45 protein-coding genes and 1 riboswitch (1 of these 46 running past the window's edge) are annotated in these 57,671 nt (G+C 47.0%); of the genes, 23 read left to right on the top strand and 22 right to left on the bottom strand.

Annotated features, from left to right (window positions below; translation table 11 throughout):
* Nucleotides 1-76: 76 nt before the first annotated feature.
* A complete protein-coding gene (locus RDP42_RS04975) occupies nt 77-1,375 on the bottom strand; it encodes a cytidylate kinase family protein (protein WP_308762789.1) in 1,299 nt (432 codons plus the stop codon).
* A 123-nt stretch (nt 1,376-1,498) separates the two neighbouring features.
* On the opposite strand from RDP42_RS04975, the gene RDP42_RS04980 reads away from it, so the two are divergent.
* Nucleotides 1,499-2,404: an AraC family transcriptional regulator gene (locus RDP42_RS04980; RefSeq protein WP_308762790.1), complete on the top strand. Its 906-nt coding sequence runs from the start codon at nt 1,499-1,501 to the stop codon at nt 2,402-2,404.
* On the opposite strand, the gene RDP42_RS04985 is transcribed toward RDP42_RS04980, so the two are convergent.
* Complete coding sequence (locus RDP42_RS04985; protein WP_308762791.1) at nt 2,392-3,168, bottom strand: SDR family oxidoreductase; 777 nt, start codon at nt 3,166-3,168, stop codon at nt 2,392-2,394. The genes RDP42_RS04980 and RDP42_RS04985 overlap by 13 nt on opposite strands.
* A gap of 132 nt (nt 3,169-3,300) precedes the next feature.
* Here RDP42_RS04985 and RDP42_RS04990 point away from each other — a divergent pair, with 132 nt between their 5' ends.
* Nucleotides 3,301-3,816 (top strand): flavodoxin family protein, encoded by a 516-nt coding sequence (locus tag RDP42_RS04990; protein WP_308762792.1) that lies wholly within the window; start codon nt 3,301-3,303, stop codon nt 3,814-3,816.
* Nucleotides 3,801-4,418, top strand: a complete 618-nt coding sequence (locus tag RDP42_RS04995) for a hypothetical protein (RefSeq protein WP_308762793.1) — start codon at nt 3,801-3,803, stop codon at nt 4,416-4,418. Before RDP42_RS04990 ends, RDP42_RS04995 begins: the two co-directional genes overlap by 16 nt.
* Nucleotides 4,419-4,508: 90 nt before the next feature.
* On the opposite strand, the gene RDP42_RS05000 is transcribed toward RDP42_RS04995, so the two are convergent.
* The 3 genes from RDP42_RS05000 to RDP42_RS05010 form a co-directional block, all read right to left on the bottom strand.
* Nucleotides 4,509-5,384: a fimbrillin family protein gene (locus RDP42_RS05000; RefSeq protein ID WP_308762794.1), complete on the bottom strand. Its 876-nt coding sequence runs from the start codon at nt 5,382-5,384 to the stop codon at nt 4,509-4,511.
* A 25-nt stretch (nt 5,385-5,409) separates the two neighbouring features.
* On the bottom strand, nt 5,410-7,209 hold the full coding sequence (locus RDP42_RS05005) for an IdeS/Mac family cysteine endopeptidase (protein ID WP_308762795.1): 1,800 nt from the start codon (nt 7,207-7,209) through the stop codon (nt 5,410-5,412).
* Nucleotides 7,210-7,345: 136 nt separating this feature from the next.
* The gene (locus RDP42_RS05010; protein ID WP_308762796.1) at nt 7,346-8,107 is read right to left on the bottom strand and encodes an SDR family NAD(P)-dependent oxidoreductase; all 762 of its coding nucleotides are present in this window, start codon (nt 8,105-8,107) and stop codon (nt 7,346-7,348) included.
* Nucleotides 8,108-8,285: 178 nt separating this feature from the next.
* Between RDP42_RS05010 and RDP42_RS05015 the strand changes: the two genes are divergently transcribed.
* The 5 genes from RDP42_RS05015 to RDP42_RS05035 all read left to right on the top strand — a co-directional run bounded on the left by RDP42_RS05015 (nt 8,286) and on the right by RDP42_RS05035 (nt 13,052).
* Nucleotides 8,286-8,876: a peptidylprolyl isomerase gene (locus tag RDP42_RS05015; RefSeq protein WP_303912851.1), complete on the top strand. Its 591-nt coding sequence runs from the start codon at nt 8,286-8,288 to the stop codon at nt 8,874-8,876.
* 86 nt (nt 8,877-8,962) lie between these two features.
* Nucleotides 8,963-9,817: an ATPase gene (locus RDP42_RS05020; RefSeq protein WP_308762797.1), complete on the top strand. Its 855-nt coding sequence runs from the start codon at nt 8,963-8,965 to the stop codon at nt 9,815-9,817.
* Nucleotides 9,818-10,006: 189 nt separating this feature from the next.
* Nucleotides 10,007-10,711 (top strand): SIMPL domain-containing protein, encoded by a 705-nt coding sequence (locus tag RDP42_RS05025; RefSeq protein ID WP_308762798.1) that lies wholly within the window; start codon nt 10,007-10,009, stop codon nt 10,709-10,711.
* Between the two features lie 187 nt (nt 10,712-10,898).
* Nucleotides 10,899-12,680, top strand: coding sequence for a 30S ribosomal protein S1 (gene rpsA / locus RDP42_RS05030; RefSeq protein ID WP_303912843.1), 1,782 nt, complete (start codon nt 10,899-10,901; stop codon nt 12,678-12,680).
* 96 nt (nt 12,681-12,776) lie between these two features.
* A complete protein-coding gene (locus RDP42_RS05035; protein WP_204477002.1) occupies nt 12,777-13,052 on the top strand; it encodes a putative quinol monooxygenase in 276 nt (91 codons plus the stop codon).
* Between the two features lie 107 nt (nt 13,053-13,159).
* Here RDP42_RS05035 and RDP42_RS05040 read toward each other — a convergent pair whose 3' ends face one another.
* Nucleotides 13,160-14,545 (bottom strand): threonine/serine exporter family protein, encoded by a 1,386-nt coding sequence (locus RDP42_RS05040; RefSeq protein ID WP_308762799.1) that lies wholly within the window; start codon nt 14,543-14,545, stop codon nt 13,160-13,162.
* A gap of 85 nt (nt 14,546-14,630) precedes the next feature.
* Here RDP42_RS05040 and RDP42_RS05045 point away from each other — a divergent pair, with 85 nt between their 5' ends.
* The 4 genes from RDP42_RS05045 to RDP42_RS05060 all read left to right on the top strand — a co-directional run bounded on the left by RDP42_RS05045 (nt 14,631) and on the right by RDP42_RS05060 (nt 20,843).
* Nucleotides 14,631-14,936, top strand: coding sequence for a nitrous oxide-stimulated promoter family protein (locus RDP42_RS05045; protein WP_308762800.1), 306 nt, complete (start codon nt 14,631-14,633; stop codon nt 14,934-14,936).
* 181 nt (nt 14,937-15,117) lie between these two features.
* Entirely contained in the window at nt 15,118-16,314 is a 1,197-nt protein-coding gene (locus RDP42_RS05050; RefSeq protein WP_308762801.1) for an efflux RND transporter periplasmic adaptor subunit, read from the top strand.
* Between the two features lie 21 nt (nt 16,315-16,335).
* Nucleotides 16,336-19,440 carry a multidrug efflux RND transporter permease subunit gene (locus tag RDP42_RS05055; protein ID WP_308762802.1) on the top strand — a complete coding sequence of 1,035 codons (3,105 nt, stop codon included), beginning with the start codon at nt 16,336-16,338 and terminating at the stop codon, nt 19,438-19,440.
* A gap of 17 nt (nt 19,441-19,457) precedes the next feature.
* Nucleotides 19,458-20,843 (top strand): efflux transporter outer membrane subunit, encoded by a 1,386-nt coding sequence (locus RDP42_RS05060; RefSeq protein ID WP_308762803.1) that lies wholly within the window; start codon nt 19,458-19,460, stop codon nt 20,841-20,843.
* A 78-nt stretch (nt 20,844-20,921) separates the two neighbouring features.
* Here RDP42_RS05060 and RDP42_RS05065 read toward each other — a convergent pair whose 3' ends face one another.
* From RDP42_RS05065 to RDP42_RS05085, 5 genes are all read right to left on the bottom strand, one after another.
* On the bottom strand, nt 20,922-21,458 hold the full coding sequence (locus tag RDP42_RS05065; protein WP_308762804.1) for a GNAT family N-acetyltransferase: 537 nt from the start codon (nt 21,456-21,458) through the stop codon (nt 20,922-20,924).
* A gap of 21 nt (nt 21,459-21,479) precedes the next feature.
* Entirely contained in the window at nt 21,480-22,766 is a 1,287-nt protein-coding gene (locus tag RDP42_RS05070) for a M64 family metallopeptidase (RefSeq protein ID WP_308762805.1), read from the bottom strand.
* A gap of 144 nt (nt 22,767-22,910) precedes the next feature.
* Entirely contained in the window at nt 22,911-25,217 is a 2,307-nt protein-coding gene (locus tag RDP42_RS05075) for a TonB-dependent receptor (RefSeq protein WP_308762806.1), read from the bottom strand.
* Between the two features lie 49 nt (nt 25,218-25,266).
* A complete protein-coding gene (locus RDP42_RS05080) occupies nt 25,267-25,608 on the bottom strand; it encodes a hypothetical protein (protein WP_308762807.1) in 342 nt (113 codons plus the stop codon).
* A gap of 24 nt (nt 25,609-25,632) precedes the next feature.
* The gene (locus tag RDP42_RS05085; protein ID WP_308762827.1) at nt 25,633-27,330 is read right to left on the bottom strand and encodes a bifunctional metallophosphatase/5'-nucleotidase; all 1,698 of its coding nucleotides are present in this window, start codon (nt 27,328-27,330) and stop codon (nt 25,633-25,635) included.
* A gap of 211 nt (nt 27,331-27,541) precedes the next feature.
* Here RDP42_RS05085 and RDP42_RS05090 point away from each other — a divergent pair, with 211 nt between their 5' ends.
* From RDP42_RS05090 to RDP42_RS05120, 7 genes are all read left to right on the top strand, one after another.
* The gene (locus RDP42_RS05090) at nt 27,542-29,680 is read left to right on the top strand and encodes a Tex family protein (RefSeq protein WP_308762808.1); all 2,139 of its coding nucleotides are present in this window, start codon (nt 27,542-27,544) and stop codon (nt 29,678-29,680) included.
* Nucleotides 29,681-29,692: 12 nt separating this feature from the next.
* Nucleotides 29,693-30,490, top strand: coding sequence for an NAD(+) diphosphatase (gene nudC / locus RDP42_RS05095; RefSeq protein WP_308762809.1), 798 nt, complete (start codon nt 29,693-29,695; stop codon nt 30,488-30,490).
* Entirely contained in the window at nt 30,487-32,889 is a 2,403-nt protein-coding gene (locus RDP42_RS05100) for a transglycosylase domain-containing protein (protein WP_308762810.1), read from the top strand. Before nudC ends, RDP42_RS05100 begins: the two co-directional genes overlap by 4 nt.
* Before the next feature lie 307 nt (nt 32,890-33,196).
* Entirely contained in the window at nt 33,197-34,453 is a 1,257-nt protein-coding gene (gene pgk, locus RDP42_RS05105) for a phosphoglycerate kinase (protein WP_308762811.1), read from the top strand.
* 146 nt (nt 34,454-34,599) lie between these two features.
* Nucleotides 34,600-38,586 (top strand): response regulator, encoded by a 3,987-nt coding sequence (locus tag RDP42_RS05110; RefSeq protein WP_308762812.1) that lies wholly within the window; start codon nt 34,600-34,602, stop codon nt 38,584-38,586.
* A 13-nt stretch (nt 38,587-38,599) separates the two neighbouring features.
* Nucleotides 38,600-39,142 (top strand): chromate transporter, encoded by a 543-nt coding sequence (locus tag RDP42_RS05115; protein ID WP_204476489.1) that lies wholly within the window; start codon nt 38,600-38,602, stop codon nt 39,140-39,142.
* Between the two features lie 20 nt (nt 39,143-39,162).
* Nucleotides 39,163-39,732: a chromate transporter gene (locus tag RDP42_RS05120; RefSeq protein WP_308762813.1), complete on the top strand. Its 570-nt coding sequence runs from the start codon at nt 39,163-39,165 to the stop codon at nt 39,730-39,732.
* A 3-nt stretch (nt 39,733-39,735) separates the two neighbouring features.
* Here RDP42_RS05120 and RDP42_RS05125 read toward each other — a convergent pair whose 3' ends face one another.
* The 8 genes from RDP42_RS05125 to RDP42_RS05160 all read right to left on the bottom strand — a co-directional run bounded on the left by RDP42_RS05125 (nt 39,736) and on the right by RDP42_RS05160 (nt 48,391).
* Nucleotides 39,736-40,275 (bottom strand): ParB/RepB/Spo0J family partition protein, encoded by a 540-nt coding sequence (locus tag RDP42_RS05125; RefSeq protein WP_308762828.1) that lies wholly within the window; start codon nt 40,273-40,275, stop codon nt 39,736-39,738.
* Nucleotides 40,272-41,567, bottom strand: coding sequence for a DUF3440 domain-containing protein (locus tag RDP42_RS05130; RefSeq protein WP_308762814.1), 1,296 nt, complete (start codon nt 41,565-41,567; stop codon nt 40,272-40,274). The genes RDP42_RS05125 and RDP42_RS05130 overlap by 4 nt, the downstream gene beginning before the upstream one ends.
* A complete protein-coding gene (locus RDP42_RS05135) occupies nt 41,539-41,961 on the bottom strand; it encodes a hypothetical protein (RefSeq protein ID WP_308762815.1) in 423 nt (140 codons plus the stop codon). The genes RDP42_RS05130 and RDP42_RS05135 overlap by 29 nt, the downstream gene beginning before the upstream one ends.
* 67 nt (nt 41,962-42,028) lie before the next feature.
* Nucleotides 42,029-43,042, bottom strand: coding sequence for an ABC transporter ATP-binding protein (locus RDP42_RS05140; protein WP_308762816.1), 1,014 nt, complete (start codon nt 43,040-43,042; stop codon nt 42,029-42,031).
* Complete coding sequence (locus tag RDP42_RS05145; RefSeq protein ID WP_308762817.1) at nt 43,042-44,082, bottom strand: iron ABC transporter permease; 1,041 nt, start codon at nt 44,080-44,082, stop codon at nt 43,042-43,044. Before RDP42_RS05145 ends, RDP42_RS05140 begins: the two co-directional genes overlap by 1 nt.
* Nucleotides 44,079-45,215, bottom strand: coding sequence for an ABC transporter substrate-binding protein (locus tag RDP42_RS05150; protein ID WP_308762818.1), 1,137 nt, complete (start codon nt 45,213-45,215; stop codon nt 44,079-44,081). Before RDP42_RS05150 ends, RDP42_RS05145 begins: the two co-directional genes overlap by 4 nt.
* Before the next feature lie 5 nt (nt 45,216-45,220).
* Nucleotides 45,221-46,300 (bottom strand): DUF5074 domain-containing protein, encoded by a 1,080-nt coding sequence (locus RDP42_RS05155; RefSeq protein WP_308762819.1) that lies wholly within the window; start codon nt 46,298-46,300, stop codon nt 45,221-45,223.
* A gap of 48 nt (nt 46,301-46,348) precedes the next feature.
* On the bottom strand, nt 46,349-48,391 hold the full coding sequence (locus tag RDP42_RS05160; RefSeq protein ID WP_308762820.1) for a TonB-dependent receptor plug domain-containing protein: 2,043 nt from the start codon (nt 48,389-48,391) through the stop codon (nt 46,349-46,351).
* Between the two features lie 59 nt (nt 48,392-48,450).
* A riboswitch (cobalamin riboswitch) is annotated at nt 48,451-48,666 on the bottom strand.
* A gap of 451 nt (nt 48,667-49,117) precedes the next feature.
* Between RDP42_RS05160 and RDP42_RS05165 the strand changes: the two genes are divergently transcribed.
* A complete protein-coding gene (locus RDP42_RS05165) occupies nt 49,118-50,578 on the top strand; it encodes a potassium/proton antiporter (RefSeq protein ID WP_308762821.1) in 1,461 nt (486 codons plus the stop codon).
* On the opposite strand, the gene RDP42_RS05170 is transcribed toward RDP42_RS05165, so the two are convergent.
* Nucleotides 50,575-52,632, bottom strand: a complete 2,058-nt coding sequence (locus RDP42_RS05170; protein WP_308762822.1) for an RNA degradosome polyphosphate kinase — start codon at nt 52,630-52,632, stop codon at nt 50,575-50,577. The two genes, RDP42_RS05165 and RDP42_RS05170, sit on opposite strands and share 4 nt — an antisense overlap.
* 62 nt (nt 52,633-52,694) lie before the next feature.
* Here RDP42_RS05170 and RDP42_RS05175 point away from each other — a divergent pair, with 62 nt between their 5' ends.
* From RDP42_RS05175 to asnA, 3 genes are all read left to right on the top strand, one after another.
* A complete protein-coding gene (locus RDP42_RS05175; protein ID WP_308762823.1) occupies nt 52,695-53,186 on the top strand; it encodes a metallophosphoesterase family protein in 492 nt (163 codons plus the stop codon).
* 64 nt (nt 53,187-53,250) lie between these two features.
* Nucleotides 53,251-54,390, top strand: a complete 1,140-nt coding sequence (rfbB, locus tag RDP42_RS05180; protein WP_204476476.1) for a dTDP-glucose 4,6-dehydratase — start codon at nt 53,251-53,253, stop codon at nt 54,388-54,390.
* Between the two features lie 207 nt (nt 54,391-54,597).
* Complete coding sequence (gene asnA, locus RDP42_RS05185) at nt 54,598-55,638, top strand: aspartate--ammonia ligase (protein WP_303915726.1); 1,041 nt, start codon at nt 54,598-54,600, stop codon at nt 55,636-55,638.
* 99 nt (nt 55,639-55,737) lie between these two features.
* On the opposite strand, the gene RDP42_RS05190 is transcribed toward asnA, so the two are convergent.
* Both RDP42_RS05190 and metH read right to left on the bottom strand, forming a co-directional pair.
* Nucleotides 55,738-56,400, bottom strand: coding sequence for a uracil-DNA glycosylase (locus RDP42_RS05190; protein ID WP_022354220.1), 663 nt, complete (start codon nt 56,398-56,400; stop codon nt 55,738-55,740).
* An 18-nt stretch (nt 56,401-56,418) separates the two neighbouring features.
* Nucleotides 56,419-57,671: the 3' portion of a methionine synthase gene (gene metH, locus RDP42_RS05195; RefSeq protein ID WP_308762824.1), read on the bottom strand. 1,507 nt of this gene lie beyond the right edge of the window; the window shows 1,253 of its 2,760 coding nt (coding positions 1,508-2,760); the start codon falls outside the window, past its right edge; the stop codon is at nt 56,419-56,421.

Genomic DNA, 57,671 nt, shown 5'->3' on the forward strand with positions numbered 1-57,671 from the left:
CAGACACAAAAAAGGCCATCTCAAATTATATTTCAATTTGAGACAGCCTCTTTTTTGTTTTTATCCAATTAGTTTATCAGGCCTTCTCCAAGCCCTGATAAACTCCTTTCACCAGCTGACAAGCCGTTTTCAAGTCGATAGTACCTGTATTCAGCATCAGGTTGTAATGATGCGGTTCACCCCATTTCATACCCGTATAATATTCGTAGTGATGCACTCGATTACGGTTCACCCGCTTGATTTCCGCTTCCGCATTTTCCCGGGCAATACCATATTCTTCCACACAACGGTTCACCGCGCTTGGCAGGTCTGAATAACAGAACACCTTCAACACTTTCGGATAATCCTTCAACACGAAATCTGCACAACGGCCCACGATAATACAGGATTCTTTGGCGGCCAGCTCCTGAATAATCTTGCTCTCGGACACAAACAACACATCATCCGATGAAAGGCTGGACTCCAGCGGCCGTTCACTGTTCTTTGAAAGAATGCATTTCAACCAGAAAGAAGGGATAGACTGTTCATTCTTCACAATGTACTGCTCATCCATTCCGCTACGCTGGGCAGCCAATTGAATAAACTCCTTATCATACAGCTTTAGGCCAAGTTCCTTTGACAGCATCTCACCCAGCAGATGTCCCCCACTTCCATACTCACGCGCAATGGTAATTACAATATGCTGCCCCTGAGCCATAGCGGCTTCTTTCTGTACAGCAGGGTCTGTAATCCATTTGTCCAGACGACGGTAATACGGACTCACAAAATGTACAATCGGACCGACAATCAAGGCAGATACCACAGTTCCTTCACGTACCCCATAAATTCCCGACATGAAAATCAAGGACAACAAGCAGGCAAGGACGACCAATGTCACATCAAATCCCAGCTTCACATAGCCAAACTCTCCACGGAACCTCTTTGTGATGACGTTCACAAAATATTCCCCGGCCATCATGGCTGCATTGGCCTTTACCTCGAGGGCGATACCTACGGCCAGAATCACACAACCTATCAGCAAGGCAATAATCATATATACATAGGTTTCCGGGTGAAGCCAGAACAACACATAGTGCATACAAATATCAATAAATGTACCAAAACAGAACGAAATGGGAATCTGCAAGAGGTACATCCGCAAATCAGATTTCAATTCCTGGCGTGACATCAGAAACGGTTCCAGCACCACAAACAGAAGGTTCAACAGGATGGTCCACTGTCCGATGGTCAAAGGAGTAAACATACTCAATACATACGTCACACTCGTAATCGGAGACGTACCCAGCAAAGCCTTGGTAATGAAGGCGATTCCAAGCGCGTTCACAAACAAAGAAACGCAAAACAACAGGTAGCGTCTAAAAAGAAATACATTCATATATCATCTGCTTTTATAAACGCCGCAAATTTCTGTCTATTTTTCCGCTTCTCAATCATAAAAGAGCAACCAATTTTGGTCGAAAACGAAACAAAACTTACTTTTGTAGAAAAAATACGTAAGATGAACAGGCTGCTGACAGAAATTATGAAAGAATCGGGCCAAAAGGCTGGAAACACCTTGTTTGCCCAAATAAAGTATCCTCATTTTCTGACAAACTCCATCGTCATAAAACAAGGATTCTTCTTCCTGCTCGTCACAAACGGAACAACGGCCATCACCGATGCCTTCCATCGCTATAGGCTTTCCGCCAACCAGCTGCTGGTACTTACCCCCAGTACCGAGAGTGTGCTGTCTGATGCCAGCCCCGATTTCTCCATGTCGGCCCTGTACATCAATCCCGATTATTTTGACAGCCTGCCCGACGGACAACCCGTGTACAATCAAGTGGCCCGCTACCTGGGCAACTACCAGCTGCCCATTTTCTGCCTTCAAGACGCACCCGCTGAATACATGCAAAAAACGATGTCACTCTTTTCCGAGCACCTGAAAACCATGCAGCTGTATCAGGATGGAATCATCCGCCATCTGTGCAGTTTTCTTCTCCTGCAAATCACGGATGCCCTCTGCCAGGAAAACCGGAATACTCCGGTCTGCGTAAAACGTTCCAACGAAATTTTCCGCAATTTCAAGAAACTGCTGGTACATCATTACCGGGAGGAACACAGCATCCAGTTCTATGCCGACCAGCTCCATATCTCAACCACCTATCTTTCCCGTATCGTCAAAGAGCTGACAGGGCATACCGTCTGCTTTCATGTGTCGGAACTCTTGTGTGCAGATGCCCGGAAACTACTGGAATGTACCGACATGGATATCAAGGAAATTGCCGATTACCTGGGATTCTCCGACCAGTCGGTATTCGGCAAATTCTTCATCCGGAAAACCGGACTCTCCCCGCTGAAGTTCCGGATGCGGAAAGAACGAAGACTGAAAGAATCCGACACACAAGTTTCTCAAGGATTATAAGTCCAGCCACAATCATTGTGGTATATCATCAGCCGGCTCATCCCTCCATCCACCGTAATATTCTCTCCGTTGATGAAAGAGTTACGTTCGTCACAAAGGAAAGCCACTACCCGCACAATATCCATGGGTTCTCCCACTCTACCCGAAGGATGCTGTTTCAAATCCCCTTGACTATACACCGGCTGATACGCCTCCTCTTTATGGTAAGCCCCCGTATCAATCCATCCGGGAGCGATTGAATTGACACGTGCCACTCCCGCCAGACTGACAGCCAAAGCATGTGTCAATGCCGTAATGCCTCCTTTGGCTGCCGTATAACTCTCGGTATTCGGCTGCGACTGGAAAGCACGGGTAGAAGAAAGGTTCACGATGGAACCCAGTCCTTGAAAATGATCCTTAAACAATCTGGACAGCATATAAGGAGCCACTACCCCCACACGCTGCACATACAGAAAATCTTCATAATCACATCCATCCAAAATACCTCCGCGCATCAGACAGGCATTGTTAATCAAGCAATGGATACCTTCCGGCTGTTCCCGAAGTACCCAACCCGCAAATTCTTCCAGCACTTCCTTCTCAGCGATATCACCGGCAAAGCCCGCCACTTTTTTCCCTTGTTTACGCATTTTTTCCACTTCAGCCAGCATCGCTTCCCGGTCACAATCCACAAAATACACTTTATCGTCTTGGGCTGCAAAATATTCCACCACACAACGGCCGATGCCCCCGGCACCACCTGTCACTACTATGACTCGATTCATAAAACGTATAATCTTTTGATTTTGATAAACTTCGTATAATCCCCAAATTTTGTTACACTCTGCAAAAGTAAAAAATTTCATTAAACATTTCCAGTATAGAAAATGTTCTTTTCTTAAAATTGGAATGATTACATGAAACTGATTATGAGCGACAGACCGCTGGACATCCACGTCCAGCCCATGGAAGACATCCGCTATTTCGACTTGTCTTCCCTGAAAATTGCGAATTGCATGGGATGTTTCGGGTGTTGGACAAAAACCCCGGGACGATGTGTCATCCGCGACGATGCCACTCAAATTTATCCCTGTATCGCCCAAAGTGAAACCGTACTGTATGTAAGCCGTCTGGCCTATGGAGGTTACGATACTCCTATGAAAACAATGCTCGAGCGAGCCATCCCCGTACAGCAAGCTTTCATACGCATCCATCAAGGTGAAACACACCATGTGCAACGCGACGTGAAACTCAAACGGGCCACCATTATTGCCTACGGCGATACAAACGAAGAAGAACGAGACATCTTCCGTCAATTAGTGGCCCGCAATGCCTGCAACATGAGTTTTGCACAACATGAGATTATATTTACCCCCGAAGACATGGTAAACGACACGGTAAAAAAGACACTGGAAAAATGGAAAAAATACTGATACTAAACGGCAGCCCACGAGCACCCAAATCAAACTCCAAACGGTATGCGGAAATTTTCATGAAGCATTATCCGCATGAGGCGGTTTACCGCTCTGTTACTCCCAAGAATCACCTCAGCCTTTGTAAGGAGATAGACGACTATACACAGGTGTTGTTCGTCTTCCCGCTGTATGCCGATGCCCTTCCCAGTGGTTTTCTTCAATTCTTAAAAACCTTGGAAGCTCATCCGCCAGCCCGGAAACCTCGTATCTCAATTCTGATAAACTGTGGTTTCCTGGAACATGAACAGAATGAAGTAGCCATCCGCATGATGCAGCTGTTCTGTCGGCGAAACGGATATCCTATAGGCTCTATTCTCATGTTAGGGAGTGGAGAAGCCATTCTGGGCACGCCTTTCAAGTACATTGCTACCCGCAAAATCCGCCAACTGGCCCAGTCCATCGCTTCAGGGCGTTATCGCACCCTGACCGGTACAATGCCTCTGACAAAGACTTTATTCCGTATGGCAGCCGAAATTTACTGGACCCGCTACGGGAAGCGCTTCGGCACCTCCAAGCGTCAGATGCAGACGCTAGAAATAGAAAGAAATACCTTCCAATAATTCTATAAGGCCACAAAATATCCCCTTATTCAGCTTACAAAAAACAAGCTAAATAAGGGGATTTATCTTAACGGTTCTAAAAAAAACAGATTAACCGATTGTCAGATCACCTTCCACTGTTACTTGGTCTTCCCATGCACCGATGGAGCCACCTTCTACCACAATACCATCACGATTTACCTTCAGTGTGATTTCACATTTTGCTCCACCTTTCAGTTCCTCCTGAGGATTGCTCAACTGTTGCAACAAATCGCTCAGAGCTAATGTCTTGTTCTGTCCACCGACTGCAATGTCCAAGGTTATCCCAGAGGTAGCTTGCGGAATCACATAGAATGAAGCAGTGTTGCCCGTTACAGTATTCTTTCCAGTTTCTGTCTTTACGTCTTTAATTTCTCCTTTGAAAGCATCCACTACACACTGGTTCTTTGCAGTCAATGCACACGAAAGATTCTGCAAATCCTCAGCCGAATAACCGTTTCCTGGAGTAAAAGTCAAATTCAAACGATGCAATGCATGTCTAAAATTCAAATTTACAGCATTGGCAGTTCCTACTTGTACGGCCTGAGCCGGAGCAAGCAGAAGATCTTTCTCCGATGCAATCAATACATCAAAAGTAAAAGTACCATCCTGCGCTACTGTCTGCTTGGGATAACAAGCCGCGATTTCTACCTGACTTACACTTCCCAATAAGTTCAATCCTCCCCACGTAACAACATCTTTCTGATACGCATAATCCATGGAAACATTATCTGACTCAGTTTTTGTAATGCACAAAGTCATCACATCACCTTCTTCAAAACTTCCGCTACCATCCGGATTCAACTGCGGTGCACGCGATTGAGAGGAAACACTGGCCACAATCGTAATAGCCTGATCCGAAGATAACTGGGTTGGAATCTCATTGTTGGTACAAGATACTGCCATCCATGCAGCAGCCATCAACACATAAAAACAATTCTTTTTCATTTTATTGGTCTGTTTCAATTATTTCTCATTTTATATCAGGAAAAGCTTTCTGCCAAATATCCAGACGTAAGTCTACTAAAGTCAACGAACATATCATCGATTTCAGTTTAGAAGGTGTTCCTTCTATATTATCTAACGGAGCCAAGAAGGTCTCCCGCGTCTTATCATAAGATGTTTCTCCTAATTGGTATACCACCTTATACCGTTTGATAGCCCCATAGTTAGGATCCATCTCTGACTGGTTATTATCACAGAAATACAAATACGCCACATTCCCATTCGCATCAAATTCTGCTCCCCAGATTGTCATGGCATGCATGCCACTACCTGCATTGGCAAAACCGAACACAGAGAATCCGATTGCTTTATTCATGCGAAAAGCCTCTTTCATCCAACGGTTAAAGTTCTCTTTCGACATATTGTAGGTGTCCGTAGCCACGGCATTGTCTTTCGAAAACACCTCACTGAAAAAGCCTTTAAAATCCTTGTTAGAATTCGCATTCAATTTCTGGCCGTCACCATTAATGAACCAATTGACTCCTCCTGTTTCCCAACTTCCTAAGTTGGGGAAATTCTGTTTGAAGAAGTTAAATATATCACTATGGTTCTGGTCTGCTTCTGTCATCTGACGATATTCCTTGGGACAAGAGTTTCCCGGATGTGCTTTCTCGTATGCCTGTACATACTTACTATTATGATTCAGCCACCAATGAAGCAGATTGGAAGCCGTGGCAGCCCAACACATGTTACCGTCTCCTCCTTTATATTCGAAGGTCTTGTTGCAGTCATACCATCCGCATCCTTCTTTCCAGGTAAGATACTCTACCTCATTCAATATATCTGCCGCATATCCATTACGGAACCATTCTCCTTCAGGATAGTCGGTTATCCAGGTAGTTACAGGTATTGTCTGCACATTATCCCTCCCTGGGAAGGCCGGCGAAGTGATGCCGTACACCCAGCGAGTCTGATTGGCAAATTCCATATCTACCACCTCATCATCTACATCTTCATCGGCAGACTTCAGGGTCAGATTCAATGTAGTCTGCATTCCCGGTTGGAACGACAGCACCTCGGAAGTAAGCGAATAAGAAATCTCTTTCCCGCCAAAAGTCAGTCGAAGCAATCCGTCTCCTCTCTGGTAATCAGAAGCTTCTTGCGGAAGGATGATGGCTGAGTACGTATGCTCTGCCGTCTGCCGTGGCGTAATCCAATAATAACTTTTATTGGGCAAATATACACGTCCATCCACCAAAGAAATCTCACCGTTCGTACAGCTTCGTATCTTCAGTTCCAAATCCTCCGGAACAGTCCCTTTCAGATGAATATTAATCCGATGCAAAGCATGCTTGAACAATAATTTGGCAGAAGTATCTCCTGCCCCTACAGTGGTTTGAGCAAAAAGAATATCCGCTTCCTGCTGATTAGTTATAGTACTCTGATTCAGCGGCAAATTAAGAATGCGACGGGTCTCATCCCCCACAGGTTTTGACAACACAGGATACAAGGCCGACAAAGTCCACGCTTCCTGTCCGTTATTCACCCGCTTCAAGGAAGGGGTCCACTTTCCGCTTTCATACTGCAACCCAACATTAGAAGTTTCTTCTCCTGCCTTCATCCACACATCGATACGATTGCCTTCCTCAAAATGGCCGCTACCTTCGTCATCGATTGCCGTACGACTTTCTTGTGACCAAGCAGACTTGGCACACTCCAAGGTAAAGTATTCATTATCCGAAAAAGAAATATCCTCCGTACGGTCGCATGAAATCAGGAAACACATACTTCCTAAAAGTACAGCCCACAGTTTGTTCAGTTGCCTCATCAGTTCAAGTTCGTTTCTATGTTCTTAAGATTTACACATAAACAAATGCTATTGTTCAACATATTAGGTCAATATTTATTCATTTTCTATTTTTTTCAAAAAAAAAACGGGAAACTAACATTTTTGAACGAACGAATTATTTTTTCCGATAACAGATTGTTCCTGTAGCCTGATTTGTAGGCATCACCAGCACTTCGGCAATCTGAATGTGTGCCGGAGCAGAAGCGGCATAATAAACCACCTCGGCAATGTCATCGCCCGTGAGCGGACGAATGCCTTCATACACTGCATCGGCCTTTCCTTTATCACCCCGGAAACGGACAACGGAGAAGTTTGTCTCCACCAAGCCCGGTTTCACATTGGTCACCCGCAACGGGGTATCCACCAGGTCAATACGTAATCCGTCTGACAGCGCTTTTACTGCCGCTTTCGTAGCACAATACACACTGCCGCCTGCATAAGCTGCGTCTCCGGCTACGGAACCGATGTTAATAATGTGTCCGCATCCACGTTCCACCATGCCCGGCACAATCATCCGTGTCATGGCCAGCAGGGCTTTGATATTCGTATCAATCACTACGTCCCATTCGTCCAGCGAACCTTCATATTCTTTATCCAGCCCGATGACCAGTCCGGCATTGTTGACCAATACATCCACATTTTTCCATTTTCCCTGCAAGGAATCTACTGCCTGACGCATCGCCTGACGGTCACGCACATCGAACGGAAGTGTCAGAACGTCAACACCCTGCGCGGTCAGTTCCTTTTTCAGGCTTTCCAGCTTCTCTACATTTCTTCCATTCAAAATCAGGTCACTTTCCATGGCCGCGAATTTCCGTGCGCAGCCTTCACCGATACCACTTGTGGCACCTGTAATAAAAATCACTTTTCCTTTCATAACTTCCTATCTTAACAACAGGCGTTTTCTGCCTGCCCTTCCGGTTATCCGGCTGCAAAGATAAGATGCATTCCGACAAAAAATTGCAACAGAATTCATTCTTTTATTTTTATTCGCTTATTACCGCGATATTTCCTATCTTTGCGACCGATTATTAATGCATATTTAATTTTTTAACATGGAAAATAAATACATTACGGTAGCATATAAACTGTATGCAGTGGAAGACGGGAAAAAAGAATTGCGTGAAGAAGCTCCGGCAGCTCATCCGTTTCAGTTCATCTCTGGAATAGGCTATACGCTGGACCGCTTTGAAAAAGAAATCCTGGCCCTGCAGAAAGGTGACAATTTCAGCTTCACCATCCCTTGTGCGGAAGCATACGGCGAAAGAGACGAAGACAACGTACGTCAGGTGCCTAAGTCTATGTTCTGCGGACCGGATGGAAAATTTGATAGCGACAATATCTTCGAAGGAAACATCATCATGCTGAACGATGCGGAAGGACACCAGTTCTATGCCAACGTGGGTGAAATTACAGACGACAAAGTGGTGCTCGATCTGAACCACCCGCATGCAGGCAAAGACCTGTACTTTGAAGGTACGGTGATGGAAATGCGCGATGCCACCAACAAGGAAATGGAAAGCATCATCAAGCTGATGAGCGGCGAAGGCTGCGGCGGCGGATGTGAAGGTTGCGGCGGCGGATGCGGTGACCACGCACAGGAAGACGAAGGCTGCTGCGGTGGAGGTTGCGGACACTGCCACTAATCCCCAAGAAAACCAATCATACAGAAAAGAAGACGGTGCATTCCGTCTTCTTTTTCTTTTCTACCCGTTTTTAATCTTATATCCCTATGATTCTTATAGCCGACAGTGGAGCCACCAAGACCGACTGGTGCGTCGGTACGACTCTCAGCCATAACCAGATTGTCCAGACAGAAGGCATCAACCCTTTTCATCAGGAAGCCGACAAAATAAACCAGATACTTTATGACGGATTATTGCCGCAGCTTCCCTGCTCTCCGTCCGACATACAAGCTGTATTCTTCTATGGAGCCGGATGCACGCCCGACAAAATCGAGAAACTATCCTCCCTCCTCATTCAGGCATTTCCACACGCCAAAGTGGAAGTCCACAGTGACCTGACGGGAGCCGCACGGGCTTTGTGCCAACACCAGCCGGGCATTGCCTGCATCTTGGGCACTGGGGCCAACTCCTGCCTGTATGACGGAGAGAAAATCACACAAAACATTCCCCCGTTAGGATACATTTTAGGAGATGAAGGAAGCGGGGCCTACCTCGGCAAACGCTTCCTGGGCGACTGCATCAAGCAGCAGCTACCCTCCTCCCTGCTAAAAGGTCTGTTGGAGGAATATCAGTTGACCTTGCCCGCTATTCTGGACAAAGTGTACCGGCAACCCTTGGCCAACCGTTTCCTGGCCAGTCTTACACCTTATATATATAGGTATAAATCACAACCGGAGGCACATCAATTCCTGACCACCTGCTTCACCGACTTCTTCCGGCGCAATGTACTTTCCTATCCCGGCTGCCACCAGCTTCCGGTATCTTTCACCGGTTCCGTAGCGTGGTACTTCCGCCCGGAAATCGAGGAAACGGCCCAGAAACTGAACCTTCATACAGGGATTTTCATCCAGGCTCCCATACAGGAATTGAAGCGTTTTCACCTGCCTGAAAAAACACTTTGACGTTTCATCTAAAACGCAAGGACGTTTTGATCTAAACGCAAGTGCGTTTCACCTAAAACGCAAGGACGTTTTGGTTCAAACGCAAGTGCGTTTTATCCCAAACGCAAAGACGTTTTAAAAAGCTTGGAAAATCCATTTATTTTCAATACCTTGCCAGTCCATATTTCACCTTTAATCGTCAGAATCATCATGAAAAATTTCAGAATTGAAGCCATCATCCTGGCTGTCGGACTCCTTCTGCTCGGAGTCTTCATCGAAAAAGGATTCAGCAAGTTTGCAGAGAAAGACCGCAGTGTCACCGTAAAGGGACTGGCAGAACTGGAAGTACCGGCCAACAAGGTAACCTGGCCTTTGGTGTATAAAAGCCTGGGGAATGATTTGGGCAGACTGTATGACGACATCAAACGTTCCAATCAGACCATCACGGGATTCCTGAAAGAAAAAGGGTTGACGGAACAGGAAATCAGCATCAACGCGCCGGAAATCATCGACCTGGCAGCCGAACGCTACACCAACAACCCAACCCCCGCCAACCGTTACAATGTGACCACCGTCATCACCGTCACCTCCGACAAGGTAGACCTCATCCGAGGACTCATCAGCGAACAGGGAGAGTTATTGAAACGGGGCATTGCCATCACCTCGGGCGAATACCAGTACCGGGTACAGTATGAATATACCGACCTGAACAAAGTAAAGCCCCAGATGATTGAAGAAGCCACCAAGAACGCCCGGGAAGCCGCCGAGAAGTTCGCCAAAGATTCCGGCAGCCAACTCGGAAAAATCCGCCAGGCCAATCAGGGACAGTTTAGCATCACCAATCGCGACCCTAACACGCCCTACATCAAGAAAATACGGGTAGTCACTACCATCGACTACTCCCTCGAGAACTAAAAAAATCCAAAATCCGGAAAACGAATCCTACCGAGAGCCGTTTCCCGGATTTTCTGTTTTTCTTTCTGTCGAAAAAAAACAACGAAGTATTTTAATATTCAGTATTTTATTATACCTTTGCAGCCGATTTATATAAACAATATAAAGTCTAACACAATTAGTTATTTAAACAACAATTTTTTATTTAATGGAAAACTTAAAGAACATTGCTCCTCTTGAAGATTTCAACTGGGATGCGTATGAAAACGGTGATGCAACCAGCAACGTAAGCAAGGAAGAACTGGAAAAAGCTTACGACAGCACTTTGAACAAAGTAAACGACCGTGAGGTTGTAGACGGTACTGTCATCGCAATGAACAAACGCGAAGTGGTTGTAAACATCGGTTACAAATCAGACGGTATTATTCCGTTGAGCGAATTCCGTTACAATCCGGATTTGAAAGTAGGTGATACTGTAGAAGTATACATCGAAAACCAGGAAGACAAAAAAGGTCAGTTGATCTTGTCTCACAAGAAAGCACGCGCTACTCGTTCTTGGGATCGTATTAACGCTGCGCTTGAAAACGAAGAAATTATCAAGGGTTACATCAAGTGCCGCACGAAGGGTGGTATGATTGTAGACGTATTCGGTATTGAAGCATTCTTGCCGGGTTCTCAGATTGATGTGAAACCTATCCGTGACTACGATGTATTCGTAGGCAAGACTATGGAATTCAAGGTTGTGAAGATCAACCAGGAATTCAAGAATGTAGTTGTTTCTCACAAGGCTCTTATCGAAGCTGAACTGGAACAGCAGAAGAAAGAAATCATCAGCAAACTGGAAAAAGGTCAGGTACTGGAAGGTACTGTCAAGAATATCACATCTTACGGTGTATTCATCGACTTGGGTGGCGTAGACGGTTTGATCCACATCACCGACTTGTCTTGGGGCCGCGTAAGCGATCCGCATGAAGTGGTTCAGCTGGATCAGAAACTGAACGTAGTTATCTTGGACTTCGACGACGAAAAGAAACGTATCGCTCTTGGTCTGAAGCAGTTGACTCCGCACCCATGGGATGCACTGGATCCTAACTTGAAAGTAGGTGACCACGTGAAAGGTAAAGTAGTCGTTATGGCTGACTACGGTGCATTCATCGAAATCGCTCCGGGCGTTGAAGGTTTGATTCACGTATCAGAAATGTCTTGGTCACAGCACCTGCGTTCTGCTCAGGACTTCATGAAAGTGGGCGACGAAGTAGAAGCTGTCATCCTGACTCTGGACCGCGAAGAACGCAAGATGTCTTTGGGTATCAAACAGCTGAAACCGGATCCATGGGAAACTATCGAAGAAAAATATCCTGTAGGTTCTAAGCATGTTGCTAAAGTACGTAACTTCACTAACTTCGGTGTATTCGTAGAAATCGAAGAAGGTGTAGACGGCTTGATCCACATCTCTGACCTGTCTTGGACTAAGAAGATCAAACATCCTTCTGAATTCACTCAGATTGGTGCTGACATCGACGTAGTTGTATTGGAAATCGACAAGGAAAACCGTCGTCTGAGCTTGGGTCACAAGCAGTTGGAAGACAATCCTTGGGATGTATTCGAAACAGTATTCACAGTAGGTTCTATCCACGAAGGAACTATCGTTGAAATGTTGGACAAGGGTGCTGTCGTAGCATTGCCTTACGGTGTAGAAGGTTTCGCAACTCCGAAACACCTGGTAAAAGAAGACGGTTCTCAGGCTCAGTTGGATGAAAAATTGCCGTTCAAGGTAATCGAATTCAACAAGGATGCTAAACGTATCATCGTTTCTCACAGCCGTATCTTCGAAGATGCTGCAAAAGCTGAAGAAAAGGCAGAAAAGAAAGCAAAGAAAGCTTCTAAGAAAGAAGAAACTCCGATGATTCAGAACCAGGCTGCTTCTACTACTCTGGGTGACATCGATGCACTGGCTGCATTGAAAGAACAGCTGGAAGGTAAGAAATAATCTTTCTGAATAAATATCAAAAAGGGATTGCACATGAGTGTAATCCCTTTTTTTTATCTATCTTTACGACCGTTATAAACTTAAAAACAAGAAACAATGATCAGACTAAACGTATTTATTCAAGTAGAAGACAAGAACTACGACCAAGTAGTCACTGCGGCAAAAGAACTGGTAGCGGCCTCATTGAAAGACAATGGCTGTGTAGCATATGACCTTTTTCAAAGCAGCACCCGCAAGGATGTCCTGATGATCTGTGAAACATGGAAAGATGCAGCCTCACTGACTGCCCACGAACAGAGCGCGCACTTCACGACCCTGGTTCCCAAGATTCAGGGACTGGCTGCCATGAAACTGGAAAAATTTGAATTCTAAGCTCCAGGCTTACCCTAAAAAAATCCCCCTCAATCCAATGTGAACTGAGGGGGATTTTTTATGAAGTAAACTCGCAAATTCTATCAATCAATAAGCATCTCTTCCGATTACCATTCAATAAACTTACCGCGAGCACGGCGTTCTTTCAGTATTTCCGCCAAGCGCTTGTTCTTGGAAGCCGCAATAAAACGACGACCAAAGATATTCGGAATGGCAACTCCTAAAGCGATACACATAATAATCAATCCGGAATTGACACCACTTTCTATGGCCTTCATCAACGGGGTAACCTGATCGATGGATTGTACATTCATATTAATCAATCCAAACAGCATACGGTACATCAGCACTCCCGGAATCATCGGAATCACCGAAGGGATAGTCAGCACGTGATTCGGTACATGGAACCAATGCACTGCCTTGATGGCAATCAGACTAACTAATACGGAACCTGAGAAGGAACCGATGACCAATCCCATATCCAAACCGATATTGTTGGTACTCGGTCCTAAATTGACAAAGTTACGCGTACAAACCGCAATGATACCTCCAAGGGCTACCACCCACAACAAGCGACGCTGGATATTAAATATCATCGAGAAGCCCATGGCTGAAATAGCCGCTGCAATGGCATATTCCCAATATTTATGATGAGGAACCATACTGATGGTTGGGAAGAAATTATCAATGTGACAGAGCTTCACTGCAAACGCAATACCGAAGGCCATGGCCGCCACCATCAAAAGGGTGTTCACCGCCCGCACAATACCTACCTGGATGTAATTGTCGAGCATATCGTCCACAAAATTAATCAAAGGAACACCCGGCACAATGAACAAGGCACAAGCCAACAACGGATGCCAGGGAGTGGAAGTCCATTCGGCCGGCAACAGAGTAGATGCCCAAGCAATGATAGTAGCCACAAAGGCAGAAATAGCAATGCCCATGTAATGATTCAAACCAGATTCATTGCAAATCTGACGGAGACGCATACCCAAAATAGCCGCAATAGAAGCATACAGGAACGCCATCCAGTCGCAACCGAACTGAATACAGAATCCTCCACAAGCAAAACCGGCACCAACAGCCACCTGCCAAGGAGTGTAGTTACGTTTCTTTTTCCGGATGTTCTCCAGTTCTTCTTCATACTGGTCCAAAGTGTAATCCTGCTCAATGGCACGCCAAGAAAGTTTGCTCACCTCCGAAATGGCCGTCATGTTCACACCGTGACCCTCGATACGCTGAAATTTAGTGAAAGAATAATCGCCGTCACTCACATTCACCATCAGCATCGTAAAACTGACATTGATATGGAGCTTCTCTTCAGGGATGCCAAGGTAAGCAGCCGTACGTTTCATGTTTCTTACAATACGGTTCGTATCGGCCAGACTCTCTACCAATAATTTCCCCGTACGCAACAATAAATCCACTCTACGATGCAGCAACTGATCGTGAGCCTTTACAGTCGTCTCTAAATGTTCCTCTAATATCATTTTGTTTACAGATTATTTCGGGCGCAAAGTTACGAAAAATATCAATTCTATTCGTACCTTTGTAAACCGAAGTTACATATATTATATGAATAAACTTTCACGACGAGAAGAAGAAAAACAAACCGTAGAACAGATGATCCGGTTTTATTGCCGGCACAAAGAAGGGAACTCTACCCTTTGCCAAGACTGCAAGGAACTGTTGGACTATGCCCACCAACGGCTGGCGCATTGCCCTTTCGGGGAACAGAAGAAAACCTGCCGTCAATGCCCGATTCACTGCTATCGCCCGGAGATGAAACAGAAAATAAAAGAAGTCATGCGATATGCAGGCCCCCGAATGTTATGGCATCACCCGCTTTGGACGCTCAAACATTTATGGAGGGAACGCTAATCTCCCACACAAAGTGTGGATTTTTTCCACAACAGTTCGTAAAATTCCCCAATACTTCCTTATCTATCAAAAGAGGAAGTAGCCTGATTTTCAGCTTATAGAATTAATTTGTATCTTTGGCACGAATCTTGTCCGCCATTCTAAAGATAATGGCATCTAAAACTATAAAAAAATTGAACTTATGAAACGCTTTTTGACTAGGAAAGAATTAAAGGTAAAAAGAAAAAAAATGATTTACATGGTGATCGGCATCGCAGTCATTTTATCTCTTTATTTTATTTTTACCCGAGAAAAGAAACCCGCTCCTGAAATCCCAGTTGTTTCCGTCATGCCTGCCAGCCGGCAGAATGTACAAATATTCGGCGAATACGTAGGACGTGTCCGTGCGCAACAGTTTGTAGAAGTACGTGCCCGTGTAGAGGGTTTTTTGGAGCAAATGCTATTTGAAGAAGGTACCTCAGTCAAGCGGAATCAAGTATTGTTCATCATCAATCAAGATCAATATCGTGCGAAAGCCGACAAAGTACGTGCCCAGTTGAAGAAAGATGAAGCACAAGCTCAAAAGGCCAAGCGTGACCTGGAACGTATCCGTCCGCTTTATGAACAGAACGCTGCCAGCCAACTGGACTTGGACAATGCCGTAGCAGCGTATGAGACAGCTGTGGCCAGTGTGGGAATGAGTAAAGCCGATTTGGAACAAGCCGAACAGGAACTGGGTTATACGGTGGTACGTTCTCCCATTTCCGGACAAATCAGTGAACGCCACGTCGACTTGGGAACATTGGTAGGCAGCAGCGGAAAATCATTGCTGGCCACCATCGTAAAGAGTGATACCATCCTCGTAGACTTCAGTATGACTGCCCTCGACTACCTGAAAAGCAAGGAAAGAAACGTAACTTTCGGTCAGAAGGATTCCACCCGTTCCTGGCAGCCTACCGTCACCATCACCCTGCCGGACAACAGCGTCTATGAGCACAAAGGTTTGGTAGACTTTGCCGCTCCTCAGGTAAACCCGAAAACAGGTACTTTCTCCGTACGTGCCGAACTGGCTAACCCGGACCATGTATTGCTGCCGGGACAGTTTACCAAAGTAAAAGTATTGCTCGACGTACGTGAAAATGCCACGGTAGTTCCTCAGAAAGCCCTGATTATCGAAAAGGGAGGAGCCCATATCTTCGTCATGCGAAAAGATTCTACCGTAGAAAGACGTTTCATCGAGCTCGGCCCTGAGTTCGGAAATGATGTAGTAGTGGAACGCGGATTGGCAGCCGGAGAAATGATTGTGTACGAAGGTTTCCACAAACTGGCTCCAGGAATGAAAGTCCGTGTACAAGATCCTGCCAAACTCAACAACGAAGCGAAAAAAGAGGAAGAATAATCCACCTAAACGAATTTACGCATGAAAGTCAGCTTTTTCATTGACAGACCCGTCTTCTCGGCTGTCATCTCCATATTAATCGTGATTATAGGTGTCATCGGACTGATGATGCTGCCTATCGATCAGTACCCGCAAATTACGCCACCTGTGGTAAAAATCAGTGCTTCTTATCCGGGAGCGAGTGCTGTGACCGTGTCACAGGCAGTAGCAACTCCGATTGAACAGGAACTGAACGGAACACCGGGCATGCTCTACATGGAATCCAGCAGCTCCAACTCCGGAGGTTTCTCTGCCACAGTTACTTTCGACATTTCTGCCGACCCGGACCTGGCAGCTGTGGAAATCCAAAACCGTATCAAACTGGCGGAATCGCGCTTGCCGGCCGAAGTGATTCAGAACGGTATCTCTGTCGAGAAGCAAGCTCCGAGCCAGTTGATGACCCTCTGTTTGACTTCCAACGACCCGAAGTTTGACGAAATCTATCTGAGTAACTTTGCCACGCTGAACGTACTCGACTTACTCCGTCGTATTCCGGGAGTAGGACGTATCTCCAACATCGGTAGCCGTTACTATGCCATGCAAATCTGGGTAGACCCCGCCAAGCTGGCCAACTTCGGACTCACCGTGCAGGACGTACAGAACGCCTTGAAAGACCAGAACCGTGAATCGGCTGCCGGTGTACTCGGACAGCAACCCATGAACGGGGTGGACATCACCGTGCCCATCACAGCACAGGGACGTTTGTCATCGGCTTCCCAGTTTGAGGAAATTGTACTGCGCGCCAATCCGGACGGCTCTCTTATCCGTATGCGCGATGTGGCTCGAGTATCCTTGGAAGCTTCTTCCTATAGCACGGAAAGTGGTATCAACGGTGGCAACGCAGCTATTCTGGGTATTTACATGCTTCCGGGAGCCAACGCCATGGAGGTAGCTCAAAGCGTGAAAGACGCCATGAAAGAAATCAGCAAAAGTTTCCCGGAAGGAATGGAATACAACTTCCCGTTCGATATGACCGATTATATCTCGGAATCCATACACGAAGTGTACAAGACGCTGTTCGAGGCCTTGTTCCTGGTAATCGTTGTAGTATTCCTTTCTTTGCAGAACTGGCGTGCCACACTGATTCCGGTTGTAGCCGTACCGATTTCTTTGATTGGTACCTTCGGATTCATGCTGATATTCGGTTTCTCGCTCAACATCCTGACCTTGTTGGGATTAGTACTGGCCATCGGTATTGTGGTGGATGATGCCATCGTCGTGGTGGAAAACGTGGAGCGTATCATGGATGAAGAAAAGCTCAGTCCGTATGAGGCTACCAAGAAAGCCATGGAAGGATTGGTAGGAGCCATCATCGCCACTTCACTGGTACTGGCTGCCGTATTCGTCCCGGTTAGCTTCCTTTCCGGTATCACCGGACAGCTTTATCGCCAGTTTACAGTCACCATCGTAGTGTCCGTACTTCTTTCTACAGTCGTAGCCTTGACGTTGAGTCCGGTGATGTGTTCACTCATCCTGCGGCCGGTTGACCCGAACAAGCCCCAAAACCGCGTGTTCCGCTTCATCAACAAATGGCTGGCTATCGGAAACAATAAATACATTATTTATATCAAGCGCATCATCAAGAATCCACGTCGGGTGATGGTCGGCTTCGGAATGGTATTGATTTTCATCTATATGTTCCACCGATTGGTGCCCACCAGCTTCCTTCCAGTTGAAGACCAAGGTTATTTCACCGTAGAACTGGAACTTCCGGAAACTGCCACCTTGGAAAGAACCCGCGCTGTGACCGACCGGGCCGTAGACTTCATCATGAAGGATCCGGCGGTAGAATACGTACAGAATGTCACCGGTAGCAGCCCGCGTGTAGGAACCAGTCAGGCCCGAAGCCAGCTGACCGTCATTCTGAAGGAATGGAAAGAACGTGACAACACGACCATTGATGAAGTGATGGAGAGAATACAGAAAGAACTGGAAACTTATCCGGAAAGCAAGGTCTATCTTTCCACGCCTCCAGTCATTCCGGGTCTGGGTACGGCCGGCGGTTTCGAAATGCAGCTGGAAGCCCGCGGTGACGCCACCTACGACGACCTGGTACGGGCTACCGATACCCTGATGTATTACGCATCACAACGAAAAGAAATTGCAGGACTTTCTTCCTCTCTGCAGGCTGAGATCCCTCAACTCTACTTCGATGTAGACCGGGATAAAGTGAAACTCTCTGGAGTGCCGATGGCAGACGTATTCTCAACGATGAAGGCATACACCGGTTCCGTATATGTGAACGACTTCAACATGTTCAACCGTATCTACCGTGTGTACATTCAGGCAGAAGCTCCTTACCGACGCGAACGCGACAACATCGGCCTGTTCTTCGTCCGCGGGTCAGACGGCAACATGATTCCGCTGACAGCTTTGGGTAACACAGATTATACGACCGGCCCGGGAAGTATCAAACGTTTCAACATGTTCAATACTTCCGTCATCCGAGGTACTACAGCCAACGGAGCCAGCTCCGGACAGGTAATGGAACTGTTGGAACAGATTGCCCGCGAAAAGCTACCCGAGAACATCGGAGTGGAATGGAGTGGTCTTTCCTATCAGGAAAAACAGGCCGGCGGACAAACCGGACTTATCCTGGCATTGGTGTTCCTGTTCGTATTCCTGTTCCTGGCCGCCTTGTATGAAAGCTGGACCGTACCGATTGCCGTATTGATTTCACTTCCGGTAGCGGTGTTGGGAGCCTATGCAGGTATTACCCTCTGCGGACTGGAAAACGATACCTACTTCCAGATTGGTCTGGTTATGCTGATTGGTCTGGCCGCCAAAAACGCCATCTTGATTGTGGAATTCGCCAAAGACGAGGTGGACAAGGGACGCGACATCGTAGAATCGGCCCTCCATGCAGCCAGCCTGCGTTTCCGTCCGATTCTGATGACCTCACTGGCCTTTATCCTCGGTATGCTTCCGATGGTAATTGCCACCGGTCCGGGCTCTGCCAGCCGACAGGCCATCGGTACAGGTGTCTTCTTTGGAATGATTGTGGCAGTTACCGTAGGTATTTTGCTCGTGCCGTTCTTCTTTGTAATGATTTACAAAGCCACTCATAAAATGAAAGTGAAAAAGTAAACTTACAGATGTAGCTTATGAAACCGACTAACAAATTATATCGCCTTTTACTCATTTCCGTAGCAGCCCTTCTGATGGGGGGCTGCAAAATCGGGAAACAATATACCCGCCCCAAAATGGAGCTGCCTACTACCCTCGACAGTACCAGCGTAGACTCCACTTCCATCGGTGACTATCCTTGGGAACAGATGTACACCGACACCATCCTCCAGCAACTCATCCAAAAGACGCTGGACTACAACAAGGATATGCTGATTGCAGCTGCCAGAGTCAAGGAACTGGCTGCCATGAAACGGATTGATTATGCTAACCTGTTCCCACAGTTAGGGTTGAAACTCTATGCGGAAGAAGAGGGAGAAGATTATGGCGGAGACAACTATAAAAAAGATAACCAGTACGACATCAAGTTAGGAATCACCTGGGAAATCGACCTGTGGGGGAACCTGCGTTGGGCAAAAGACAAGAGTATGGCCGAATTTATGGGTTCCATCGAGAACCAGCGGGCCCTCCGAATGAGCTTGGTAGCACAGGTGGCACAGTCTTATTTCGAACTGGTAGCCCTCGACAACGAACTTTCCATCGTGAGAAAGACCGTAGATGCCCGTCGGGAAAGCTTGCACCTGGCACGTATCCGCTACGAAGGCGGATTGACTTCCGAAACAGCTTACCGGCAGGCCCAAGTGGAATTGGCGCGTACGGCCACCCTCGTCCCCGACCTGGAACGGAAAATCACGTTGAAACAAAATGAGATTACATTCCTGGCTGGAGAATATCCTCATGAAATCAAACGGGCTACTCTGCCGGAAGATGTCGTTCATTCCGCTTCACTTCCCGTGGGACTTCCTTCCTCCTTGCTGGAACGCCGACCGGATGTACGCCAGGCCGAACAGGCCGTCATTGCCGCCAATGCCGCAGTGGGAATCGCCTTTACCAACATGTTCCCAAAACTGACCTTGACGGCCACTCATGGTTCAGAAAACGAAGAACTTTCACACATCTTCAAGTCACCTCACTATCTGTTGGCAGGAACTATCCTCCAACCGCTGTTTGCCATGGGCAAGAACCGTGCGATATTGAAAGCCAAGAAAGCAGCGTGCGAACAGGCTGCATACGCATACGAAAAAGCCGTATTGAATGCTTTCAAAGATGCTTATAATGCCATTGCAGAATATAATAAGGTGAAAGAAATCTATGAAACTCGTCTGCGTCTGGAACAGTCATCCAAAATCACACTGGACCTGGCTCAGCTGCAATACATCAATGGAGTAATCGGCTACATGGATTTGCTGGACGCACAACGTGGATACCTGGATGCACAAATCAGCCTGAGCAACGCTGTACGTGACAAACAGATTACGCTGGTCAACCTCTACAAAGCCTTAGGAGGCGGCTGGAAAGAATAACCTCATTATACCATATAAAAAACGCGGAAACTGAAATTCTATACAATTCAGTTTCCGCGTTTTTCTTTTTGTTTTACCTCATACGGATTTCACACCATATACTTTCTCGTATATCTCATCCCGAATGGATTCAAAATCGGCCGCAACATCGTCTGTACCTGCGTACATCAGGAACATGGGCAGACTCTCTCCCCCTTTCCGGTAAGGAGGCTGTACATAATCCCTTTCACACAAGCGGAAGCCACAACGTTCGTAAAAATCTATTCGCCGACGACTCATTTCGTCTACCGGCTTCTCTACCTCCAACACAATGATTCCACGGAATTGCTTCTGAAGTGCCTCCATGATTCTCCGGCCATATCCCTTGTTACGTACCAAAGGAGATGTAGCCAGATGTTCCACATAAGAGAAGCCTTCCAATGTCCATACGGTAATCAATCCTATCTGAAGTGTATCCTCCGCAATCAGATAACAAGTAAAAGCCGCATTGTGGTCTACATTGTGACGCTGAGCTCCATCCTCTCTTCGTTCCGATTCCGGAAAAGATTCATGCCACAGATTCTCTACAAACGCATACGCCTGGTCCTTCGTATGCAAGGGGATAAATTGAAGCATACCTATATAGATTTAACGTGATTATTCTGTATAAAAACGGATAAGCCGTTCCAGTGAACGCTGGCAAACTGGACAGAACACTGGTGCCTCATTGATTTTCATCCGACATTCTGTAGTAGGACGATAAATACCTTTTTTCGTATAACCGCCCCCTTCATATACTCCGACTTTGGTATACAGCAGTTTCTCGTCCGTCTGTGGTTTCGTCGGGATAGGAGTTCCCGGTTCCACCATGTCTTTCCATTTATCTTCAAAGTGTACCAAAGTCGTGATATTGGGTTCCCATGGTTCTACGCTGTAAGGATACAACGGACTCGGCGCTTCATCGTACGCATATTCGTCCGCCAAGCCTCCAAAGCTGTGACCAAACTCATGCACGACTACCGGACGGAACATAGAGTGATGGGCTGTAGTCAATGTATAGGAATTATAGATGCCTCCTCCCCCATACGTATCCGTATTGGCCAGGATGATAATGTGTTCATACGGAATACCTGCCAACCAGTTGTGAATGGCTTTTACACTCCGGGTAGTCAGGTAGCGGTCGGAATAAAACGTATCAAAATGGGAACTGACCGCCGTGGTCTTCCATTCGTTGTTCCGCGGAATACTAACCCCGCTGTCTTTTGATTCACTGAATACAGCGACAATATTAAAGCGGTCTTTCAGTTTCTTGAACGGTTCATGCTCAAACAAAGACTCACAGGCAATCTCGGCATCCTTATAGAACAGTTCTTCATCCTTTGCCGAGTAGCCCTCTGCCATAATAGCTACGTCAATACACTTCTCCGATGACCCACCCTTCCATAAATAACGGTGAGGAGTCAGATTGCCCGTACCTCGCTGGTGAATCAGAATATCCTTGGGATTGACTTCATGCGTCAGTGTGGCGCTGGGTTTCTGATAGGCATCTTTCAATGTCACGGTAATCTCAGCCGGCTGCTTGGGGTAAGGCACCAAAAACGTATTTTCAAATCCACGGGTCAGCACTTTGGCTTCCTTTTCACCCAGCCATTCCTGAAACAGGCTTGAGAAAGAAGTCCGGTAAATGACTTTTCCTGTAGCCTTGTCCTTCATGGTGATTTCACCATTTCCCGCCAAAGGCAGTTCCGACAAATGCGTATGCCGCCCTGCCCACTGAGGAAGCGATGACAACTCATCCAAACAAATATCCTGCTTGTCGGCATTTCCCGTGAATATATAATCCAAACGAAGTGTCTTGTCTACAAAATAATCGTCAAAGTTTTGCGCGAAAGCATGCCCGCAAAGCGACAAACCAAGTGTAAGAATCCATACTGTCTTTTTCATATATCTTTAATTTTTCCCACAAAAATAGCGATTTGACTTATTTCACACAATTTTTGTAACAAGAAAGCGAGGTCCTATACAAAAAAGCGGTGCCTTGACAGAAGACACCGCTAAAAAGACACTCTTATTTATTTTATCCGTGCATCAATTGAAGAACTTGATGCCAATAAAGTAGGTACGAGGCTGTGTAGGACCGTAGAAATACTTCGAGTCACGTTTTCCGCCTTTATCCAAATCTTTCTGAAACGCATTGAAGATGTTCTGTACCCCTCCATTCACCTGCAACTTCAGATGGTCGTTCAATACAAAGGTATAGTTCAACTTCAGATTGAAATCCATAAAATCGGGTGTATGCTCCAAGCGGTCTTTTTCAATATAACCTGCAAAGTGAGGCACAATCATCCGGCCTGTATAGACACCTGAAAGAGAAAAATCAAAATTCTTCAAAGGTGCAGAACTGAAGGTGAAATACCCGTAATAATCCGGTGTACGTGGCATACGCTTGATGGGTGCCACATCTTCATCCTCACTCCATCTCACGGCCTCCGTATAACGGCTGCGCTGTACGGTAAATCCCAACTGCAACTGGGCTTCCTTGCCGTGCGCGATTTTATAATCAATATTGGCTCCATACACCCGGGCCCCACTGCCATTTCGACGTTCCTGCACAGAAGTACCTGAAACGGGATCCGTCCCTATGCTTTCCAAATAGAACACATCATTCAAAGCCGTGTAAAACCCTTCTATAAGTAGGTTCGACTGGAAATGTCCGAAATTGGCTGTCCAATCAATCGAGCCGCTGAAACTCTGAGAACGCTCAGGCTTCAATCCTTCTGCCAAACGGATTTCCATTGCTTCACCTCCCACGGCCGCTACATGTAAATCTTCATCGTAAGCCTGGGGAGCACGGAAACCAGTCGACCAGGTCAGACGTCCCTGGAACTTGTCGGAAGGTTTCCAAAGCGTGTTGATACGGGGACTGAAAATCACCTTGTCTACCAGATTATGCTTGTCCAACCGGAATCCGGCCAGGATCGTGAAATAGTCCAATTTCCATTCATTCTGCACAAATCCGCTGGCAATCTTCACATTCTGTTGCAAGTCACGCTGGTAACCCGTCATTACATCGTGCAAGGAATTATACTGGTATTCCACTCCGCCCGTAAAGGTAGCCGGCGAAAACAGGCAGTTATCCATATTGCCTACATACATGGCTCCTCCTACGGCAGTCAGGTCCTTGGTCTTTCCGTAAGCATTCGGGTCGCCACCTGCTCCATAATAACTGTTACGGTCAATGTGCTGAGCCGAACCATAGACCGAAAGCTTATGTTTGTACTCGTTAAAAAACACGTCGTAGGTCAGCCCTCCACTGTTGATGATGTGCTTGGTCTGCTCCGTGATGTCTGTTTCATGCGGCTGCAAGTCAAATTTGTTGCCGCCACGACGAAATTCATTCGTCGTATGATATTCCAGACTGATGCGGCTGAACTGAGTGGGACGATAATAAGCCCGCAACCCGAAAGTATTCATATTGAGTTTTCCCAATTCAGAGAATCCGTCTCCATCCGCGTCATACGGATTACGGTTACGGTAGGACTGATACAGCGCAATACCGTACGAATTGTCGGACGAAACAAGTGAGGCATTGGCCCCCATATACTGTTCCCACACCTTTCCGTTCAGGTTCGACATCGTAGAAGCCACCTGAAACGAATTACGTACGGGGTCTTTGGTAATGATATTGATGGTACCTCCCACGGCATTGGCTCCGAACAAGGCAGAACCTCCACCACGTACCACTTCCACCCGCTCAATCATATTGGTCGGTATCTGTTCCAGTCCGTACACCCCCGACAACGCACTCATTACCGGACGGCTGTTAATCAGAATCTGCGAATAAGGTCCTTCCAGCCCATTGATACGCACCTGCGGAAAACCACAATTCTGACAGTTGTTTTCCACCCGCAATCCCGACTGATAGCTCAACGACTTGGCCAAATCAGTAGAATTCACAATCTCAAACAATTTGTTGTTCATCACGTTGACCACCACTGGGGCCACCTTCCGGCTGGTTTCATTCCGGTTGGCTGATACCACCACCTCATCCGTCATAATAGATTCTTCTTCCATCACGAAATGCATGTCGACCACAAAATCCTTGCTGACCGTCACTTTTTTTACCTGCGTGGCATACCCCATTATCTGCACCTTCACGGAATATTCTCCTTCCGGAACATGCTTGAAACGGAAATAACCTTCTCCGTCTGTCACAGTACCTTCACCGGTTTCCACTACCAACACGGCCGCATAAGGCAAACCTGCCTCCGAACCTTTTTCAATGACATGCCCCACAATGGCATTTCCCTCTTTTACGGGACCTTCTGCGTAAGCATACGCATAGCTGACGAGAGTGCATACCACTCCCATCCACAAATTGATATATTTTTTCATAATTTGCTCCTAAAATATTCATACTAAGTTCTTCAAATCTCCAATAGAACTATTGTATGGGAGGAGCACGGAGATAAATTCCTGCCGCATAAGAACATACGACAGGCGAGATTTCCAGTTTTTCATCCAATGAACAAAGCAGATGCAGATTCGGAAGTGCAATATCCGTCTGTCCTGCTTCCAAGGAATAAAAACTGGAAAGAAAATGAAGGGCCAGCGCCTGGCCATCGTTATGAGAGTGAGATTTTGTAAAAGGATGCGAGTGCACAAGCATCACCCCGTTCACCACATGCACGTGGGCAAACAGGGCCGTGGTGGCATAATAGGAGGCAAACAAGATTGCCAGTCCACATGCCACTGTCCGTAGATACCTGCGAAGGCCTTTATACATATCCCTATGGATTAATTATGAACATTAGTCTTTGTCTGTTCCAAACAAAAGTTTATAATCACGCTGTGCCGCCGGAATGGTCCACTCTTCCGGAATGAACTTCCACTGGTTCAGCGGCTTCGGATCCAGCACCTTGACTTCCTCAATCCGTTTCATCAAGTAATAGCGCAAATCCTTGTCGGTAGAGAAAATAATGCGCTTGGAAAGTTCTGCCTTGGGAATACCTGCACCTTTAGTCAGCAAATCACCTCCTCCGTTTCCACGGTAAGAATTGACTGCCACCTTGTATTGTTTAGCCGGTTCAAAGGGTTTTCCGTCGGCCATACGTTCAATGGTAATTCTTTCGCCACGGGGTTTGGTCACATCCACCGTATAAATAATGCCTGCCGCAGAATCAAAGTTGAAGCTGGGGTTGCGGAAACGCCCGAAGCCATTGTCTTTCTCGTTTAACAGCAACAAATGGTCATCGGCCGATTTCATCTGGTTCACCCAAAGGTCGTACGACATTTCCAGAAAATTCTTCACCTCTTTTCCAGAAAGCACCATGGTATAAAGCATATTCTCAAACTTGTACAAGTTGAACATGTCGCTCACACAAATGTCACCTTCCTTGATTTCAGCATAAGCCGACAGCGGAGCACAGAAAGAAATATCTGCCCCGGTAATGTCCAGCTGTAACTGATGAATCAAGTCGATAAAAGCAGAAGGACCAAAGAAGGCCTCCTTCGAAGAAATGGTATGTTCAATCCGACCGATTTTCCGCGAAACAAAATTCAAGGTAGTCTCATACTGCTTCTGGAATGTATTCATGAAATCCGAGTCTACGGCATAGTCATCCATATGGACCAGCTTGCCCTCTACCTGCTTGGAAACCACCTTCCCATTCTGTTTCTTCACCGTAAAAGTAACCTCGGAAACCACTTTGGCGGTATTGGCCGGGTCTACCAACAGCACAGAATCACCTTTCACATTGGCTACTCTTTCATTCCAGCGCGTATGGTCGTGTCCCATAAATATCACATCGAATCCCGGCACGTTTTTAGCCACTTCAGCCGATTCGTTTTCAATGGCATTGTCCAAGCGGTTTCCTTCCGGCCCTGCATGGAACAAACCAATCAGGATGTCCGGATGTTCCTTTTCCTGGATTTCTTTCACCCATTTTTCTGCACAAGCAGTCATACTTTCAAACCGCAGTCCGCTCCACAATTGCTCAGGCAGCCAAGAGGGTATGGCGGGAGTAATCATACCGAGGATAGCAATCTTCACCCCGTCCCGTTCCATCACCTCGTATGGTTTCAGGTACGGACGTCCCGTCTTGACATCGATAATGTTGGCTCCCAACACCGGAAACTCACACTGTCTCACCCAACGGTCGTACACCGCATGTCCGGTTTCCACATCGTGGTTACCCATGTTGCCCACATCGTAACGCATATAGTTCAACATGGCGGCACAGACATGCACCGAGGTCGTATCCATATAATTATAGTAATAAGCCACCGGCTGTCCCTGAAGGATGTCTCCATTGTCCATCAAAATAACATTCTGCCCATACTTCTCCCGTTGCTCCTTCACATACGAAGAAACACGGGCCAAGCTGCCTTTCATCTGCTTATTCTGGATAAAATTATACGGGAAATAACAACCATGCACATCGCTGGTTTCCATAAACTTCAGTGTCACAGTCTCACTGTCGGCTGCACGTAACTGCATGTGACTCATGCCCCACAAAGTGATCAGGCTAATAATAAAATAGATTGGTCTAGTCTTCATTTTATCTGACATTGGTCATAATTGCCGCAAAGATACGAGAAGTTCCCGATATTCCACCAGGATACTTCCTAAAATACTAAAAAACGAAAGACCGCCCCACGCTGATATTTTCCCATTTTTTCACTACTTTTGTAGCCGATATAACTCAATTCCCTTTTTCATGGAAGATTTCAGCCGGATGATTGCCGCCGAATTAAAACTGCCGGAACATCGCATTGCCAACACACTCAAACTGCTCCAGGGAGGAGCAACCATTCCTTTCATCAGCCGCTACCGCAAAGAAGCGACCGGCGGACTGGATGAAGTACAGATAGGAGACATTCAGACACGGTATGAAAAACTGTGCGAACTGTCCAAGCGAAAAGAGACTATCCTTTCCACCATTGAAGAACAAGGCAAACTGACACCGGAACTGAAAGCCCGCATCACCGCCTGCTGGAATACCACTGAACTGGAGGACATCTACCTGCCCTTCAAGCCCAAACGAAAGACCAGAGCCGAGGCGGCACGTACCAAAGGACTCGAACCATTGGCTCTGCTGCTGATGATGCAGAAAGAAAACAACCTCGGAACCAAAGTTCGTGCTTTTGTGAAAGGTGACGTAAAAGATGAGGAAGATGCCCTGAAAGGGGCCCGCGACATTCTGGCCGAACAAGTCAGCGAAGACGAACGTTCACGCCACCTGATGCGCAACCAATTCCAACGGCAGGCCCTTATCCAAGCCAAAGTAGTAAAAGGAAAAGAATCGGAGGAAGCCTCTGCCAAATACCGTGACTATTTTGATTTCAGCGAACCGCTCAAGAAATGCTCTTCCCACCGCCTGCTGGCGCTCCGCCGGGGAGAAGCGGAAGGCGTGTTGAAAGTTTCCATTTTTCCGGAAGACGAAGAAAGCTGCAACGAACGTTTGCAAAGACTGTTCGTCCGAGCAAACAATGAGTGTGGACGTCAAGTAGAAGAAGCGGTGTCCGATGCCTATAAGCGCTTGTTGAAACCTTCCATTGAAACGGAATTTGCGGCACTCAGCAAGGAAAAAGCCGACGAAGAAGCCATTCGCGTATTTGCCGAGAATCTCCGTCAGTTGCTGCTCGCTCCCCCGTTGGGACAGAAACGGGTCATGGGCATCGACCCCGGATTCCGTACGGGGTGCAAAGTGGTCTGTCTGGATGCACAAGGCACTCTTCTGCACAACGAGGCCATTTATCCTCATCCCCCGAAATCAGAATATGCCCAGGCTGCACGCAAACTCGTGAAGCTGGTGGAACAATATAAAATTGAGGCTATCGCCATCGGAAACGGTACAGCCAGTCGCGAAACGGAACAATTCGTTACCAGCCAGCGCTACGACCGAGAAGTACAGGTATTCGTGGTCAGCGAAGACGGAGCCTCCATTTATTCCGCTTCCAAAACGGCCCGCGAAGAATTTCCAGACTACGATGTCACAGTCCGTGGCGCCGTCTCCATCGGCCGCCGTCTGATGGACCCGCTGGCCGAACTGGTCAAGATTGATGCCAAGTCCATCGGAGTAGGCCAATATCAGCACGATGTAGACCAGACCAAGCTGAAAGCGGCCCTCGACCAGACGGTGGAAAGCTGCGTCAACCTGGTGGGGGTGAATGTCAATACGGCCAGCAAGCACCTGCTGACGTACGTATCTGGCTTAGGTCCGACCCTGGCACAGAACATCGTAGACTACCGTACGGAGAACGGTCCGTTCGAATCCCGCCGACAACTGCTCAAGGTACCAAGAATGGGGGCCAAGGCCTACGAACAGTGTGCCGGATTTCTCCGTATTCCACAGGCCAAGAACCCGCTGGATAACTCGGCCGTACATCCGGAAAGCTATCCCATCGTGGAACAGATGGCCAAGGATTTGCATTGCAGCGTAAACGACTTGATTAAGGACAAGGAACTGCGCAGCAAGATTGACTTGAAAAAATACATCACCGATACCGTGGGACTTCCTACCCTGACCGACATTCTTCAGGAACTGGACAAACCCGGAAGAGACCCGCGCCAGAAAATCCAAGTATTTGAATTCGACAAGAATGTACGTACGCTGGACGATTTGCAGGAAGGCATGGAACTGCCCGGCATCGTGACCAACATCACCAACTTCGGCTGTTTCGTGGACATCGGCATCAAGGAAAACGGACTGGTACACATCTCCCAACTGGCCGACCGCTTTGTCAGCGACCCGACCGAAGTGGTACGTATCCACCAGCACGTACGGGTAAAAGTGCTGAGCATCGACCACGAGCGGAAACGCATCCAGCTCACCATGAAAGGATTAAACCAATAAGTACACACCAACATGAAACAAGATACAAAAGAACTGTGCGGCTGGTTCATCTTCTGCCAAGGCCAGCGACTTCTGGTCGTAAAGGAAGGTGACCAATTTCACATTCCCTATGCCACAGAGCCACCGGTAAAAATTCCTGCCGATGCAACGATACATACCATCGGACAAATCCAGGGACACCCGGCCAAAGCCTACGCCCTCCCCCTTGAGGAGCTGAACGGAAAGGAGGATACTTTCATCCCGACCGACTTGCGGGCTTCTTACGATGTTCTCCCGCTGGAAGAATACCAGTGTGCCGGAAAAGCTTCCCAAATACTGACGTGGGACAAGCAAAGCCGTTTCTGTCCGGCCTGTGGTACCCCCACCGAACAGACAGGTCCCATCACCAAACGCTGCCCTCACTGTGGACTGGAGATTTATCCACGTATCTCTCCGGCTGTCATCGTACTCATCAAAAAAGGCGACAGCATCCTGCTGGTGCACGCCCGCAATTTCCGGGGAACCTTCAAAGGACTGGTGGCCGGTTTCCTGGAACCGGGAGAAACCTTAGAGGAATGCGTTCGCCGCGAAGTAATGGAAGAAACTGGTATCCGCATCAAGAACCTGACCTATTTCGGCAGCCAGCCTTGGCCTTACCCCAGCGGCATCATGGTAGGTTATTATGCGGAATATGAAAGCGGCACCATCAAGCTGCAGGACGAAGAATTAAGCGCAGGTGACTTCTACAGTCGTGACCACCTGCCGGAAATACCTAAAAAACTGAGCATTGCCCGAAAACTGATTGACGCATGGTTAAACAACGAAATATGAAAAAATACATCCTTTACCTTACTCAATTCTTACGAAAAACGACCCGCCGTCTGCTCAAGGCGGGAAAACAAGCCATCCAATGGTATGTACGTACTTTCCGTAAATTGCCGTGGTATGGACGCACCGGCATGGCCATCCTGACAGGTATCTGTTCGCTGATTGTGCTGCTGATTATGATTGACCTCAACTTCCTGTGGCTGTTCGGAAAATCACCGAGCATGTTCAACATCAAGGAACCGATACAACACATCGCTTCCGAAATTTACAGTGCCGACGGAAAACTGATTGGAAAATTCTATTCCGAAAACCGTACACCGGTGGAATACAAGGACATTTCCCCCATCCTCATCAAGACATTGGTCTATACGGAAGACGAACGTTTCTACAAGCATTTCGGTATCGACTTTGAAGGTGTCTTTGCTGCTGCAAAAGACTACGTGGCACACGGAGATGCCCGCGGAGCCAGCACCATCACTCAACAGCTGGTGAAAAACCTGTTTAAAGTCCGTTCACAGTACTCCACCGGATTGCTGGGCTATATTCCTGGGGTAAAACTACTCATCATGAAGGCCAAGGAATGGGTGACTGCCGTCAAGATTGAGATGCTGTACAGCAAGGAAGACATTCTGACCATGTACTTCAATACCGTGGACTTCGGAAGCAATGCATTCGGCATCAAAACGGCCTGCCATACCTATTTTAATACGACTCCCGACAAGGTGACCGTGGAACAGGCAGCCACCCTGATTGGATTGCTGAAAGCTACTACCTACTACAATCCGCGCATTAACCCGAAAAACAGTCTTTCGCGCCGGAATGTGGTGTTAGGAAAACTGTACGAGCACCATTTCCTGAACAAACATCAGTTGGATTCTATCCGGCAACTGCCCACAATCCTGAAGTTCAGACAGGAAAGCTACAACACCGGACTGGCTCTCTACTTCCGCGAGGCTGTGGCCAACGAACTGAAAAGCTGGTGTAAGGAAAACGACATTGACTTGTATGGAGACGGACTGAAAATCTATACCACCGTCGACAGCCGGATGCAGCGCTATGCGGAGGAGGCCGTTAACCGGCAGATGCAGGAAGTACAGAAGAAATTCGATGCGCACTGGGGCACACAAGCTCCCTGGAGAGACCGAAGCGGGGAAGAGATACCTCACTTTATCGAAGATTTGGCTGAAAGAACACCGGCTTACCAGTATCTGTCGCACAAATACGGCAGTCAGACCGACTCCATCTTCTATTACCTGAACCAGCCTCATCGTTGCAAGGTGTTCGACTATCAACTGGGACAAAAGGATACTACCTTCAGCACCATGGACTCTATCCGCTATATGGAGCGCTTCATGCACTGCGGTTTCGTGGCCATTGCTCCCCACACCGGAGAAGTCAAGGCTTGGGTGGGCGACATCAACTTCCAGTCATGGAAATACGACAAGGTATTGTCCAAACGTCAGCCGGGCTCTACCTTCAAACTCTTTGTCTACGCAGAAGCCATGAACCAGGGATTATCTCCCTGTGATTTGCGGGTGGATGAAAATATTCCTTGGGAAGTGGAAGAGAATGGTGAAAAGAAACTCTGGATGCCGCACAATGCCAACGGAGGGGCCACACTCGACACCATGTCCCTGAAAATGGCCTTTGCCCAATCGGTCAACACCATCGCAGCCAACGTGGCCCACGAGGTAGGTATCCATCAAATAGCCACCACTGCCCATAAAATGGGTATCCGTACCCCACTGGAAGAAACACCGGCCCTGAGTCTGGGCGCTTCCGATGTTTCCTTGCTGGAACTCGTTTCGGCTTACGGCACAGTGGTCAATGACGGAGAAGCCATCCGCCCCATACTCATCACCCGGGTGGAGGACAAAGACGGACACGTCATTTATGAAGAAGAACCGGAAAAGACACAGGCCATCCCCTATGCCAGCGCCTACCTCATGCAGCAGATGCTGAGAGGGGGACTGACTTGTCCGAGAGGTACCTCACAGGCACTCTGGCGCTTCCGCATCTTTGACAAAGGTACCGAATTCGGCGGAAAGACCGGAACTTCGTCCAACCACTCCGATGCCTGGTTCGTGGGGGTCAGCCCCAATCTGGTGGGAGGCGCCTGGGTAGGCGGAGAATACCGCAGCATCCATTTCCGCACGGGCGAACTGGGGCAAGGCAGCCGTACAGCCCTTCCGGTATTCGGTTACTTCATGGAAAAAGTGCTGGCCGACCCCAAGCTGGCTCCGCTCTATGTGGCGAAGTTCCCGCAACCAAAGGAAAAACTGGACCGCTCATGGGACTGCAACGACTATTACCCGCATTACAGTGACAGTGATTCCATCTACATGGCTTTGGGAGATTCCCTCCGGTTCGAAGGCGAGGAGGATCTTCCACCCATTGAATAAATCACTGTTTATCAACATGTTGAAAGTTCCCCAAAAACGCAAGTGCGTTTCAAGGAAAACGCTTTGACGTTTGAGACAAAACGCAAGGACGTTTTACCTAAAACGCACTTGCGTTTTGATTCAAACGTACTTGTGTTTCAGTCCAAACGCACTTGCGTTTTTTAACGACCTTCAAAACAGCCTTTAAGTATGCAAAAATCTACCCCTTATTCTTTCTTTTTTATTTTTTTTCTTACCTTTGCGGTGCATCCTTCCAAGGGGTGTCTGTAGCAACAGAAACACTTTAAACATAAAAATATTAGAGATTATGATGACTATTGACAAATTCAACTTTGCCGGCAAAAAGGCAATCGTTCGTGTGGACTTCAATGTACCTTTGAACGAAGAAGGTAAAATTACTGACGATACTCGTATCCGTGGTGCACTGCCTACTTTGAAAAAAATCTTGGCAGACGGTGGTGCTTTGATTATCATGTCACACATGGGTAAACCCAAAGGCAAAGTAAACGCTAAATATTCTTTGAGCCAGATTGTAGACGCTGTAGCTGCTGCACTGGGTACTCCGGTGAAATTTGCTCCGGACTGCGCTAAAGCTCAGGACGCTGCTGCTGCCTTGAAACCGGGTGAAGTACTGTTGCTGGAAAACCTGCGTTTCTATCCTGAAGAAGAAGGCAAACCGGTAGATATCGACAAAGAAGATCCTGCATACGAAGATGCAAAGAAAGAAATGAAAGCTCGTCAGAAAGAATTCGCCAAGACTTTGGCTTCTTACGCTGACTGCTACGTAATGGATGCATTCGGTACTGCCCACCGTAAACACGCTTCTACAGCTGTTATCGCTGACTACTTCGATGCAGACCACAAGATGCTGGGTTACCTGATGGAAAAAGAAGTAAAAGCTGTTGACAACGTATTGAAAGACATCAAACGTCCGTTCACTGCCATCATGGGTGGTTCTAAAGTTTCTACTAAGATCGGTATCATCGAAAACTTGATGGACAAAGTAGACAACCTGATTCTTTGTGGTGGTATGGCATTTACCTTCGCTAAAGCTCAGGGTGGTCACATCGGTAACTCATTGGTAGAAGATGACAAACTGGATCTGGCTCTGGATATCATCGCTAAAGCTAAAGCTAAAGGTGTTAACTTGGTTTTGGGTTGCGACTGTATCGCTGCTGATAAATTTGCAAACGATGCCAATACTCAGGTTTGCGACGACAAGAACATTCCTGACGGATGGATGGGATTGGATGCAGGTCCTAAGACTCGCGAAGAATTCAAAGAAGCAATCAAGGGTGCTAAGACTATCCTGTGGAACGGTCCTGCCGGTGTATTCGAATTCGACAACTTCGCTGGTGGTTCTAAGGCAATCGCTGAAGCTATCGCAGAAGCAACTAAAGAAGGTGCCTTCTCACTGATTGGTGGTGGTGACTCTGTAGCTTGCATCAACAAGTTCGGTATGGCTGACCAAGTATCTTACATCTCTACTGGTGGTGGTGCTTTGCTGGAAGCTATCGAAGGTAAAGTTCTTCCGGGTATTGCAGCAATCCGCGGTGACAAATAAAGATTCGTCTTTATAATGTAATACAACCCAAGGCATGGCTTTAAAAGCCATGCCTTTTTATTTTCCCCAACGACGAAACCCTCCACATTATTTTGATAAGAAATTGTTTTTTACGAAATTTGTCCCCCATACCCAACGAAAACATTATGCACAAATTTCTATATATCGTCTGCCTGCTGTTGTCTGTCACATTCACGCAGATGGAAGCGCAGATATTCCAATACATTGGTATAGACGACGGGCTGAGCAGTCGCCGGGTGCTTTCTCTCCAACAAGGGGAACACGACTACATATGGATTCTCACCCACAAGGGCGTTGACCGCTACAACGGAAAACAATTCACCCACTATCCTCTTATCAAAAATGGAACAACCATCAGTTGTTTCCCCAACTTGAACACCCTTAAAACAGACAAGGACCAGCAATTGTGGGAAATCGGGAAAGACGGTCTGGTTTTCAGTCTGGACGAAGCACAAGACTCTTTCCAGCTGATGTTCGACCTTCACCAACAATTTCCTGAAACACAAAACATCCCGGTGACATGTACCTACATGGATGAAGAAAAAAACATCTGGTTCTGCACCGAAAACGGCCTGTACACTTACAACGGAAACAACCGGAAAAGCCATAAAATCAGCCAAAAGATTCCAGGTAAAGTGACGTGCATGATACAGGCTCACGGAAACAAATATTTTATAGCCAACGAAGAGCATCTGTATTCTGCGACCTTTCATAATGGATTGCTGGAAAATATTCAGAAGGTAAATATTCCCCCTATCCATATCATTGATTACATTTACTATCACAAGCCGACAAAAAAGTTCATTATCAATGCCTTGCTCGACAAGTTATTCATCTATACTCCCACCACCGGAGAACTGAATGACTTAGGAAATCATCTGAAAGACATCGGGGTAAACACCATTATACCCAACCGGGAAAATTCGGAAGAAGTATTCATTGCCACCGACGGAGACGGTGTCTACAAACTCAATATCACTCAGAAGCGCCTCTCTCATTTCCTTCAGGAGGACAATGAGAGTCTGAACAAAATGAACGGCAACATTATCAAGGACATCTACATGGACCGTACCAACCGGATATGGAACGTACTTTATCCCATCGGAATTACCATCTACTCAGAAAGATATCCCCAATACCAATGGTATAAGCACGCCCCCAACAATCCCAATACCTTGTCCAACGACTGTGTAAACGGAATCATGGAAGATTCGGACGGCGACATCTGGTATGCTACCTGCAACGGAGTAAGTTGCTTCAACTCCCGTGAAAAAAGATGGAAAAATTATTGCACGTCAGATGAACTCCCCAACTATGAGAATCATATCTTTCTGTCACTCTGTGAAGTGAAGCCGGGAATCATACTGGCCGGAGGCTATATGTCTGGTATTTTCCTTATAGAAAAGAAAACAGGCAAAGCTACCTTCCATCAGCAAGGAAAATCGCCTATCAGAGAAACACCCGACAAATATATCCGTGGAATCATCGTAGACAAACAGGGGGTGGTATGGAGTGGAGGTTTCTACAGCCTGAAAGGATACAATCCTCGCACTGCTGAAAAACAAGAATACAGTTCTCCCTATCCCATTACATTCCTACAGGAAAAAGACGAAAATTCTTTATGGGTAGGAAGCATCCATGGATTGTATGTGTTCGACAAGAAACAGAAACGGCTCCTACCTTATCAAGGGAAGGAAGAAATTGGCTGTGTAAATGCCATATACCATACTTCCGACTTGCGAAAAACATATGTGGGCACTTACGGAAACGGCCTGTTCATCATTGACAACCAAACAAAAGAAATCACCCATTGTGTAGCCAACAACAGTGGATTGCAGACCAATAACATTTACAGTATTGTACCCGACAAAAACGAAAATCTGTTTTTAGGCACAGAAAACGGCTTATCTTTCTATAAGCCCAAAGACCATACGTTTACCAACTGGACCCGGGAACAAGGACTTCTGGCCTCCAACTTCAATTCTACCGCTGGCCTTCACACACGCGACGGCCGTCTTATCTTCGGGAGCAATGAAGGGGTAATCATCTTACCGGACAGTCTGGAACTGCCCTCCAGTTTCTCCAGCCACATGGTGTTCTCCAACCTGAACATCATGTACCATCCTGTACACCCCATGGAACCCCATTCACCGCTGAAGAAGATTTTGGATGAAACCAACTTCATCCAGCTGAAATACAACCAGAACACATTTTCGATGGAAGTGTCGTCCATCAACTTTGACAATCCTTCAAGCATTCTGTACAGCTGGAAACTGGAAGGATTCTACGACGAGTGGACACCTCCTACCCACAATGGTACCATTCGTTATACCAATCTTTCACCGGGAAACTATACCCTGAAAGTACGTTCCATCCTGCTCGATAACCAACAGGTACTGGAAGAAAGAGAAATCGGTATTTTAGTAGAACGTCCTTTCTGGCTGACGTTCTGGGCCTTCATGCTCTATGCTTTGCTGATTGCCGGGGCAGCGTATGCCTTCCTCCGATACCAGATTATCAAACGTGAGCGGAAAACCTCGGAAGAGAAAATCAATTTCTTTACACATGCCGCACACGACATCCGTACTCCCTTGACCATGATCAAAGGTCCATTAGGCGAAATCATGGCAAAAGAGAAGCTGAGTGAACATGGGCAGAAGAACCTCCAACTGGCCATGGAAAGTACGGAAAATCTGGCGGAACTGGCCGACAACCTGATTAATTTCCAGAAAGAGGAACTCTATTCCTCACAGACCATTGTCACCGAACATGAACTGAACCATTACCTGAGCAACTATTTGCATCAGTTTGAAAGTTTTGCCCAGCAAAAGAACATCCAACTTTCGTACGAGAGTACTTTTGACCACCTTTCGGCCTGGATTGACGTAAGCAAAATGGACTCCATTCTGCGCAATCTGCTGTCGAATGCCTTGAAATACACTCCGTCGGGAGGAAAGGTTTCCATGAAAGCAGATACGAACAAAAACAACTGGATGCTGACCATCTCGGATACGGGTATCGGCATGAACAAGGAAGAGCAGAAAAAGCTTTTCAAGTACCTGTTCAGAGGCCATAATGCGGCCAATCAAACCAATACCGGATGTGGCATCGGCATGCTGCTGACCTACCGTCTGATTGAAAACCACGAAGGAAAGATTACTTTCCAGAGTACGGAACACGTGGGAACCAGCTTCCAGTTAACTTTCCCTATACGGAGCAAAAACTATCAGTACAAGGACACAGACCAGGAAGTGGAGACCAATACCTCCCCTGTCACCTCTCTTCAGACAACCAATCAGGTGACTGCTTCACAAGACACACCGCCGACTACACAAACGGATGAGAAGAAACCACTGATACTGGTCGTGGAAGACAATGCCTCCTTGCGCGCCTTCATCCAGCAAAGCCTGTCGGATACGTATCAGACAGAAGGAGTGGAAAACGGAAAAGAGGCCATCGACTTTGTGCAAACGAAACAGCCCGACCTGATTCTGTCGGACATCATGATGCCCGTCATGGATGGAAGAGCAATGTGCCAACGGTTGAAAAGCAACATGGAAACCAGTCACATCCCTATCATCCTGCTCACCGCTTTAGGCGACAAGGAACATATCCTGGAAGGACTGGAAATCAAGGCCGACCAGTATCTGGTGAAGCCCTTTGACGTACATATCCTGAAGGCGACCATCCATACACTGATTGAAAACCGGAAAATGATCCGCAACCGTTTCCGGTCGGTAGTTACCGCATTGCCGGAGGAAAGCGAAACCCACATCGAACTGCCTACCAGCCTGGATGATGAATTCATTCAGAAAGTAACCGAACTGGTTAAAGAGGGATTGGGTAAGAACTTCAATGTAGACACATTGTGTGCCTCCGTCAACATGAGCCGCACCAGTTTCTATAATAAGATTAAAGCCCTGACCGGTATTGCTCCGGCAGAATTTATCCGGAATATCCGGATGCAGGAAGCAGCCCTGATGCTGAAAAGCCAGCGTTATACCGTAGCAGAAGTATCCGACAAAATGGGGTTTGCTGATCCGAAATACTTTACGGACACCTTCAAGAAGTTTTACGGTGTACCGCCCAGTACTTACATGAAGAAAAATTAAAAAAACAAATGATATGAATTTTTATTTAAGATCGTTCCTGATTTTTTTTCGCATCGGTGTCTTCACCATCGGTGGAGGTTATGCCATGGTTCCACTGATTGAAGCCGATCTGGTAGACAAACGGAAATGGATTGGTAAAGAAGACTTTCTGGATCTGATGGCCTTGGCCCAAACCGTACCTGGTATCTTTGCCGTCAACATTGCCATATTCATCGGCTATAAGCTCAAAGGGTTCTGGGGAGCTTTCTGGATGGCACTAGGCACCATTCTCCCCTCGTTTCTCATCATCCTGGCCATTGCCCTTTTCTTCCGGCAATTCCAGCATGTAGAAGCTGTAGAACACGTTTTCAAGGGAATCCGTCCCGCCGTAGTGGCCTTGATTGCCGCCCCTACCTTCAAAATGGCCAAGTCAGCTCGTATCAACCGGTACAACATCTGGATTCCGGTAGTTTCCGCACTGCTGATATGGCTCTTAGGTTTCTCACCCATCTATGTCATTATTCTCAGCGGACTGGGGGGCTATCTCTACGGACGCTATCAGAAGAAATATAACTAACCTATAAAACATCAACACATATGGCACTATTATTACTGAAACTATTCTATACGTTCTTCAAGATAGGCTTATTCGGATTCGGTGGCGGTTATGCCATGATCTCCATGATTCAGGGAGAAGTAGTGACACGCTACGGCTGGCTCAGCACTTCCGACTTCACCGACATTATTGCCATCAGTCAGATGACCCCCGGTCCTATCGGAATCAACTCCGCCACTTATGTGGGCTATACGGCCATGGTCAATGCGGGCTACTCACACTATATGGGCATTTTAGGCTCGACCGTGGCCACCCTTTCTGTCGTGCTGCCCTCCTTTATTCTCATGGTTTTTATCAGCCGCTTTTTTCTGAAATACCAGCGCCATCCGGCAGTGGAAGCCGTATTCAAAGGACTTCGCCCGGGGGTAGTGGGTTTGCTGGCCGCAGCCGCACTGGTACTGATGAACGGAGAGAACTTCGGAACGGATACTTACCAAATCGTAATCAGTATCCTGCTCTTTATAGCCGCCTTCATCGCTTCACACCACTACAAGATGAACCCGATTCTCCTGATTATCTGTAGCGGCGTATTAGGATATTTCCTATACTAAGATTCAATCCTCCTCGTCCCCCGGCTCCATAGTCTGGGGAACCGGGATGGAAAAATCACGGTCGGCAAACAGAGAAGCCAGTCCGGAAATCTGTTTCAGGCGGAGAAGTTCATCCTTATCCATTCCAATGTTCTTCATAATCCAGCTATCTGACATGCCGGCTTTCGTCAGTTCTGCGACGATATGCGTCATCAGTCCCACGTCATGAGAACCTCTTGCCCGGTTATGACGAATGGTAGAACCCATCCGGTGCGACAAGTCCTTATCGATGACCACTACCGGAAGCATTCCTTTTTCCCGTTCATAAATCCGTTTGGATGTTTTCAGCACCTGATAACGGTGAAAGCCGTCCACAATAATATATTTATCATTCTCCTTATCATAATAACAGACACAAGGCATGGTAAATCCATCCTCCCAAATGGATAATTCCAACAATTTCATCTCGGGAGGTGCTACCACGTTCGGATTATAGTCATTGGCGTATACTTTCTCAACCGGTACTGCTTTCACATTGTACACTGGACTTTTTTCATCTTTCAGTTCCATATCTTCTTATATTGTTGTAAAATATAGTCTTTCATTTTCTTTTCTTCCTTGCTTACCGCAAATCCCATGTATTTGCAGGCATAGTCATTACGCAGAATACACAGACACATGCGTTTATAAGTGGGAATTTCCCGAAACTCTGGAATGTCAATGTCATCAAGGTATTCCATCATGACCGGATGTTTCGTCGTTTTATAGTTGCTCTTGTTCCGCACTGTTATCGGAATATTCATTGCTTCCAGCTTGGCGATGGTTTCATCGCTCAGACAGCCTCCTTTCGTTCTCCAAAATTTGATGCTGGTATGTAACTTACTCAAATAGCCTCTCCGGGTTTCTTCCGGGAGTGTAGAAAGCAGAAATTCCATGAACGACTTCCACGTATGTCCTTCCGGTAACTTGATACCTCCTCCATGTCCCATTACACGTGTTCCTCCATAAAGCGCCGAAAAATTGACACCGTTCACGCGCCCAATCATCTTTCCCCACGTATCAGGCTCAATGACCTTATATAAACGCAAACTTTCAATCGCTTCACTGATAAACGGACTGGCTACCCGTTGCCGCTCCAAGTTCACTCCTGCATAATAATAAAGGTCATACAAACGGTTGTAATCCCACCCAAACTTTCCGTTCGCCGTCCATACATCCGTTGTCTTCCAGTCATAAATTGGATAAAGGTTGTACACATCATTGGCAATCTTGGAACTCCAAATAAATTTATGATAAAGCTGCTGTTTTAATCCTCCATAAATGGTACGCCAACGATTGTAACTCTCCTGCGTACGAATACCTACCAAACAGGCTGTACGCACAGCATGTTTCTTTTCATGTAGCCAAGCTGCAAAACGCAGCTGGAATTCGTAATCCCACATATCGTCATGAAAGAAAGGAAAATCACTGGCCTTCATCACTCCTTCCGGCATGTCACGCACCCAAAGTTCCCGGTACTTTTCATCCCACGGACGCCAGTAATGTTGATACATGGAGGTACAGGTTCTCACTTTGAAAGGTACACAAATACGATACACTTCCAAAATGTCTTTATTTTGTTCGAGAATGCGGTTGACAAACTCTATCGTATGGGTGTACTGCACCTCATAATCCATAAAAAACACGCCTAATTTTCTATCCAGCTTATTTCGGCGAATATAATCAACACATAAGTTGAGCAATACTCCACTGTCTTTTCCTCCAGAAAAAGAGAGGTACACATTATCAAATTCCTTAAACAGAATCGACAAACGTTCCTGCGTCAGTTCATACACATTTTTTTCCGTCTTTTCCATCCTTTCTTTTTAGTTTAAGATAAGTACTCCAGATGCGTCCTACTTCAAAATCCTGCTCAAAGAAATACAACTCATGCCCTTTTTGCACCACAGCTTCCAACGTCTTATCCACATCCTTAAATTCATTGACCACGGCTTCCAACAAACTCACAAAAGTCTCTTCTTCATTGTTTGCCACATAATAGTTATTAATGACCCATGTTTTTTTCCGTATCTCCACCGGAAAAAATCCCACCACTTTTTTCTGTACGAAAGCCACAAACCATACAAATGACTCACTGGTCTTAAACGGATAATTATGATTGTATTTTATGACTTCCGGATTCATCACCAAAGGAGCAACACATTCGTATAACTCCGGTGATGTACCAGCCATTTTCACGATATGTACCATAATTGTCTATTTTCTCTTCATCTTGAGCAAAAGTAATGAAATTCTTAGAAAACTAACTGAAAAACAATTAGATATTCTCCAACAACTGCGCGAAAGAAGTATAACAAATGGTCTGTCCATTTACTTCTGTATAAAAAAGCTGATTGGAAGAGCGTACTTCCAATAACGGCAGTTTCTGATTTGGAGCCGAGGCATCCAAACAAAAATAATGATGACGGTTCAATGCATTCTGTGTCCAATGACGCAAGATTTCATTCTCCGCTTTCAACACAATGAATCTTTCGCCAGACACTTCCGGCGAAAATCCTCCATGCATCAAATCAAATTTGATGTGCGGACGTTCACGGAACAACGCATCCATCCGGTTGTGCAATATCAGGTCTTCCGTAACTCCACATTCCAATCCTCCCTGCGAAGAAAGCAACCAGAGACGGTCGGCCAGTACCAATGCCTGTTCTATATCATGAGTCGATAAAAGAATGGCCCTGTTTTCTTCTACTGCCAGCCGATGCAGCAGATTCATGATTTCAATCCGACTCACCACATCCAAAAAAGCCGTCGGCTCATCCAAAAGTATCAAGGGACACTCCTGCACCAGCGCCTTGGCAATCATCACTTTCTGACGTTCCCCATCCGAAAGCTCCGCCATGTAACAATGCGCCTTATGCGCAATCTCCACTGCCAGAAGCGCGTGTTCCACCAGCTGCTTGTCCTCTTTATTCAAACGTCCGAAAAAGCCTGTATATGGCTGACGCCCCAATGCCACCAGCTCATACACCGTCAATCCTCCTGCCTGCGTACGGTCGGTCAACACCACTCCGATGGTTCTCGATAATTCCCGTTCGGAATAAGTCGGCAAGTCACGTCCCAACAAATACAAATTCCCTGATAAAGGAGGCTGTGCAGCTGCCAATGTACGGAGCAAGGTCGATTTTCCGGCTCCATTGGCTCCTAACAGGCACGTCAATTCCCCTCGGAAAAGTTGAAAGTTCAATCCGGTATGCACTTCCGTCCGTTTCTTTCCTACCCGATACCCAATGGTCAGGTTCTTCCCTTCTACCACTATTTCCGATTGCCTCATCAGTTAAAATATTGAATTCGACGTTGGTTAATGATAACATAAATAATGACCGGAGCTCCGAGAATCGGTGTCACCGCATTCAGAGGTATCACTCCCGACTCCCCCGGAAGCACACAAATCAAATTGCACAGCAAGGCCAAAGCCCCGCCGGAAAGCAAGGTGACCGGCATCAAGGAGTTATGATTGGAAGTACCCAGCATCAGACGGGCCAAGTGAGGAACAGCCAGACCGATAAAAGCGACCGGGCCACAGAAAGAAGTGGTCACGGCCGTCAGCAGTCCCGTAGCCAGCAGCAAGTAATTGCGTACCCGACGGATATTGATGCCCAAATTCTCCGCATAACGCGGTCCCAGGAGCAAAGCGTTCAACGGTTTGATTAACAGAACAGCTACCACCAGCCCCGCCAAAGTCAGCAAGGAAAAAGCCGGAAGCTGTTCCAAGGAAACGCCCCCGAAATTTCCCATTCCCCACACCATATACGATTGTACTCCCTCTGCCGTCGCAAAGAAATTCAACAGCGAAATCAGTGAGGAAGCGATATACCCAATCATGATACCGGCAATGAGCAACATGACATTACTTTTGATTAAAGACGACAGGAAAAGAATCAGGGCCAACACAGCCACTGCCCCTAAGAAAGCCCCCAAAATGACTGAGAAGAAACCGGACAGCGTGAACACACCCGTTGCGATGGTGCCCCCTCCGGCCAGCATCACCAAGGCTACTCCCAGACTGGCTCCTGAACTGATACCCAAAATGGAAGAATCGGCCAGTGGATTGCTGAACACCGTCTGCAACATCAGTCCGGAAGCCGAAAGGGCCGCCCCGCAAAGCAAGGCCGTCACACACTGCGGGAAACGCGACTCCCAAACAATGTAGGTCCAGCTGGCTTTTGCCGCCTCTTCGCCTCCCAAAATGCGCACCACTTCCCGTGCCGGTATATCCACCGAACCGAGAAACAGATTGGCCGCCACCAGAAGTAAAATCAGGAAGACCAGACCGACAAACACCACCTCATTCTTTTTGCCTGTGAAAATCATTCTGCTAATTTACTAAAATATTTCGGTTCATATCCCTCCAGCAATTCCGGATGGAAGATTTTTACCATGTCTTTCAGCAAAATCTCCGGATGGAATGGCGATTCCTCATAGAAAGGTATCCGATTCGTGTTGCATCCATAAATCTGACGCGTACGAAACGCCTTGAAACAGGCATACAACGCATAGTCTTTCTGTAATTCCCGATAAGTCTTGTCATTCGGCTGGTTGTACTTTATCAGCCAGAAATCAGCATTCTCTCCTTTGTCGAACACTGTTTCAAACGCCATCGGCACCGAACCACTGTTTGGCAATTCGGCAAAGACATAATTTGCCCCGGCATCGGCATACAGCCTACCAGTCGTACTCTTCCCTCCGGCAATATACCAAGCAGAACCATATTTCAGGTCGCTCAGAACCGTAGGATGAGAAGCCGCCCCAGCAGCCAACGCCTTCACCGACAGATATTCTTTCTCAATCTGGGCAAAGAGCGCTTCACCTTTCTGTTCCTGTCCCACCAGCAAACCATAAAAACGCAACCATTCGGCCCGTCCCAACGGAGAGGTTTCCATATAGTCTGCACATTCTATCACAGGCACACCTAACTTACCTACCCTTCCGTAACCGCCACTGTTTTCAAACGGAGAAAGCATAATGGCATCCGGATGCAAGTCGATGATTTTTTCAATGTCCGGGTTCATACCGTTTCCACAGTCCACCACCGTACCTTTCTGATAGCCTTCCTGTACCTCCGGCATCTTAAAATACTCTAAGTTGCAGACACCCTTTATACTCTCTGCACAGCCCAGCTCCTTCAGCACACTTCCATGTACCACTGAATACACCACAGCACGTTCCAAAGGCACACGCACCACAGTACCTTCCGGCAGATTCTCCGGCACTGGCCGGGTCTTATCGGTCAACAGATAAGTGTGCAGGATTTTCAACGTATCCCACGGGTTACGTACAGCTACCAGCGTATAATCCGGAAACTTCACTACCGACAAGTTGGTGGCATACTTCATTTTCAGCGTATCCCCTCCCTCTTGAACGGAAGAAGTCTTGCTTCTTCCGCCACAGGCAGAGAGAAGCAAGACCATAATTACTATATGGGCAGATAGTAAAATTTGTTTCATAAAAATCAGTCAATGAAAACCATTGTTTTAGGATTCTGACCACCGCAGTCAAACTTTTCGATAAAGTTTCCATTACGGTCAAAACGATACATTGTACCATTCGAATTTGAATAGAAGGTCACTCCGATATAAATATCTCCATTCTTGTCATCCACACTCATCATATAGATACTTGAAGAAGCCAGTTCTTCCGGAGCATTTTTCAAGAAAGAAGACTGATTGACGGTAGCTGTCTTCACATTATAAGAAAAGAAAGAATTAGTGGTACTTGTATTAGGCCAGTTCGAATAATCAGTTTCCGAATTTACAAAATAGACCATATCATCGCCTACGGCCATATTGGTAGCCACTCCCAATGAAGTAGATTTATAATTGTCTTTCGGGTCTATCATCTGTGCAGAATATCCCTTGTCGGCATAATTACCCCAAGAAATCAGGAAAATTTTTCCATCTTCTTCCAACACCTGATTCGGATTGATATCTACCGTCAACGTGGTTTCCAACGTCATAGTAGCCGCATTAATGACAAACAATTCTGTCAGATACTGATAACCCGCATCATTCTTTAAATAGGAATTGGCCACATACAATTTGCCGTCACATTCCGCAATACCTTCCAGATTGTTTCCTCCATTAAACGTACCAGCTACGTTCAAAGTATTGGCATCCAGTTTTGTTACCTGTCCACCATATTGTGTCAAATAAATATAGCCATCTTCAGCCGTCATGTAACGAGGATCTCCTTCCGATTCTGGAATCGCATAACGCTTCTTTTCCACTCCAGCCGTATTCATCCGGACCAGGTATCTTGAGCCTGCAATGATGGCGTAAAGATCATTGTTATACTCTATCAATGACTGCCCAGTATCACCCAATTTGGCCTGATTCTGAGTATAAAAAATATCACTAATAAATTCCGCATTCTTGTCAGGTGCATAGAAAGACAAAGTCGCATTGTTCGCTCCCATGGTTCCCTCATTCAAAATAAATGCACGATGTGCAGGAAGGGTCACTTTGGAACCACTGTCATCGAATAACTCCTCATCTTCACTACAAGCCACCAATGACACTCCTAATGCCACCATGCAGCATAAACTGAAAAATAACTTTCTAAATTGCATAACTATTTAAAATTAAAAATGAATAGTAGCTGTCAGTTTCCATGAACGTCCCGGCATCGGATAATACTTTATCACCTCGTATTGCTCATTCATGAAATTAATCAAATCGGCCTGCAATCTCAGCCTACACTTTGAAAATGAAAATTGCCGGGAAAGCGTCAACGTCTGCTCCACATAGCCTTCAATTTCATTTTCCGGAATATTCTGTGAGAAATAATATCTTTTCCCTACTCCAATCAAGCTATAACCCAGTTTTACCCAAGGAGTCTCTAAAATCACGGAACCATTGCCGTTATGTTCCGGCGTATAAGGCAACTGATCTTTGTAGCTCTTGGAAGTTGGATCTGTCAAATCGATGGCTTTCTGCCAAGTATAACTACCCGACACATAGGCTTTGAATATACTTCCCAATGGGATTCCCATAGAAAGCGTGACATCTGCCCCCCAGACATGAGCCTTTCCGTAATTTGCCATTCGCCACACATAAGTGGAAGGAAAAGCCACAATCTTATCTGTCACCTGATTGAAATACACATCGCCCGTAAACGTCAGGTAATCCCAAATTGCATTCTTTTTCGCCCCCCATGTCACACCAACATTATATTCCTTAGCTTTTTCCGGACGAAGCGAACGATTGCCCAAGCGATAATAATACAAATCATTGAAGGTTGGCGTACGGAATGTACTTTTATACATCGCACGCAAAAAGAAATCCTGCTCGCTGAAAGGCTTCCAATTCACAGAAAAAGATGGAGACAATTTCTTCAAATCCGCTGGTTTTTCTCCACTCTCTACATGCTCAGTAATATAAGTATTAATCAAAGAAGCATCTACCTGCAACCTTCCCCATTCATAACGGGCATGCAAAGCGGTTAACGAAGTCAAACGCGTCGGAAACGGACAATCCGGCAAGTTGCTGTCAAGCGTATTTACTGCCAAATCTTGAGCGAAAGACAAGGAAAAGCCTTTGAACGGGTGGTACAAGGCCGCCCCTGAAGCATAATATTCATGCTGGGTATAATGATCGGTAGACACCCCTCCTTCATACTGGGCTCCCTTATCCTGATATTTGTTCCACGCATAATTGTATTTCGCCTGCACCTGCAACGACCACTTTTCGGAAATCTTATCCTGATACTTGGCCTGCACAAACGCATTCTTGTCCCACAAACGCTCTCTCGAAACCGGATTATATAAGATTACAGCTCCTGGAAGTCCTCGTTCCGACTGATAATAGTAAGCCTTTACGCTCAACTTCTTATTCTCCTGAAAGTCATGAAACAGATTCCACTCCGTGTGCCAGGAGTCCACTTCCGAATTGTTTCTCTTCTCTGTCTGCGTATATTTCCCGTTTTTCAACAGAAAAGGATACTGTCCGTCCGACTGTAAATAATCCCCGTCAACTGACAACACCGTCCGTTCACCCAACTGCTGTCCATAACGAAAATAAGGATTGACCATTCCAAAAGACCCTCCTTTTACCTGAAACAAGAATTGCCATTTCCGGTCTCTCAGAAACTCAGGACGGGAAGTCTCAATATTCAACACGCCGGCCGAAGCATACAACCGGGCTGATTGAAGCATATCTTCATTCTGCCCTACGCTCAACGACAAAGACTGTACATTATCCAATGAAAAACGGCCGATATCAATCTGACCTGCCTGACAATTGCTGACAGCCACTCCATCGTAACTGATAGCCGTATGAGCAGCCCCCATGTTACGGACAGAAACCGTTTTCAGTCCTCCTGTACCGCCATAATCACGTACATCCGTACCTGCAAAACGACGGACGGCATCGGCCATATTCTGGATTCCCAAATCATCTATCATGTCTTTTCCCAAACGTTGTACTGGAACCGTAGAGGATATTTTATTTGTCGACCTCCGCACACCGCTCACCGTCACATCCGGAATCTGATGCACCTTTCCCGTAATGCTGTCCGAATCGGCCTGCTGTGCAAAAACACTCCCCACGCCTGTAAGGACACACAGACACACGGCTATAAAAAAGCGACACCCGACTATAACAGCCGGTTCATTCCATCTTTTCATGCAAGTTTTTAATTGTAATTCTACATTACGCACGTTCTTGCCATCCTTTCCTCGAGAATGCAAGCATGACTTTGTTTTGCAGGTCTTCTGACTTACTCCCGTTTGTCTTGCCTTCCCATCTTTCATTGAAAGACAGTGGCTGAGTAGTGGATAGACAAACGTCACTATAAGGAGCTCACAGCAGCGGGACTGTCCGGGACTTTCACCCGATTCCCTTTTCATCCGTGATTTCGCCGAACGGAAATCCAAACGGAACAAAACATTGCAAATATACGGTTTTCTTGAAAAACAAGGATAAATTTCTACAAAATTATCACACAAGCCTATAAACAAGTACCCTGGATACCTTTATCATTCCCCACACAGAAGATGCCCGCCTTCACCCATTAAAAACTCCCCCTCATGCATACCTTTAAACCTCTCGGCCTATTCCTTGGAATCCCCTTGCAAATTCTCTGTTCCACAGTTTGGTTTTTGTATCCCACACTGTGAAATATATATCCCACACTGTGGTTTTTGTATTTCACAGTGTGGGACAGAGAATAGGCAAGGAAGTTCTCCACTTTATACAAGGTCGTCTAAAAAAATACCCCGGAAGAAAGTTCATCCAAAAATCCACAAATTTTTCCATGAAAAGCCCTTATCCACAAAACATTTTCTTACCTTCGAGCATTTAATATTTACACAAACATCCTCTTTTATTCATTTATTAATCACTAAGGCATTATGATTTTTACGGCAGAAAACATTTTGATGATCGGATCGATTCTTATCTTTTCCAGTATCCTCATCAGCAAAACCGGATACCGGTTCGGAATTCCTACCCTCTTGCTCTTTCTTGTAGTGGGTATGCTCTTTGGAAGCGACGGACTGGGATTACAGTTCAACAGCGCTTCGGATGCACAGTTCATCGGCATGATGGCATTGAGTATCATTCTGTTCTCCGGCGGTATGGACACCAAATACACCGACATCAAACCGGTACTCACTCCCGGTATTGTTCTGTCGACTGCCGGCGTCCTGCTCACCACCCTGCTGACCGGTGTATTCATCTTTTATATTTCCGACTGGAACCGGACCAACATCGAACTGACCTTGCTCACATCCCTGCTGCTGGCTGCCACCATGTCGTCCACTGACTCGGCCTCGGTATTCAACCTGCTCCGCTCACAGCGCATGAACCTGAAGCAGCATCTTCGCCCGATGCTGGAATTGGAAAGTGGAAGTAACGACCCGATGGCCTATATGCTGACCATCGTCCTGATACAAGTGATTTCCAGTGGAAGCCATCCCGACTTTCTGCTTATCACGAAAGATTTGCTGGTACAGTTCTTTTTCGGAGGGGTTATCGGCTATGCCATGGGACGCTTCAGCGTATGGCTCATCAACCGTATCAACCTGTCGAACAGTTCTCTCTACTCCATCTTGTTGCTTAGCCTGGTATTCATCACCTTTACCATTACCGACCAGCTGAAGGGAAATGCCTACCTGGCCGTGTACATCATGGGCGTGATTCTGGGAAATACCAAACTGGCTTTCCGAAAAGAAATCAACACATTCATGAGCGGACTGACCTGGCTCTTCCAGATTATCATGTTCCTCTCCTTGGGGCTGTTGGTCAACCCACACGAAATGCTCGACCTGGCCGCAGTGGCCTTGCTGATTGGTGCCTTCATGATTATCGTGGCACGCCCGCTCAGCGTGTTCCTCTGCCTGCTTCCGTTCCGGAATATTTCCGCTAAAGGCAAACTGTTTGTGTCATGGGTCGGATTGAGAGGGGCCACCCCCATCATTTTCGCCACTTATCCCGTACTGGCCCAGATTGAAGGCTCCCAACAGCTGTTCAACATCGTCTTTTTCATCACCCTCGTGTCATTGGTGGTTCAAGGGATGACCATCACCAAAGTGGCCAAACTGCTGCACTTGGACTTACCGGCTCCTAAAGAAGGCAATGAATTTGGAGTAGAACTTCCGGACGAAATCGATACCCGCCTAAACGACCTTACCTTGACTCCGGAAATGCTAGCCACGCAAAACAAGCTAGCCGACATGCAGATTCCCAAAGGCACACTGGTCATGCTGGTAAAACGCGGCAGTGAGTTCCTCATCCCCAACGGACAAATGGAACTGAAACCGGGAGACAAACTGCTGCTCATCTCCGAAAACAAGCACAAGCCGGCTGATTAATCGTCAGCCAGCTTGCGTTTCAGGTATTCATAAAAGTCATACTGTGCCCGCACATCGTCATTCCCCGGTTTCCGCTTAAAGACATTCTGCAAATGATTGTCCACCCAGCAGGCTTTCCGGTTGGCCGACAACTGCAAATTCAGCATGTCGGTCAGTTCCTGCCGAAGCCTTCCGTCCAGGATAGGTGTCACCGCCTCTATGCGGCGATACAGGTTACGGCGCATCCAGTCGGGAGAGCCGATGAACACCTTCGGGTCACCCCCGTTGCCGAAATACCACACCCGGGCATGCTCCAGAAACGTATCCACGATACGGGTCACCCGGATGTTCCGGCTGAAAGATTCTCCCGGCACCAAGCAACAAATGCCCCGCACAATCAGGTCAATCTGTACCCCGGCTTCACTAGCCCGATACAATTCATCAATCATGGCCGTATCCTGCAGGGCGTTCATCTTCAGAATGATTCGTCCCGACTTTCCTTTACGCACCAAGTCGATTTCTTTTTGAATCAACTGTTTGAGCTCCGGCAACAAGTTGAAGCGGGCAATCAGCAACCGTTTAAAATGGGGCTCTTTCACTTCCCGCCTCAACACCTGGAACAGGGTACACATATCCTCCACAATCTGCTTGTTGCACGTGTACAAGGCAATATCCGCATAAATTTTCGCGGTCTTCTCGTTGAAATTCCCGGTACTGACATACGCGTAACTTCGCAACCGCTCCCCGCTGTCGTTCTTTCGAAGTACCAACGCCACCTTCGCGTGAACTTTCAACCCCGGAATACTGAAGATGATGTCAATACCTGCCTTCCGCATCAGCTCTGCGGTTGCCAGATTATTCTCTTCGTCAAAACGGGCCTTCAGTTCCACGAACACCGTGACATGCTTCCCGTTCCGGGCAGCCGCAATCAACGCATTGATTACTTCCGAATGTTCCGCCACCCGATACTGTGTAATCATAATTTCCCGACAGAGCGGATCGTGCACCGCCTCGTACAAGAAACGGATGAAATGTTCGAAACTATGATAAGGATAATAAAGCAACATGTCACGTTTGGCGATTCGCCGATACATGAAATGCTTTTCATTGATTCCCGGTAGGAACATCGGCTGTGGCTTGACTATCTGAGGAATATGCGGATTCGGGTTCGGCAGGAACGACAGATTCTCCAGGTTCAAATGCTTGTCGCCCGGCACCAGTTCTTCCCGGTTGATACCCAGCGCTTCCACCAGCGCATCCAGAAACTCCGCCGGCATTTTCCGGTCGTACACAAAACGGCAGATAGCCCCGATCTTGCGCTTCTTCACTTTTTCCTTCAGCTTCTCCACCATACTCTCTGCCGGCACATCATCCACAAACACGTCGGCATCGCGCGAAATCTTACAGCAATAACTGCATTCCACCTCATACCCCACAAACATTTCCTGCAAATTCGCTTTGATGATATCCTCCAGAAACATCAGATAATAATTTCCGTCATGGAAAGGCAATTCCACAAAACGGGGCACTTTGCTATACGGCATCTTGATAAGAAAATATTCCGACTTGTCCGCTCCGGGTTTCCGGACTTTCACCGCCAGATACAACCGTTTGTCGCGCAAAAAGAAACGTACGTTCTCCGGTTCCATCTTCATCGGCTGGAGGTAAGGGAAAACTTCTTCCATGAAAAAACGATGCACAAACTCCTTGTGGAAGTCCTCTACCTCACTCTTGCTCTGATAAAAGACGACATGATTCCGTCGCAGTTCGGGAAGTATCTTCTGCTCATAAATGCGTACACGGTCTTCCAGCTGGCGGTTCACCACCTCCGTAATGCGCCGAATCAGGTCATGCGCCTCCTCTACCGTCATGTCCTCACTCTTTCCCCCGGAAGCTACCGCCTTGTGTTCCGCCACACGTACCTGGTAAAACTCTTCCAGATTGGACGAATAAATGGCAATAAAATTGATTCTTTCATATAAAGGAAGACTGTCGTCGTCTGCTTCGAGCAAGACTCGGTAATTGAACGACAGCCAGCTGATGTCGCGGTTGAAATATTTATAATGGCTTTCCATACATAGAATCCTTCAAGGTTTTCTCAAATGTAGTATCTTTGCCGGACAAAAACAACAGAAAAATGAAAAGAATAGGACTTCTGTCCGACACCCATGGCTATTGGGACGAACGTTACCTGAAATATTTTGACACCTGCGATGAAATATGGCATGCGGGAGACATCGGTTCACAGGAAGTGGCCGACCGTCTGGCTGCCTTCCGTCCCCTCCGGGCGGTATACGGCAATATCGACGGACAAGACTTGCGCCTCCGCTTTCCGGAAATCAACCGTTTCCAGCTGGAAGGAGCCGACGTACTGATGAAACACATCGGAGGATACCCCGGCAAATACGACCCTTCCGTCCGGCAGATTCTCCACACACAGCCTCCACAGTTGTTCATCAGCGGCCATTCCCATATCCTGAAGGTCAAATACGACCCCAAACTGCATTTGCTGCATATCAACCCGGGAGCAGCCGGGAAATATGGTTTTCATAAAGTACGTACCTTGATACGTTTCTCCATAACCGACGGAAACTTCTCCGACTTGGAAGTCATCGAACTGAATGATTAAGCCTGAAAAGTCTTGTTGCATTCAAAAATCTTTCCGAAATTTGCACACAAAATAAAAAAATTATATGAAAACTTATCTAGTTACTGGAGCTGCCGGATTCATCGGTGCCAATTATATCAAATATATCTTGGCCAAGCATGATGACATCAAGGTTGTCATTCTGGACGCTTTGACATACGCTGGAAATCTGGAAACCATCTCATCGGACATCGACAACGAACGCTGTTTCTTCATCAAAGGAAATATCTGCGACCATGACTTGGCCGACCGATTGTTTGCAGATTACAAATTTGATTACATCGTCAATTTTGCTGCCGAAAGCCACGTGGACCGCAGTATTGAAAATCCACAATTATTCTTACAGACCAACATACTGGGCACACAAAACCTGCTGGATGCCGCACGACGTGCCTGGGTGACCGGAAAAGACGAAAACGGCTATCCTACCTGGCGAAAAGGAGTCCGTTTCCATCAAGTTTCTACCGACGAAGTCTACGGCTCACTGGGCCCGGAAGGCTATTTCACAGAAGAAACCCCGCTTTGCCCGCACAGCCCGTACAGTGCCTCCAAGACCAGCGCCGATTTGATTGTCATGGCCTATCGGGATACTTACAAAATGCCGGTAACCATCAGCCGCTGCTCCAACAACTACGGTCCTTACCACTTCCCGGAAAAGCTGATTCCGCTTATCATCAAGAACATTCTGGAAGGAAAGAAACTTCCTGTATATGGAAATGGTACCAACGTACGCGACTGGCTCTACGTGGAAGACCACTGTAAAGCCATCGACATGATTATCAATAAGGGGAAGGACGGTGAAATTTATAATGTAGGCGGACACAACGAGAAACAGAACATAGAAATTGTCAAACTGACCATCGCTACCATCCGTCAAATCATGACCGAACAACCGGAATACCGGAACATACTCAAAAAGAAAGAAATGACCTCCGACGGACAAATCAGTATTGACTGGATCAACGATTCACTGATTACCTACGTCAAAGACCGGTTGGGACACGATCAGCGCTACGCCATCGACCCGACAAAGATTACCCGTGAACTGGGCTGGACACCCGAGACCAAGTTTGAGGACGGTATTGTCAAAACCATCAAATGGTATCTCGACCACCAAGCATGGGTGAAGAATGTCACCAGCGGAGAATACCAGAACTATTACGAACATATGTACAAGAATCGCTGAAAAGCAATTTCTTTATCACTTCATAGAATGTCATTCCGGAAAGCAGTTTCCAGAATGACATTTTTTATTTCCCCATATTTATTTTCATTTTATCCATAAATACAAATAAAATAAAAACATTTTGATAAGTTATTCCACATTTCGCTTGCATATTTACAAAATACACCTATCTTTGCAAGCAAAACAAACAATTAAAGAAATAAACAAATGAGTTACCTTATAAAACCTGTAGGCTACAAGCCGTTGCTTGACATGAAGCAAACCGAACTGGGTATCAAGCAGATCAAAGAATTTTTCCAGCAAAACCTTTCTTCCGAACTTCGCTTGCGGCGTGTTACCGCCCCGTTATTCGTCCTGAAAGGCATGGGTATCAACGACGACTTGAACGGCACGGAACGTCCGGTCACCTTCCCTATAAAAGACTTGGGTGACCAGCAGGCTGAGGTAGTTCATTCCTTGGCTAAATGGAAACGACTCACGCTGGCGGATTATAAAATAGAACCGGGTTACGGTATCTATACCGACATGAATGCGATTCGCGCCGACGAAGAACTGGGCAACATCCACTCCCTGTATGTAGACCAGTGGGACTGGGAACGGGTCATCACGCCGGAACAGCGGACGGTAGATTTCCTGAAAAGCATCGTGACCCGCATCTATGCGGCCATGCGACGCACGGAATACATGATTTGTGAGATGTATCCGCAAATCAAATCCTTCCTGCCACACGACGTGCATTTCATCCACTCGGAAGATTTGTTGCAAATGTATCCCGATAAGACCGCTAAGGAACGGGAAAACCTGATTACCGAACGTTTCGGGGCCGTATTCATCATCGGCATCGGCAACAAGCTGAGCAACGGACAGCCGCACGACCTGCGTGCCCCCGACTACGACGACTACACCACCATCGACCCGAAGACCGGATTGCCGGGACTGAACGGAGACTTGCTGGTATGGAATGACGTACTACAGCGCGCTTTCGAAATTTCTTCCATGGGTATCCGTGTGGACAAAGCCGCCATGCTCAAGCAGCTGGAACTGGCCGGAAAAGAGGAACGCACCAAACTTTATTTCCACCAGCGTCTGCTGAACGATACATTGCCCCTCACCATCGGAGGAGGTATCGGCCAGTCACGCTTGTGTATGCTCTACCTGAAAAAAGGCCATATTGGTGAAATCCAAGCCAGCATCTGGCCGGAAGAGATGCGCAAAGAATGCGCCAAACTGGGCATGCAACTCATTTGAGACAAACACACACTTTATACACAATCCCCTTGTTTCCACTCCACTGAGCAGAAGCAAGGGGATTAATTTTTTTCAAGAAAAGTGCGGTACAAGTAGTTTCTACCAGTTGATAGGCGTCTCGCCATGCGCCACTAAATACTCATTGGTACGGCTGAAGTGCTTGTTGCCAAAAAATCCGTTGTAAGCCGACAAAGGCGAAGGATGTACGGAAGTCAGCACCAGATGCTTGTTACGGTCAATAAAAGCTCCTTTCTTCTGGGCATAAGAACCCCACAAGATGAACACCAGATGCTCTTTCTGCTCGGCCAGCACTCGAATGGCCGCATCCGTAAATTCCTCCCATCCTTTTCGCTGATGAGAACCTGCCTGATGCGCCCGTACCGTCAAAGTCGCGTTCAACAGCAGCACGCCCTGCTCCGCCCACCGGGTCAGATTCCCGCTCGCAGGCATGGGAGTACCCAAATCGTCATGAATCTCCTTGAATATATTCTGCAAAGAAGGCGGGAACGGTACGCCATCGTTGACTGAAAAGCATAATCCATGCGCCTGTCCCGGTCCGTGATATGGGTCCTGCCCAATAATCACCACCTTCACCTTATCAAAAGGGCAAAGATTGAACGCATTGAAAATCAAGCGTCCGGGAGGATATACCGTAGTCTGCTTGTATTCCTGTCGAACAAAATCCGTCAGCCGGACAAAATAATCCTTTTCAAACTCCGGGGCCAACGCCTTTTTCCATCCTTCTTCTATCTGTACGTTCATAATATCCTGATTAAATGATCAATCCCAAAGATTCAACTTGTTTTTCTTCGCTTCTTCCAGTGACACCGTTTTCACCACTTTCTGCTTGTTTTTGTCACGCAAAGCCTGATACTCCTCGTTCAACGCCTCCACAAAAGCCGGGCGCTGTTCCGGATTCAGCAGTTTGGCAGCCACCAGCGCATTCTGCGAAGCATCTTTCATGTAGACTACCGGCGCATGATATACAGGGGCAATCTTCAAGGCCGTATGCAACTTCGAAGTGGTCGCTCCTCCAATCATTACCGGAATGTCCAATCCGGCACGCTGCAACTCTGTCACCACATGCACCATTTCCTCCAGTGAAGGCGTAATCAGTCCGCTCAACCCTACAATATCCACTTTTTCCCGGATAGCCGTTTCCACAATCTTTTCTGCCGGCACCATCACGCCCAAGTCGATAATCTCGTAATTGTTGCACGCCATAACAACCGACACGATGTTCTTTCCGATGTCGTGTACGTCACCCTTCACCGTGGCCACCAGCACCTTTCCGGCACTGCGAGCCCCTTCCTCCTTTTCCGCCTCGATGTAAGGCTGGAGAATGGCCACCGCTTTCTTCATGGTACGCGCCGTTTTGACTACCTGCGGCAAGAACATCTTGCCCGAGCCGAACAAATCGCCCACATGGTTCATGCCCGCCATCAACGGACCTTCAATGATGCTCACTGCATTCGGGTAACGGGAAAGCGCTTCCTGCAAATCCTCTTCCAGGTAGTCTGAAAGTCCTTTCACCAGCGCATACTGCAACCGTTCTTCTACCGTGGTATCTTTGCGCCACAACAGCTGTGCCTCATGGCCTTCCTGCGAATCTGTTCCTTCCTTTTCCCGTTTCAACCGTTCCGCCGTCTCAATCAGCCGTTCTGCCGCATCCGGCCGACGGTTCAATACCACATCCTCTATCCGCTCCAGGATATCCTGCGGAATATCCGTATAAAGCACGGAAGTAGCCGGATTGACGATCCCCATGTCCATACCCTGCTGAATGGCATGATAGAGGAACACCGCATGCATGGCCTCACGGATATAATTGTTGCCGCGGAAAGAGAACGACAAGTTGCTCACCCCACCGCTTACATGAGCCCCCGGCAAGTGCTTGCGTATCCATCCGGTAGCCTGAATGAAATCGACCGCGTAATTGTTGTGTTCTTCGATACCCGTGGCCACGGCCAGCACATTGGGATCGAAGATAATATCGTGTGGATTAAATCCGACTTTGTCTACCAAAATATGAT

The sequence above is a fragment of the uncultured Bacteroides sp. genome, assembly GCF_902472605.1.
In the GTDB taxonomy this organism is placed as follows: domain Bacteria; phylum Bacteroidota; class Bacteroidia; order Bacteroidales; family Bacteroidaceae; genus Phocaeicola.

What these genes read in the sequence shown, in the direction of transcription:
- RDP42_RS04975 (WP_308762789.1), bottom strand. Translation starts at nt 1,375, where the DNA reads ATGAATGTATTTCTTTTTAGACGCTACCTGTTGTTTTGCGTTTCTTTG.
- RDP42_RS04980 (WP_308762790.1), top strand. Translation starts at nt 1,499, where the DNA reads ATGAACAGGCTGCTGACAGAAATTATGAAAGAATCGGGCCAAAAGGCT.
- RDP42_RS04985 (WP_308762791.1), bottom strand. Translation starts at nt 3,168, where the DNA reads ATGAATCGAGTCATAGTAGTGACAGGTGGTGCCGGGGGCATCGGCCGT.
- RDP42_RS04990 (WP_308762792.1), top strand. Translation starts at nt 3,301, where the DNA reads ATGAAACTGATTATGAGCGACAGACCGCTGGACATCCACGTCCAGCCC.
- RDP42_RS04995 (WP_308762793.1), top strand. Translation starts at nt 3,801, where the DNA reads ATGGAAAAAATACTGATACTAAACGGCAGCCCACGAGCACCCAAATCA.
- RDP42_RS05000 (WP_308762794.1), bottom strand. Translation starts at nt 5,384, where the DNA reads ATGAAAAAGAATTGTTTTTATGTGTTGATGGCTGCTGCATGGATGGCA.
- RDP42_RS05005 (WP_308762795.1), bottom strand. Translation starts at nt 7,209, where the DNA reads ATGAGGCAACTGAACAAACTGTGGGCTGTACTTTTAGGAAGTATGTGT.
- RDP42_RS05010 (WP_308762796.1), bottom strand. Translation starts at nt 8,107, where the DNA reads ATGAAAGGAAAAGTGATTTTTATTACAGGTGCCACAAGTGGTATCGGT.
- RDP42_RS05015 (WP_303912851.1), top strand. Translation starts at nt 8,286, where the DNA reads ATGGAAAATAAATACATTACGGTAGCATATAAACTGTATGCAGTGGAA.
- RDP42_RS05020 (WP_308762797.1), top strand. Translation starts at nt 8,963, where the DNA reads ATGATTCTTATAGCCGACAGTGGAGCCACCAAGACCGACTGGTGCGTC.
- RDP42_RS05025 (WP_308762798.1), top strand. Translation starts at nt 10,007, where the DNA reads ATGAAAAATTTCAGAATTGAAGCCATCATCCTGGCTGTCGGACTCCTT.
- rpsA (WP_303912843.1), top strand. Translation starts at nt 10,899, where the DNA reads ATGGAAAACTTAAAGAACATTGCTCCTCTTGAAGATTTCAACTGGGAT.
- RDP42_RS05035 (WP_204477002.1), top strand. Translation starts at nt 12,777, where the DNA reads ATGATCAGACTAAACGTATTTATTCAAGTAGAAGACAAGAACTACGAC.
- RDP42_RS05040 (WP_308762799.1), bottom strand. Translation starts at nt 14,545, where the DNA reads ATGATATTAGAGGAACATTTAGAGACGACTGTAAAGGCTCACGATCAG.
- RDP42_RS05045 (WP_308762800.1), top strand. Translation starts at nt 14,631, where the DNA reads ATGAATAAACTTTCACGACGAGAAGAAGAAAAACAAACCGTAGAACAG.
- RDP42_RS05050 (WP_308762801.1), top strand. Translation starts at nt 15,118, where the DNA reads ATGAAACGCTTTTTGACTAGGAAAGAATTAAAGGTAAAAAGAAAAAAA.
- RDP42_RS05055 (WP_308762802.1), top strand. Translation starts at nt 16,336, where the DNA reads ATGAAAGTCAGCTTTTTCATTGACAGACCCGTCTTCTCGGCTGTCATC.
- RDP42_RS05060 (WP_308762803.1), top strand. Translation starts at nt 19,458, where the DNA reads ATGAAACCGACTAACAAATTATATCGCCTTTTACTCATTTCCGTAGCA.
- RDP42_RS05065 (WP_308762804.1), bottom strand. Translation starts at nt 21,458, where the DNA reads ATGCTTCAATTTATCCCCTTGCATACGAAGGACCAGGCGTATGCGTTT.
- RDP42_RS05070 (WP_308762805.1), bottom strand. Translation starts at nt 22,766, where the DNA reads ATGAAAAAGACAGTATGGATTCTTACACTTGGTTTGTCGCTTTGCGGG.
- RDP42_RS05075 (WP_308762806.1), bottom strand. Translation starts at nt 25,217, where the DNA reads ATGAAAAAATATATCAATTTGTGGATGGGAGTGGTATGCACTCTCGTC.
- RDP42_RS05080 (WP_308762807.1), bottom strand. Translation starts at nt 25,608, where the DNA reads ATGTATAAAGGCCTTCGCAGGTATCTACGGACAGTGGCATGTGGACTG.
- RDP42_RS05085 (WP_308762827.1), bottom strand. Translation starts at nt 27,330, where the DNA reads ATGAGTCACATGCAGTTACGTGCAGCCGACAGTGAGACTGTGACACTG.
- RDP42_RS05090 (WP_308762808.1), top strand. Translation starts at nt 27,542, where the DNA reads ATGGAAGATTTCAGCCGGATGATTGCCGCCGAATTAAAACTGCCGGAA.
- nudC (WP_308762809.1), top strand. Translation starts at nt 29,693, where the DNA reads ATGAAACAAGATACAAAAGAACTGTGCGGCTGGTTCATCTTCTGCCAA.
- RDP42_RS05100 (WP_308762810.1), top strand. Translation starts at nt 30,487, where the DNA reads ATGAAAAAATACATCCTTTACCTTACTCAATTCTTACGAAAAACGACC.
- pgk (WP_308762811.1), top strand. Translation starts at nt 33,197, where the DNA reads ATGATGACTATTGACAAATTCAACTTTGCCGGCAAAAAGGCAATCGTT.
- RDP42_RS05110 (WP_308762812.1), top strand. Translation starts at nt 34,600, where the DNA reads ATGCACAAATTTCTATATATCGTCTGCCTGCTGTTGTCTGTCACATTC.
- RDP42_RS05115 (WP_204476489.1), top strand. Translation starts at nt 38,600, where the DNA reads ATGAATTTTTATTTAAGATCGTTCCTGATTTTTTTTCGCATCGGTGTC.
- RDP42_RS05120 (WP_308762813.1), top strand. Translation starts at nt 39,163, where the DNA reads ATGGCACTATTATTACTGAAACTATTCTATACGTTCTTCAAGATAGGC.
- RDP42_RS05130 (WP_308762814.1), bottom strand. Translation starts at nt 41,567, where the DNA reads ATGGAAAAGACGGAAAAAAATGTGTATGAACTGACGCAGGAACGTTTG.
- RDP42_RS05135 (WP_308762815.1), bottom strand. Translation starts at nt 41,961, where the DNA reads ATGGTACATATCGTGAAAATGGCTGGTACATCACCGGAGTTATACGAA.
- RDP42_RS05140 (WP_308762816.1), bottom strand. Translation starts at nt 43,042, where the DNA reads ATGAGGCAATCGGAAATAGTGGTAGAAGGGAAGAACCTGACCATTGGG.
- RDP42_RS05145 (WP_308762817.1), bottom strand. Translation starts at nt 44,082, where the DNA reads ATGATTTTCACAGGCAAAAAGAATGAGGTGGTGTTTGTCGGTCTGGTC.
- RDP42_RS05150 (WP_308762818.1), bottom strand. Translation starts at nt 45,215, where the DNA reads ATGAAACAAATTTTACTATCTGCCCATATAGTAATTATGGTCTTGCTT.
- RDP42_RS05155 (WP_308762819.1), bottom strand. Translation starts at nt 46,300, where the DNA reads ATGGTGGCATTAGGAGTGTCATTGGTGGCTTGTAGTGAAGATGAGGAG.
- RDP42_RS05160 (WP_308762820.1), bottom strand. Translation starts at nt 48,391, where the DNA reads ATGAAAAGATGGAATGAACCGGCTGTTATAGTCGGGTGTCGCTTTTTT.
- RDP42_RS05165 (WP_308762821.1), top strand. Translation starts at nt 49,118, where the DNA reads ATGATTTTTACGGCAGAAAACATTTTGATGATCGGATCGATTCTTATC.
- RDP42_RS05170 (WP_308762822.1), bottom strand. Translation starts at nt 52,632, where the DNA reads ATGGAAAGCCATTATAAATATTTCAACCGCGACATCAGCTGGCTGTCG.
- RDP42_RS05175 (WP_308762823.1), top strand. Translation starts at nt 52,695, where the DNA reads ATGAAAAGAATAGGACTTCTGTCCGACACCCATGGCTATTGGGACGAA.
- rfbB (WP_204476476.1), top strand. Translation starts at nt 53,251, where the DNA reads ATGAAAACTTATCTAGTTACTGGAGCTGCCGGATTCATCGGTGCCAAT.
- asnA (WP_303915726.1), top strand. Translation starts at nt 54,598, where the DNA reads ATGAGTTACCTTATAAAACCTGTAGGCTACAAGCCGTTGCTTGACATG.
- RDP42_RS05190 (WP_022354220.1), bottom strand. Translation starts at nt 56,400, where the DNA reads ATGAACGTACAGATAGAAGAAGGATGGAAAAAGGCGTTGGCCCCGGAG.